51 protein-coding genes (2 of these 51 running past the window's edge) are annotated in these 57,534 nt (G+C 49.4%); 19 read left to right on the top strand and 32 right to left on the bottom strand.

The features are described 5' to 3' along the window. The 10 genes from C5O22_RS05780 to C5O22_RS05735 all read right to left on the bottom strand — a co-directional run. A protein-coding gene (locus C5O22_RS05780) for a protein-glutamate methylesterase/protein-glutamine glutaminase (RefSeq protein WP_132780256.1) crosses the window boundary here: on the bottom strand, window positions 1-1,142 show its 5' portion. Its footprint begins 37 nt before the window's first position; only the first 1,142 of its 1,179 coding nucleotides appear in the window; it begins with the start codon at window positions 1,140-1,142; its stop codon lies beyond the left edge, outside the window. 29 nt (window positions 1,143-1,171) lie between these two features. After that, window positions 1,172-1,717 (bottom strand): chemotaxis protein CheD, encoded by a 546-nt coding sequence (locus C5O22_RS05775; RefSeq protein WP_132780255.1) that lies wholly within the window; start codon window positions 1,715-1,717, stop codon window positions 1,172-1,174. Continuing rightward, the gene (locus tag C5O22_RS05770; protein WP_132780254.1) at window positions 1,714-2,544 is read right to left on the bottom strand and encodes a CheR family methyltransferase; all 831 of its coding nucleotides are present in this window, start codon (window positions 2,542-2,544) and stop codon (window positions 1,714-1,716) included. The genes C5O22_RS05775 and C5O22_RS05770 overlap by 4 nt, the downstream gene beginning before the upstream one ends. Before the next feature lie 28 nt (window positions 2,545-2,572). Next, complete coding sequence (locus C5O22_RS05765; RefSeq protein ID WP_132780253.1) at window positions 2,573-4,297, bottom strand: HAMP domain-containing methyl-accepting chemotaxis protein; 1,725 nt, start codon at window positions 4,295-4,297, stop codon at window positions 2,573-2,575. 11 nt (window positions 4,298-4,308) lie between these two features. Continuing rightward, window positions 4,309-4,794 (bottom strand): chemotaxis protein CheW, encoded by a 486-nt coding sequence (locus C5O22_RS05760; RefSeq protein WP_132780252.1) that lies wholly within the window; start codon window positions 4,792-4,794, stop codon window positions 4,309-4,311. 13 nt (window positions 4,795-4,807) lie between these two features. Beyond that, complete coding sequence (locus C5O22_RS05755; protein ID WP_132780251.1) at window positions 4,808-5,179, bottom strand: response regulator; 372 nt, start codon at window positions 5,177-5,179, stop codon at window positions 4,808-4,810. A 12-nt stretch (window positions 5,180-5,191) separates the two neighbouring features. Next, on the bottom strand, window positions 5,192-7,528 hold the full coding sequence (locus C5O22_RS05750; protein ID WP_132780250.1) for a chemotaxis protein CheA: 2,337 nt from the start codon (window positions 7,526-7,528) through the stop codon (window positions 5,192-5,194). A gap of 9 nt (window positions 7,529-7,537) precedes the next feature. Continuing rightward, complete coding sequence (locus C5O22_RS05745; protein ID WP_132780249.1) at window positions 7,538-8,098, bottom strand: hypothetical protein; 561 nt, start codon at window positions 8,096-8,098, stop codon at window positions 7,538-7,540. Continuing rightward, entirely contained in the window at window positions 8,091-8,921 is an 831-nt protein-coding gene (locus C5O22_RS05740) for a coiled-coil domain-containing protein (protein ID WP_132780248.1), read from the bottom strand. Before C5O22_RS05740 ends, C5O22_RS05745 begins: the two co-directional genes overlap by 8 nt. Window positions 8,922-9,285: 364 nt before the next feature. Then, window positions 9,286-11,646: a heavy metal translocating P-type ATPase gene (locus C5O22_RS05735; protein ID WP_132780247.1), complete on the bottom strand. Its 2,361-nt coding sequence runs from the start codon at window positions 11,644-11,646 to the stop codon at window positions 9,286-9,288. Between the two features lie 325 nt (window positions 11,647-11,971). Between C5O22_RS05735 and C5O22_RS05730 the strand changes: the two genes are divergently transcribed. Beyond that, window positions 11,972-12,640 carry an AMMECR1 domain-containing protein gene (locus tag C5O22_RS05730; protein ID WP_165910424.1) on the top strand — a complete coding sequence of 223 codons (669 nt, stop codon included), beginning with the start codon at window positions 11,972-11,974 and terminating at the stop codon, window positions 12,638-12,640. A 134-nt stretch (window positions 12,641-12,774) separates the two neighbouring features. On the opposite strand, the gene amrB is transcribed toward C5O22_RS05730, so the two are convergent. Next, the gene (gene amrB, locus C5O22_RS05725) at window positions 12,775-13,740 is read right to left on the bottom strand and encodes an AmmeMemoRadiSam system protein B (RefSeq protein ID WP_165910423.1); all 966 of its coding nucleotides are present in this window, start codon (window positions 13,738-13,740) and stop codon (window positions 12,775-12,777) included. A gap of 22 nt (window positions 13,741-13,762) precedes the next feature. Then, window positions 13,763-16,504: a DUF3160 domain-containing protein gene (locus C5O22_RS05720; protein ID WP_132780244.1), complete on the bottom strand. Its 2,742-nt coding sequence runs from the start codon at window positions 16,502-16,504 to the stop codon at window positions 13,763-13,765. A 277-nt stretch (window positions 16,505-16,781) separates the two neighbouring features. Between C5O22_RS05720 and C5O22_RS05715 the strand changes: the two genes are divergently transcribed. The 5 genes from C5O22_RS05715 (at window position 16,782) to rsgA (ending at window position 21,302) form a co-directional block, all read left to right on the top strand. Continuing rightward, window positions 16,782-17,756, top strand: coding sequence for a hypothetical protein (locus tag C5O22_RS05715; RefSeq protein WP_132780243.1), 975 nt, complete (start codon window positions 16,782-16,784; stop codon window positions 17,754-17,756). Between the two features lie 263 nt (window positions 17,757-18,019). Further along, on the top strand, window positions 18,020-18,619 hold the full coding sequence (locus C5O22_RS05710) for a hypothetical protein (RefSeq protein ID WP_132780242.1): 600 nt from the start codon (window positions 18,020-18,022) through the stop codon (window positions 18,617-18,619). Then, the gene (locus tag C5O22_RS05705) at window positions 18,591-18,938 is read left to right on the top strand and encodes a winged helix-turn-helix domain-containing protein (protein ID WP_132780241.1); all 348 of its coding nucleotides are present in this window, start codon (window positions 18,591-18,593) and stop codon (window positions 18,936-18,938) included. Before C5O22_RS05710 ends, C5O22_RS05705 begins: the two co-directional genes overlap by 29 nt. Continuing rightward, a complete protein-coding gene (locus tag C5O22_RS05700; RefSeq protein WP_132780240.1) occupies window positions 18,935-19,522 on the top strand; it encodes a hypothetical protein in 588 nt (195 codons plus the stop codon). Before C5O22_RS05705 ends, C5O22_RS05700 begins: the two co-directional genes overlap by 4 nt. A gap of 484 nt (window positions 19,523-20,006) precedes the next feature. Continuing rightward, complete coding sequence (gene rsgA, locus C5O22_RS05695) at window positions 20,007-21,302, top strand: GTPase RsgA (RefSeq protein WP_165910422.1); 1,296 nt, start codon at window positions 20,007-20,009, stop codon at window positions 21,300-21,302. A gap of 433 nt (window positions 21,303-21,735) precedes the next feature. Here rsgA and C5O22_RS05690 read toward each other — a convergent pair whose 3' ends face one another. From C5O22_RS05690 to C5O22_RS05675, 4 genes are all read right to left on the bottom strand, one after another. Beyond that, window positions 21,736-24,396, bottom strand: coding sequence for a glycosyltransferase family 2 protein (locus C5O22_RS05690; RefSeq protein ID WP_165910421.1), 2,661 nt, complete (start codon window positions 24,394-24,396; stop codon window positions 21,736-21,738). 185 nt (window positions 24,397-24,581) lie between these two features. Continuing rightward, window positions 24,582-25,595: a diguanylate cyclase gene (locus C5O22_RS05685; protein WP_132780237.1), complete on the bottom strand. Its 1,014-nt coding sequence runs from the start codon at window positions 25,593-25,595 to the stop codon at window positions 24,582-24,584. Window positions 25,596-25,606: 11 nt separating this feature from the next. Then, window positions 25,607-26,374: a LamG domain-containing protein gene (locus C5O22_RS05680; protein ID WP_132780236.1), complete on the bottom strand. Its 768-nt coding sequence runs from the start codon at window positions 26,372-26,374 to the stop codon at window positions 25,607-25,609. Window positions 26,375-26,376: 2 nt separating this feature from the next. Next, window positions 26,377-27,183 (bottom strand): hypothetical protein, encoded by an 807-nt coding sequence (locus C5O22_RS05675; RefSeq protein ID WP_132780235.1) that lies wholly within the window; start codon window positions 27,181-27,183, stop codon window positions 26,377-26,379. A gap of 94 nt (window positions 27,184-27,277) precedes the next feature. Here C5O22_RS05675 and C5O22_RS05670 point away from each other — a divergent pair, with 94 nt between their 5' ends. The 3 genes from C5O22_RS05670 to C5O22_RS05660 all read left to right on the top strand — a co-directional run bounded on the left by C5O22_RS05670 (window position 27,278) and on the right by C5O22_RS05660 (window position 29,125). Next, window positions 27,278-27,637: a hypothetical protein gene (locus C5O22_RS05670; protein WP_132780293.1), complete on the top strand. Its 360-nt coding sequence runs from the start codon at window positions 27,278-27,280 to the stop codon at window positions 27,635-27,637. 11 nt (window positions 27,638-27,648) lie between these two features. Continuing rightward, window positions 27,649-28,371: a 5-formyltetrahydrofolate cyclo-ligase gene (locus C5O22_RS05665; protein ID WP_132780234.1), complete on the top strand. Its 723-nt coding sequence runs from the start codon at window positions 27,649-27,651 to the stop codon at window positions 28,369-28,371. 151 nt (window positions 28,372-28,522) lie between these two features. Beyond that, window positions 28,523-29,125 carry a DUF6657 family protein gene (locus tag C5O22_RS05660; protein WP_132780233.1) on the top strand — a complete coding sequence of 201 codons (603 nt, stop codon included), beginning with the start codon at window positions 28,523-28,525 and terminating at the stop codon, window positions 29,123-29,125. A gap of 56 nt (window positions 29,126-29,181) precedes the next feature. Here C5O22_RS05660 and C5O22_RS05655 read toward each other — a convergent pair whose 3' ends face one another. Continuing rightward, window positions 29,182-30,345 carry an OFA family MFS transporter gene (locus tag C5O22_RS05655; protein WP_132780232.1) on the bottom strand — a complete coding sequence of 388 codons (1,164 nt, stop codon included), beginning with the start codon at window positions 30,343-30,345 and terminating at the stop codon, window positions 29,182-29,184. A gap of 158 nt (window positions 30,346-30,503) precedes the next feature. Here C5O22_RS05655 and C5O22_RS05650 point away from each other — a divergent pair, with 158 nt between their 5' ends. The 3 genes from C5O22_RS05650 to C5O22_RS05640 all read left to right on the top strand — a co-directional run bounded on the left by C5O22_RS05650 (window position 30,504) and on the right by C5O22_RS05640 (window position 33,460). Next, window positions 30,504-31,859: a putative DNA modification/repair radical SAM protein gene (locus tag C5O22_RS05650; protein WP_243692877.1), complete on the top strand. Its 1,356-nt coding sequence runs from the start codon at window positions 30,504-30,506 to the stop codon at window positions 31,857-31,859. A gap of 57 nt (window positions 31,860-31,916) precedes the next feature. After that, on the top strand, window positions 31,917-32,858 hold the full coding sequence (locus C5O22_RS05645) for a TIGR03915 family putative DNA repair protein (protein ID WP_165910420.1): 942 nt from the start codon (window positions 31,917-31,919) through the stop codon (window positions 32,856-32,858). Between the two features lie 215 nt (window positions 32,859-33,073). Further along, window positions 33,074-33,460, top strand: a complete 387-nt coding sequence (locus tag C5O22_RS05640; RefSeq protein WP_132780230.1) for a DUF6941 family protein — start codon at window positions 33,074-33,076, stop codon at window positions 33,458-33,460. Between the two features lie 206 nt (window positions 33,461-33,666). Here the strand turns inward: C5O22_RS05640 and C5O22_RS05635 are convergent, their stop codons facing one another. Next, complete coding sequence (locus C5O22_RS05635; protein ID WP_132780229.1) at window positions 33,667-34,650, bottom strand: carbohydrate kinase family protein; 984 nt, start codon at window positions 34,648-34,650, stop codon at window positions 33,667-33,669. Between the two features lie 69 nt (window positions 34,651-34,719). Between C5O22_RS05635 and C5O22_RS05630 the strand changes: the two genes are divergently transcribed. Both C5O22_RS05630 and C5O22_RS05625 read left to right on the top strand, forming a co-directional pair. Next, a complete protein-coding gene (locus tag C5O22_RS05630; RefSeq protein ID WP_132780228.1) occupies window positions 34,720-35,457 on the top strand; it encodes a phosphatase in 738 nt (245 codons plus the stop codon). Window positions 35,458-35,499: 42 nt separating this feature from the next. After that, the gene (locus C5O22_RS05625; protein WP_132780227.1) at window positions 35,500-36,738 is read left to right on the top strand and encodes a class I SAM-dependent methyltransferase; all 1,239 of its coding nucleotides are present in this window, start codon (window positions 35,500-35,502) and stop codon (window positions 36,736-36,738) included. A 94-nt stretch (window positions 36,739-36,832) separates the two neighbouring features. Here the strand turns inward: C5O22_RS05625 and C5O22_RS05620 are convergent, their stop codons facing one another. From C5O22_RS05620 to C5O22_RS05605, 4 genes are all read right to left on the bottom strand, one after another. Further along, a complete protein-coding gene (locus C5O22_RS05620; protein WP_132780226.1) occupies window positions 36,833-37,681 on the bottom strand; it encodes a carbohydrate ABC transporter permease in 849 nt (282 codons plus the stop codon). Further along, window positions 37,678-38,568, bottom strand: a complete 891-nt coding sequence (locus C5O22_RS05615; protein ID WP_132780225.1) for a carbohydrate ABC transporter permease — start codon at window positions 38,566-38,568, stop codon at window positions 37,678-37,680. Before C5O22_RS05615 ends, C5O22_RS05620 begins: the two co-directional genes overlap by 4 nt. Before the next feature lie 106 nt (window positions 38,569-38,674). After that, window positions 38,675-39,940 (bottom strand): extracellular solute-binding protein, encoded by a 1,266-nt coding sequence (locus C5O22_RS05610; RefSeq protein ID WP_132780224.1) that lies wholly within the window; start codon window positions 39,938-39,940, stop codon window positions 38,675-38,677. 137 nt (window positions 39,941-40,077) lie between these two features. Next, window positions 40,078-41,241, bottom strand: coding sequence for a DUF2974 domain-containing protein (locus C5O22_RS05605; RefSeq protein WP_165910419.1), 1,164 nt, complete (start codon window positions 41,239-41,241; stop codon window positions 40,078-40,080). A 275-nt stretch (window positions 41,242-41,516) separates the two neighbouring features. On the opposite strand from C5O22_RS05605, the gene surE reads away from it, so the two are divergent. Further along, on the top strand, window positions 41,517-42,248 hold the full coding sequence (gene surE, locus C5O22_RS05600) for a 5'/3'-nucleotidase SurE (RefSeq protein ID WP_132780222.1): 732 nt from the start codon (window positions 41,517-41,519) through the stop codon (window positions 42,246-42,248). A gap of 317 nt (window positions 42,249-42,565) precedes the next feature. Here surE and C5O22_RS05595 read toward each other — a convergent pair whose 3' ends face one another. The 7 genes from C5O22_RS05595 to rsxC form a co-directional block, all read right to left on the bottom strand. Then, entirely contained in the window at window positions 42,566-43,978 is a 1,413-nt protein-coding gene (locus tag C5O22_RS05595; protein ID WP_243692876.1) for an ATP-binding protein, read from the bottom strand. A 198-nt stretch (window positions 43,979-44,176) separates the two neighbouring features. Then, a complete protein-coding gene (locus C5O22_RS05590; RefSeq protein WP_132780221.1) occupies window positions 44,177-45,043 on the bottom strand; it encodes an RnfABCDGE type electron transport complex subunit B in 867 nt (288 codons plus the stop codon). Window positions 45,044-45,052: 9 nt separating this feature from the next. Continuing rightward, a complete protein-coding gene (locus C5O22_RS05585) occupies window positions 45,053-45,628 on the bottom strand; it encodes an electron transport complex protein RnfA (RefSeq protein ID WP_132780220.1) in 576 nt (191 codons plus the stop codon). Beyond that, complete coding sequence (gene rsxE / locus C5O22_RS05580; protein WP_132780219.1) at window positions 45,625-46,242, bottom strand: electron transport complex subunit RsxE; 618 nt, start codon at window positions 46,240-46,242, stop codon at window positions 45,625-45,627. Before rsxE ends, C5O22_RS05585 begins: the two co-directional genes overlap by 4 nt. After that, on the bottom strand, window positions 46,239-46,838 hold the full coding sequence (locus tag C5O22_RS05575; protein WP_132780218.1) for an RnfABCDGE type electron transport complex subunit G: 600 nt from the start codon (window positions 46,836-46,838) through the stop codon (window positions 46,239-46,241). The genes rsxE and C5O22_RS05575 overlap by 4 nt, the downstream gene beginning before the upstream one ends. Continuing rightward, complete coding sequence (locus C5O22_RS05570) at window positions 46,835-47,905, bottom strand: RnfABCDGE type electron transport complex subunit D (protein WP_132780217.1); 1,071 nt, start codon at window positions 47,903-47,905, stop codon at window positions 46,835-46,837. The genes C5O22_RS05575 and C5O22_RS05570 overlap by 4 nt, the downstream gene beginning before the upstream one ends. A 16-nt stretch (window positions 47,906-47,921) precedes the next feature. Further along, window positions 47,922-49,280 (bottom strand): electron transport complex subunit RsxC, encoded by a 1,359-nt coding sequence (gene rsxC / locus C5O22_RS05565; RefSeq protein ID WP_132780216.1) that lies wholly within the window; start codon window positions 49,278-49,280, stop codon window positions 47,922-47,924. Window positions 49,281-49,851: 571 nt separating this feature from the next. Between rsxC and C5O22_RS05560 the strand changes: the two genes are divergently transcribed. Next, complete coding sequence (locus tag C5O22_RS05560) at window positions 49,852-50,433, top strand: hypothetical protein (protein ID WP_132780215.1); 582 nt, start codon at window positions 49,852-49,854, stop codon at window positions 50,431-50,433. Window positions 50,434-50,445: 12 nt separating this feature from the next. Beyond that, complete coding sequence (locus tag C5O22_RS05555; protein WP_132780214.1) at window positions 50,446-52,197, top strand: glutamine--tRNA ligase/YqeY domain fusion protein; 1,752 nt, start codon at window positions 50,446-50,448, stop codon at window positions 52,195-52,197. Between the two features lie 59 nt (window positions 52,198-52,256). Here the strand turns inward: C5O22_RS05555 and C5O22_RS05550 are convergent, their stop codons facing one another. Continuing rightward, on the bottom strand, window positions 52,257-53,438 hold the full coding sequence (locus C5O22_RS05550; RefSeq protein ID WP_132780213.1) for a type III PLP-dependent enzyme: 1,182 nt from the start codon (window positions 53,436-53,438) through the stop codon (window positions 52,257-52,259). A gap of 65 nt (window positions 53,439-53,503) precedes the next feature. After that, window positions 53,504-55,162 (bottom strand): diphosphate--fructose-6-phosphate 1-phosphotransferase, encoded by a 1,659-nt coding sequence (locus tag C5O22_RS05545; RefSeq protein ID WP_132780212.1) that lies wholly within the window; start codon window positions 55,160-55,162, stop codon window positions 53,504-53,506. Window positions 55,163-55,268: 106 nt separating this feature from the next. Between C5O22_RS05545 and C5O22_RS05540 the strand changes: the two genes are divergently transcribed. Beyond that, window positions 55,269-55,811, top strand: a complete 543-nt coding sequence (locus C5O22_RS05540; RefSeq protein ID WP_132780211.1) for a hypothetical protein — start codon at window positions 55,269-55,271, stop codon at window positions 55,809-55,811. Between the two features lie 279 nt (window positions 55,812-56,090). On the opposite strand, the gene C5O22_RS05535 is transcribed toward C5O22_RS05540, so the two are convergent. Then, entirely contained in the window at window positions 56,091-56,462 is a 372-nt protein-coding gene (locus C5O22_RS05535; RefSeq protein WP_132780210.1) for a CoA-binding protein, read from the bottom strand. Window positions 56,463-56,487: 25 nt separating this feature from the next. On the opposite strand from C5O22_RS05535, the gene C5O22_RS05530 reads away from it, so the two are divergent. After that, window positions 56,488-57,534: the 5' portion of a hypothetical protein gene (locus C5O22_RS05530; protein WP_207895349.1), read on the top strand. The gene runs 735 nt beyond the window's last position; only the first 1,047 of its 1,782 coding nucleotides appear in the window; its start codon is at window positions 56,488-56,490; the stop codon falls past the right edge of the window.

Here is a 57,534-nt window from a genome sequence, read left to right as displayed (position 1 = left end):
GCCGTAAGATCCAGTACCTTGTGGGCCGCCCCTAGCTCTACCGCAGCCCGAGGCATACCCCAGACGATGGAACTGGCCTCGTCCTGGGCAAGGGTCCGGGCCCCCGATTCTTTCATAGCCAGAAGCCCCGCTGCTCCATCCCGTCCCATGCCCGTAAGCAGAATTCCCAGGGCATTTTTCCCCACCTCCTGGGCCACCGAATAAAAAAGGGGATCCACCGCGGGCCGCTGATAGTGGACCCGTTCTTTTTGGTTTAGGTGAATGAAAAGGGATGCCCCCTTGCGGCGGATCTCCATGTGGTAGCCCCCGGGGGCGACGTAGGCCGTTCCTGCTTCTATAAGCTCCTCATCTTCTGCTTCTTTTACCTGGAGGGCGCTGATTTCGTTAAGGCGCTGAGCAAACTGGCGGGTAAAGTTTGCAGGCATGTGTTGCACCACCAACAGGGGCGGCAGGTGGGCCGGAAGTTGCCGGAATATGCTTTCTAGAGCAACCGTTCCCCCGGTGGAGGCCCCAATAGCAATGAGTTTTTCGGTGGTGGTAACCTGGGTAAGATGGGAGCGGCTCGGTGTCCCCGCTGTACCGGTGGAGCTTCCCGAGCTCTTCCCCGCAACCGGGGAAGAGCCGGGTAGTTTGGTTATCTGTGCAATATCCTGCGGAGGAAAGGAGGAATACGGCGGTGCTGGATGCCTGGACCTATCCTGAAGGGGCCCCGCAACAACGGATCGTATTTTATTGATAAACTGTTCCCCTTCTTCGTAGGCGGCCCGGATTTTTTGCAGCACCTCTTCTTTTACTTCTTCAATGGTAATGCTCCCTCCGGGTTTGTTGACCACATCAAAGGCTCCCAGTTGGAGGGCCTTGATTGCCGCATACGGATCATGGGTTGTTACGGAACTTACAATAATAACGGGTAGGGGAAAGTAGTGCATGAGCCGCTCAAGAAAGGTAAGCCCATCCATCCGGGGCATTTCGATATCCAGGGTAATCACATCGGGTTTAAGCTGTACTATCTTATCCCGGGCCACGAAGGGATCTGGAGCGGTGCCCACCAGTTCCATATCGGGAACCCCTTCTATCGCTCGGGATAACACATCCCGAACAATAGCAGAATCATCGACAATCAGAACCCTTATTTTCCCCATCACTGTATCTTTTTGCTCTCCCCAAAATTTTAAAAATCAGGATTATAAAGATCATCCATATCGATTTCATACAAATTATGAACAACAATCTTGTTGTTCAGGGTATTAAAAAAGACCCGTCTACCGCTTTCTCCACCAGTGTAGCGGGCAATGATCCGAATCTTTTCTTTTCTTAAAAGAGTTTCGGCGATTTCCACATTTTTATCACCTATAAAAAAGATTTCCCGTTCGTCAAAAACGATAAAGGCCCCGCCGACAATGGTGGCAACAAGATTTTCTCGACAGGATCCATGCTTTATTAAAAATCGATTCAACAGAACCTTAATAGCGATATCTCCATACTTAGTGCTTCGGTGCATATCCGATGGGGCTACTGGTAAAAGGTAGTGACACATGGCGCCCCATCGATGTACGGTGTCATACAGACAGACCGCGACACATGATCCGAGGACCGTTTTAAGGATTGCCGGTCGTTTGGTGAATATGAGTTCTCCCGGATTCAAAAAATATTCGGTCAATCGTTCTGGTTGAAAATTAAAACAAATCGCTTTTTCCTGGGATGCATAGGTTATCATGGGGTATTCCCTCCTTTGCGGTAAATGGAATAATTAAGGGGCTGAAAATTATGGTGTAATCCAACAAGACTTTCTGATAAACCTAATACCAGGTACCCCTTGTTTTTTAAAACGTCATACATTTTTTCTAAGATCTGTTCTTTCTCCTGAGCGTTAAAATAGATAAGAACATTTCTAAGAAAGATTACATCGAATTGCCGGGAGAAGGGGAAGATATCCATCAAGTTGAGTTCCCGTATTACTACAAGGGAACGAACAAAATCCTGTACGGAAAATTCCTTTGTTTTTTTGTTAAACTGAAAATAGCGACGAATTTGAGAATCCGATAATTCGCCGTGCAAACTCGAATAGTGATAGGTTGCTTCTTTTGCTTTTTTCAGTACCCTTTCTGATATGTCGGTAGCAAGAATACGAATATCCTTTTCTGGATATGCATACCCTGCTTCAAGACAGGTAATTGCCATACTATAGGCTTCTTCTCCTGAAGAACAGCCGGCACTCCACAGCCGGATATAGCTTTGCCCAGAGCCATAGGTTTTAAGGTAATACTCAAGAAAACGGAAATGCACTTTTTCTCGAAAAAAATAGGTGTAATTGGTGGTAAGACTATTAATGACAATCCGTTCAAGCTGGGGGTCCTTTTTTTGCTCCAGGGCCCGGTACAAATCAGAGAAAGACTTGTACGGTTTATCTTCCCCGATGTACCGTTGCAACCGATATTCCACCAGGTACTTCTTGTTATCCCGGATAGTAATTCCCGTATGGTAATACAAATAATTCTGGAATCCTTTAAAAAGTTCATCCGTTAATTCAGAGGATCTACGCATATTTCCTACTGGCCCTGGGTAGTTCACCTTAAAAGTCCTTAAAATCTTCCAGAGGAATCACCTTCTCAGGGCTAATCCGTTCCACCTCATCGGTTTCCTTTCCATTTCCTGAACCATGGCCTTCGTGGTGAACACTTTCTAGTTCTTCGTGAATGGTTCTTGTAAGGTTCTGGGCCGATTTGTTCCTCTGGGTATTCCCGTTAGCCCCTATGCGAGATAGGGATTTTTTCTCCCTTTTCCCCTGGGGCTCTTCTGTTTCACCCCCCTCCTTTTGTTGTTTTTTGCTCCCATTGGTAATCCGGTTCAGGGTATCCACAATACTCCGCAATTGTTCTACCTGAGAAAGGAGTTCTTCCCCTGCCGAGGCGGTTTCTTCGCTGGAAGCGGCGGTTTGCTGGACCACCGTATTTACCTGGCTAATGGCCTTGGTTACCTGGCTGGCTCCCTTACTCTGTTCTTTAAAGGCCCGGTTAATTTCGTCGAGCAGGATGTTTACTTTATTTGCGGCCTCGCTTACTTTCTTTACATCCGTGGTCACTTCCTGGGTCCGCTGGGTTCCTTTTTCAATGTTTGAAACCACGGTTTCGATAAGTTCGCTGGTTTCGCTGGAGGCTTCGGCGCTTTTCTGCGCCAGGGCCTTTACCTGGTCTGCCACCACCGCGAAACCCCGACCCGCCTCACCGGCCCGGGCGGCCTCTACCGCCGCGTTCAAGGCGAGGATAGAGGTCTGGAAAGCAATGTCGTCGATAACCTTGTTAATCTTAACCACCTTGCGACTGTTTTCGCTGATTTCCTGCATCATGGTAAGGAGTTCTTCGGTGCGGGTGCTGCTTGCGGCGGCGGCACTGGCGGTTTCTTTCATGAGGAGTTCCGCTTCGTTTACGCTCTTGGTGTTGCTTTCAATGATGGACTGCAGTTCTTCCATGCTACTGGTGATTTCTTCCACGGAACTTGCCAGTTCGCTTGCCCCACTTGAAAGTTCCTGGCTGGCCGACGCAATCTGGTTCGCCGCTCCTTCCAGATTGTCGCTCGAAAGGGTAAGTTCCCGGCTACTCTTGTTCATGGGACGGCTAATGGAGTTGGTGATAAGAAGGCCAAGGGTAATAGCCAGGAGTACGCCAGTGACTAGAGCTACTTGAATGATGAGAATGAGTCTCTCGGAAAGAGAGATGCTCTGGCTAACCCGTTCTTTCCCATAATAGGTCTTTATATATTCAAGAAGTTTATTTGCCGCGGTTATCATAGCATCAAAGGCTTCTCGGTTAGACCCCGATAGGGCCCGCTGATTTATGTCCTGTATAAGCCGGTCCCGGGCGGCCCCCTGATCCATCTGTAACAACTTTTTGGCATCTTCGATGATCGCGTTGTTTTCTTTTGCAGAGGCTTCTATTTTTTGTAGCATATCTCGGTAAAGATTTTCTTCTTGCGGTGTCTTGGAAGCTTTTTCGTATTCTGCCAGAGCGGCTCGGTATTCGGTGCGGGCTTTTTCAATGTTGTCAAATTGGCGCTGGATATCTTCTTGTGTTGCATAAGGGGAGCAGAGGGTGCGAATGGCTACTTTAATGCGTTCCATCCGGACCACGATGGTTTCTATATTTACGATAGAAGGAATGGAAATTTCTCCCATAGTATGGATTTCTTTTCCCAATCCTTCCAGGCCAAGCCATCCTATGCTTCCTATGATGGCGGCAATAAGTATAACCAGGCCGTAGCCAAATAATATTTTTACCCGTAAACTGAGTTTCCCAAACATCCTTTTCCTCCTTATCCAGCCTTCTCGGTTAGGTTTTGTTGCAATTCTACTACCTCGTCGGTAGAAAGAATTGCATCCAGATTCAGTATCATCACCATCCGGTCATTTAATTGGGCGATTCCCTGCAAATATTTGCTTTTGAACTTAAAGCCGATCTCAGGCGTCCGGTTGATGAGATCCTCTGGAATATCTACCACCTCCTGGACCGCATCAACGGCGATACCAATGTGACTTACCTCCCGGGTGCCCAGAATTTCTACAATGATAAATACGGTGCGATCCGTGTAGGCCTTTTCGGGAAGATTAAATTTTAGACGCATATCAATTACGGGGATAATGCGACCCCGCAGATTGATCACCCCCTTTAAAAACTGGCTTGTTTCATGAAGAGGGGTGATGGGGGTGTACCGAATAACCTCCTGCACTTTCCCAATAGGGATACCATAGCGTTCTTTTTCTATGGTAAACAGGAGATATTTATTGGTTGTTCCTGCCATACCGCATGCTCCTTTAAGATTTTACGTACATTTCTACTACCCGGATGAATTTGTCCCCCTGGAAGGGTTTGATAATCCACCCGGTAGCGCCCCGTTCTCGGGCAGCCATCATCTTGGCCTTGTCAGTTTCAGTGGTCAGCATGATGATAGGGGTGGTGGTATCGAACTTGCGCACCTCTTCTACAAGCTGGATACCATCCATCCGGGGCATGTTTACATCGAAGACAAAAAGGGCTATTTCATTCTGGTGGGCCTTTGCTTTTTCCAGGGCATCCTGCCCATCTATGGCGGTGATGATGTTTTCATAGTGATAAAGCCGGAGGGTCTGTTCTACAATACTCCGGATCACGTCTGAATCATCTGCAATAAGAATAGCCTTTTTCATGGGACCTCCTTGCTATTTTAGGGCTTCCAAAAAACCCTGCATGTCGACCACAAAACCGATACTTCCATCTCCAAAGATGGTTCCGCCTGAGAAAAAACGACAATCCTTAAGAATATTCTGACTGATACTTTTTATGACGATTTCCTGTTTGCCGATAAGTTCATCTACTACCACGCAGTAATGGGAGTGATCAAAATTGAATATAAGGGTGAGAAGCTGTTCTTTACTGTTCTTTTGGGGCTCCCGGAATACCCGATGGGAAAAGATAACCGGCATATGAATCCCCCGGTGGAATATCATGGCTTCCTCTTTGTTTTCGCTCAGATACAGTTCCTCTGGTGGTACCACCTTGATTTCTTCTATTGACGAGAAGGGGAACACATACTTATTGTCTCCCACCCGGGTAACAAAGCCTTCGATGATTGCCAGCGTGAGGGGCAGTTTTATGGTAAAACAGGTTCCCTTCCCCATTTCAGAGTGGACCTCCACCCGGCCATGGATGCTATCCAGATTCTTTTTAACCACATCAAGGCCGACCCCACGGCCTGATACACTGGTCACCTGGTCGGCGGTGGAAAACCCTGGAAGGAATAGCAGGTTGTAAATGTCCCGTTCACTTAGTGTTGCGGTGTCTTCTTTTTTAATGATCCCTTTTTCTACCGCCTTTTGGAGTACCCGCTCAGGATCAATACCCTGTCCATCATCCTGAACGATGATTTCGATACCGCTTCCCTTGTGTTCAGCGGACAGGATAATTTTCCCTAAACGATTTTTCCCTCGCTCTTCCCGGGTTTTACCATCTTCGATGCCGTGGTCGATAGAGTTGCGAATCAGATGCAGGAGGGGGTCGTAGATGGTTTCGATGACATTACGATCGAGTTCGGTGTCTTCTCCCCGCACTTCAAGATAGACATTTTTCCCCAGTTCCTCTGCGGTATTACGGGCAACAACCCGTAATTTATTAAAGATCTCTGCAATAGGCACCATTCCCATGGAAAGAACCAGGTTTTTAATGGTGGTAGTGATGGTTTCAAGCTGGCTGATGCTTCGTTCTGCCGTTTCGGTTAGATGGAGTTGCCGTAATTCCTGTTTAAGCATCGACTGGTTAATGACCAGCTCTCCAACAATATCGATAAGGGTATTAAGTTTTTCGTTGGAAACTTTAACGATGGCGCTTCTTTTAAGACGGTTTGCAATATCACTCTGTTTTTTAAGGGCCGCCACTACATCTTCTGGTCGGGCGGCTTGTTCTTCTATTATGATTTCGCCTAGTTTTTTCTCGCTACTCTCCTGTTTTTTAAGGATTTCCTTAAGGATGGCAGGCGCAATTTTCCCTTCCTCTTCCAGAATTTCTCCAATTTTTTTGTATCGATATTCTTCTTTTATCTTTTTAAGAAGTCTGATGTAGGGATAGATATTGACCATCCTGAAGGATGAGACCATAGAACGATTTTGATATTCATGGGCGGCCATGATGTCTAACAGGTTTTTAAGCAGTTCCATCCCAAAGAAGATGATGTCGATGAGTTCCTTTGTAAGGATAAGTTTCCCATCCCGCACGATGGCTAAAAGGTCTTCGATGCTATGAGCGGTTTCTTCGATGTTTTTTAATCCTAAAAAGGCACTGGATCCCTTAATAGTATGAAAATTACGGAAAATTGTGTGTAACAGTTCTTTGTTGGTCCCATCGTACTCTAATTCCACCAGCGTAGCCTGGGCTTCTTCCAGGTGTTCCTGGGCTTCAGTATGAAACTGTTCAAGTAATTTGCGATCTTCGATGATGGCATCAAAGTAATTGGTAGGGTAGGATGGTTCTCCATGTCTCACGGGTTTTTCTTCTGTCCTGAATGATGGGGCTGTTGACGGTGGTGTGTTTGTCTTTTCGATTTCTGGGGTTGTGCTCGCTTTTTCGGAAAAACCGTTAAGAATCCCTCCTTCCCCTGGCGTAGGAACATGACCGTTGCCTTTTTCTGTTCTGGAAGATTGAGTAGTACGGAATAGTTTCTCATATTTACGAATAAGAGGTTCCTGGGTACGAATGCGCTCCCCATAGGATTTTCCTGAGATTCGGCCGGTAATAAAAAGCTCAAGCCCCTCTACCAGTTCTTGTAATAATCTGAGGGCTTCTTCTTCATAGCTGGGTTGTGCCAGGGCCCATGCCAGGGGACGCATGTGGGCCACAAGACTATGGAGCTTTTCGAGGGATTTCTTTCCCTCTAAAAACGTACATAGCTGCCCAATTCTATCCTGGATATCCGCGGCGCCTAAAAGATCTCCCTGTTCATAGCTAGAAAGAGAAGTAGTAAGTTCCTGGATCTTTTCTATTAGAACGGTGGTAGGGTCTTTCATAGGAGGTCCCTAGTTAAAACTGATAAACTGTTCATGATTCACCGGAAGAGTACCATGAAGCGCTTCCCGATCTTCGCCGAGCATCTCTTTAAAAAGCCGGTTCACCATCGTCCGTTCCCCATCGGTGGTGGCAAGGTTTGCAAGTTCCTCTAAAACCTTACGCCGTTGAGGGCAGTTGGGGCCTGGACAGGACTGGTTAAATCGGAAGTATTTTTCCATGTAGTCATTTACTTCCCTCAAAAAAAGATCGATGAAATGGGCCTGATGATCCAGTTCTTCCTTTACAATTGCCAGATTCTGGAGGGTAGTAAAAAAGTGAAGAAGGATATTTTTCTGCTCTTCCTGGTTTTGTTCGATATGATTCACCGCTTTTTGCATATACTGGTTAAGCTTTTCTGAAGTTTCTTCAAAACGGAAGATGAGTTTTTGAAGTTCCTCTAGAATGGTTCCCAGAGAAAGGAGATCCTTTTTTTGTTCCTTCTGACTACGCTGCATAAACTCATGGGTGTCCCTGATGGATTGACCGATGCTTCCCAGGGTTTCTTCTGTAGACTGGGCAAGTTTACGCAATTCCCGGGCTAGGAGGACAAAGGGATTGGTCCCATGCAGGCGGGAAGCTTCGATGCTTAAAATTAAGGGAAATCATTTTTATTTTTTCGGTGATATCCATTACCTGATAGAATCGATCAAAGGTATCTTCGATTCGTTTGACGGAATATTCTAGCTTGTTGAGGATGTTCTCTTCTATTTTTTGGGCTTGACTGGTGTATTCTTCAAGGCTACTACGATATTCGCGGGAAAAACGGGAGAATGCCTCCTGATGGGCCCCAAACTCGTTTTGCACGTCTTTTATGAAATTCTGGTTTTGGTCGTTTAGACTCTTAAGTCGCTCCAGATTATGAAGGGCCTCGGTAGTAGCGTTCCCCCATTTGGTATAGATCATTTCTCGCCATTCTTCTCCTATGTCGAGGGGAAGATGAACGGGACACAGTTCGCTCAGGGAACGGTATGTCTTTTCAAGTTCCGCATATTTTTTATGTAAGAGCTCTATTTCATCCTGCAGGGCCTGCTTTTCCTGGTTCAGTTTTTCTACGAGACCGGTGGTTTGTTCACAAAGATACACTAATGAAAAAGATCCATCGGCCCCTTTTTCTTTGTTGTGCGGTTCAGCCTCTTGATATTCTTCAGATAAAAAACGGGAAAGAAGAATTTTCCCTGTTTTCTGGACATTTTGTATGCCTGAGAGCTCTTTGTAATGTTTTGCAGAATACAGCAGGGCTCCGCCTGCAAGCGGAATGAGCATAAGCGCCGTTTCTCGAACAAGCACAACAAACCCTGCCACTACCAGTATGGAAAGCCAGAAAAGAAGTGAAAGGGTGTAATATTTTGTCATAATCGAGCTCCCGGGAAAGATCTCCGTACCCTGGGAACCCTTGTGATATCTTCCCAGGATGTAGAAAAAACGGACCTCTATCCCTTTGCCGCTTAATCCCGTGCTTCCTTAAGCTATATGCAAGGGCACATATAAAAGATTAGTAAAATATTCTGATTTGTCAATAAAATTCTGTATAATAATGAAATATCCAAAATCTCCAGAATGTAAAAAATCTCTATTGGTACGTCATGATTGTCGAATGGGGATGATAAAACAACTCCGCACCGTTAGGTGCGGAGTTGTTATTGAGACTGTTTTGGTGTCTGTTTGATAGTATTTTAGTAGTACGGTGGGATGCTCAGGCTACCTCTTTCGCCTGCCTTCATCCCCTATAGTATCGTAATCTGAGCGCATTGAGAACCACCGAGACAGAACTGAAGGACATGGCCGCCGCGGCAAGCATGGGGTTCAGGAGGGGACCCCCAAACACATGGAGGAGTCCCGCCGCAATGGGGATGCCCAGGACGTTGTACGCAAAGGCCCAGAACAGGTTTTGTTTGATGGTCCGCATAACCCGCCGAGAAATCTGAAGCGCCGTAAGAATATCCCGGGGATCGCTATGTACCAGCACAATATCGGCGCTTTCCATGGCTATATCGGTGCCGGCCCCAATGGCGATGCCCACGTCGGCGCTGGCCAGAGCCGGTGCGTCGTTAATTCCATCTCCTACCATGGCAACCCGAAACCCTTCTTCCTTTAGCTGTTGGACAATTGCGGCCTTATCCTGGGGGAGCACCTCCGCAAAGACCCGCTCAATCCCTACCTGCGCTGCAATGGCCTCTGCGGTATGTTGATGGTCTCCGCTTATGAGGACGGTGGTAATGCCCGCCGCCTTAAGGTGTTCGATAGCCCCTTTACTCGTGGGTCGCAGGGTGTCCGCTACGGCGAGAAGTCCCAGATACTGACCGTCCAGGGCCACATGGAGCACCGTTTTCCCTTCCTGATACAGGGTTTCGGCCTTGGACATGCCTGCAGCAAAGGCTTCATTTTGGTGGACCCCCCTTTCTTCCAGAAAAACCCGGTTCCCCACGAAGAGGGTATGGGGCGCGGCATCGTGTTCGACGGTACCCTCGATTCCCTTGCCCGGATAGGCCTGTACGTCCTGAACCGGCAGCAGTTCGAGCTTTTGTTCCTGAGCCGCCTGGACAATGGCAGAGGCGAGGGGATGTTCCGATGCTTTCTCAAGGGAGGCGGCAAGACGTAGCAACCAGCTTTCCGTAAATCCGGGGACCTCTCCAGTAAGAAAACCCTCTGAGGAACTCGTCTGGAGCGGCCCCTGGGCAGGTCTGCCGTTGGATTCTGGGACAGTGGTATCAAAAAGGCCTTTCTCTTGAGGGGCTGTCCACAGGTCGGTAAGCCGGGGTTTCCCCTCGGTTATGGTGCCCGTTTTGTCCAGGGCGACTAGATTGATAGTGTGGGCCCGTTCCAGGGCTTCCCCTGATTTAAAGAGGATTCCCAATTCGGCGGCCCGTCCGCTTCCCACCATGATGGCCGTGGGGGTAGCGAGACCCAGGGCGCAGGGACAGGCGATAGTCAGGACCGCCACAAGGACGGTAAGACTAAAGAAGATATCCTGTCCTGCCAGGTACCAGGCAAGGGCCGAAAGAAAGGCGATGGCCACCACTATGGGTACGAAGACCCCCGATACCTGGTCCGCCAGTCGGGCAATGGGGGCCCGGGACCCCTGGGCGGTTTCCACCAGATGGATAATCTGGGAAAGAAGACTTTCTGAGCCTACTTTGGTGGCTTCGATAACAAGGATCCCCTGATTGTTCAGGGTTCCTCCATACACGGGGCTCCCCGTGCCCTTTTCGACGGGAAGGCTTTCGCCGGTAAGCATCGATTCATCGACGCTGCTGGAACCTTCCACAACCATGCCGTCGACGGGGATAGTGGTTCCCGGTTTTACTAGAACCCGGTCCCCCGGGTTAATGAATTCTACGGGCACCTCGAATTCCCGGCCCTCTCGGATGATGAGGGCTGTCTTGGGACGCAGCCGCATCAGTTTCTTAATCGCCTCGCTTGCCCGGCCTTTGGAGCGGTTTTCCAGGGTTTTCCCTAAAAGGATCAAGGTGATGATGGTGGCCGCCGTTTCATAGTACAGTCCATGGTTCCCATGATGGGCTCCCTGGAAAAGGCGTATGGTTTCGTAGAGACTATACAGGAGGGCCGCGCTGGTCCCTAGGGCAATGAGGCTGTCCATGTTGGGCCCCCCGTGGACTATGGCCCGAAAGCCATCGATATAAAACCGACGACCCGCAAAAAGAACCGGTACCACCAGGAGTAATTGGATTAGGGCGGCCGGAAGAGGATTTTTTTCTATGTTGAAGATAGCCGGCACCGGCAGACCCACCATGGGACCCATGGCAAGATAGAGGAGGGGGAGCGTACAAAGAGCAGCCCCGATAAGGCGGCGCCGGAGACTGGCCTGTTCCCGATCCTTCGCTGCCTGGTGGGTATCCTCGCTGGCGGAGGGGAGGCTGGCGGTATAGCCCGCTTTCTGTACGGCGGTCATGATGGCTTCGGGGCTTACCTTGCTTTCATCGAATTGGACCAGGAGTTTTTCACTGGCAAAATTGACAACCCCTTCCTGGACCCCTGGAAGTTTTTTGACGGCCCGCTCTATCGCCCGGGCGCAGGCGCTACAGGTCATCCCCTGAATTTCGTATTGTTGTATGTGCATAGGAGTTCCTCCGTTGCTTCTGAGTAAAGGGTGACAAGCCCTGGGGAATTAAAGGATCCTTCTGTCCCTGTAAAAATGTGGGTATCAAAAAAGGGATTTCCCCCGTTTCATCACCGCTAATATAGTGCTTTTTTAATATACTTTTTATTCTTTAGAGAATCAATAAGGAATAAGGATGGCTGGCGTTCAAAAGAGGAGACCCTTCCCTTCGGATGAGTAAAAAAACTCAGAGGAGCGAAGGAAGACCTTTTTACCGGATAGATAGAAAGCTCTTTTGTGGTACAATACCCCTATGAGAAGTGTCCTGAGGGCTTGGAAAAGGGCGATGTTCCTATCACTCCCTGTGTTTTTGCTGATGGGGCTACTGGCTGGCTGTTCGGGGGAAGTCGCCGCCGACGTGAGCCCGGCGCCCCTTTCTGGGGAAGACCGGCGGCTTCTCCAACACCTGGTAATGGAGGCCCGTTCGGCGGTATGGCAGGCCTGGCAGGAAGGGCCACCCCCCCGCTGGGAGGATTATCCCTACACCGCCGAGCGTCAGGGGATTATTGTCCGTTTTGTGGCAGGCCGAAAGCCCCGGGGCTGCCAGGCCTTTTACCAGGGGGTGGGGGACCTGGCGCTGGGGGCTCGCCTTGCGGCCCTGGATGCGGCTTTCCACGATGCCCGCTACGAGCCTTTGCGTAAAGAAGAAGCGCCAGACCTGGCCATTGAAGTGTGTATTGTGGGGCCCCTGGTACCTATGAAGGGGCCTGAGGATTTTTCCCTTGGGAAGGAACTGGTGTACCTGGTACATCCCGCGGGTTCTGTGCTGATGCAGCCATCCCTCGCCCGGGAACATGGCTGGACTAAAAGGGCCTACCTGGAGGCTCTCTGCAAAAAGGAGGGGCTTCCGAAGGGTGCCTGGCGTGATAAGGGCGTGGTGTTGTATCGGGCATCGGTTAAGGAGTGGAAAGAGCCCTTTATGCAGGAAGAGGGGGAAGCCCCTCGACGGGAGTAAAAGCAGGCACGCCCTTAGGGGAATGGGAGAGGGGTATTATTTCTGATGGATGCCGCTGCTGGGGAATATCAGGGGGCCCCCTCACTTCTGGTACGTGAGGGCCCTACGACTTTTCAGGCTGAGCCTGTGAGGGACTAAAAATAACAGAAAAAATAACTGGTGATGTCCTCGGTTATACCCACCACCTCATAGCCACTTGTATGGGCGGCGATAACGGACTTTCCCCGCTGTAGCTGTTCTAACACCAGGGAAAGGAGGATCATCCCCGCATTGTTGTCGCAACATACCTTTAGGGCCCGCGCTGGGGTTAAGTACGTAAGGGCCTCCCGGGATTGGGCATCCCGCTGTTGGGTAAGTTCCAGGTTTCCTTGATGGCTAAAATCGCTCGAGATAAGGAGGAATATCCCCGGGTCCCGGGCCATCTCCCGCCCAATAGTCTCGGCCAGGGTGGTAAGGTTCGCCATACGAAACGAGGGGGTTGTAAGAACGATGGGGACCATCCGGGCCCGGGGAAAATGCTTGGTCATAAAAGCCACGGGGATGCCTATCCCGTGTTCTCCTGCAAATGAGTCGGGATCCCAGGGTATGCCAAGGGATGTGCGTATGCCCTCTGCGAGGGAGAGGTTAACCGTTACCCTACCAAGGCCTGTTTCCCAGGGGACCTTTGAGAGGGCGATTGGTTCCTTTCCCTGCATAAAATGTTTTGGCGATACCACGATAAAGGTGTGAATTGGGGGCGCCGGCTTCTTGCGAAGCTCCTTCAGATCCGCAAAAAAACGATCGATGTACCAGGAAACCAATAGGTGATGGCTGGTAATGCCCGCCACGGGGAAAGCCCCATAGGGGGCTGGTTTGTTTTCTGCGGGAGAAAGCCACTGGGCCCCCGGAATAGGGGGCGGCTGAAGGACCCGGCGCAGTTTTCCCTGATCGAGGGCGGTTTCGCTCAGGTGCTTTGGGCCGGAGCAGAAAACCGTCCCGGCGGGGAGCCCCACTGGCTCTCCCCTGGTGCAAGCGCTGAGGCCTATGCAAAGCAGCGCAAACCACCATCGCCCCCCCTTCAGGAGGGGGGCCTCTTTCTGACCATAGGGCGTTTCCCTCATGAACAGGCACGGCCCCCTTATCTCAGGGCATGAGTCCCCGGAGCCACTCGGGCCGTTTTGCCTCCAGTTCCTTTTTAGAAGGATTCCCGTAGATAAAGGCCTTCCATTTTTCGTCGGTAAGGCGGTCATTCATGGGATGGGGGAACTCGTAGTAACTGTAGGTAAAGCCAACGGCGATGCGCTTGCCCCCCTGGCCATCATTCAGGGCCACGTACAGCATAAAGGGCTTGCCGGTGGCCACTTCCAGAACCTGGCCATTATCCCCATCGGTATGCACATCGGCCACCATGGCCATCTGGTATTTGCTTGTGTCTCCGGTATCGACATCTCCATCGGGTCGGATTATCCGGGCGATAAGAAAAGGCACGGTGGCGAGGTACTCGTTTTCATCGACACTAATGGGGTTGTTTACCACCTCCTTTTCTACTATGACGGTGAGTTTATCCAGAATATTCAGGAATGCTTCGAACTTGCCCATCCATTGGGGGGTAAGGAATTCGTATTTTTTGAGGAGGGGGAGAGAGCGTTCCAGTAAACTGGTAAGGTCATAGAAGAAGCGCAGATTGGGTTCCACGTAGTGAATCGGCCGGGGAAAATCGATGGTTCGGTAGGTAGCTTCAATGCCGTCCCCCCCGGCTGCTTCGGCATAGCTCTGTTTCACATAGAGGATTGTGTCGTGCCTGAGTTCTGCCCAGGCCGCAAGGCCGCTCTGCAGACTCTTAATGTTCCACAGGGGTTTCTGGGTAAAGTAGAACCCCGCGCCCCGTTCAAACGTCAGAATGCGCCGTACCGTATCAAGATAGCCCAGGTAAAAGGTTTGCCACCAGGCATCTTCCTTCATGGTAGACACTTCTTTTCGGATATCCTCCAGGGCCTGAGCATAGGGGGGGAACTTCTCCCGGGTTGCGGTAAGGAACTCGTAGGCCGTTTTTGAACCTAGACTGGCGGCCACATCAAGACCGCTGGGCATGGTCCGGTATTCTCCCGTTAGTCGGTCGAACCAGGAAGAATCAAGCACAAAGCGTTGACCAAAGAGGCGCCATCCCCGGGGGGGCTCCCCAAAGCGGTCTCCCGAATTGGGGGTATTGGCCCCGCTGGGGTTCCCAAAGGTAATGTTCCCTTGAATGCGCGGAGAGCGGAGTTTTTTTGCCAGGTTCTTAAGGTATTCCTCTATTTTTCCTGTTTTGAACAGTTGGGGGATATCCAGTCGGGCAATGGCGGGCTCCGCCTTTTCAATATCGTAGAGGTTAAGATCATCGCTTTCCCCAATAAGATAGGAAATGGGATCAAAGAGGCTCTGCCACAGTTCCTTAAGGGATCCCCTTGGCCCTGAGGCCTGGAGCGCCTGGCAAAGGATAAGCGCCGCGGGCCCCAATTGGTTGCTGATCCTGGCCGCTTCGGGGGTTGAAAAATCAAGATAGAAATTGATCCTTCCCAGGAACATCATGGTGCGAAAGTATGCCTTAAGGCGTGTACTTTTTGTGTAATGTCCCCGGGGAATGAACTGGGAGTAGTCTTCCCGGTAGCCAAAATTGGGGGAAAGACTAAATCCTTGGGCTTCCATGATAAGCCTGAATTCTTCCTGGAGAGAAGGGGGGAGCTGGGCTTCTATGGCTTTCTGGGTGTCCTTCTCAGAAAGGGGATTATCTTCAAGTTCGGAGGGGTGGTATTCGTTAGGTACCGGCGGCAGGGCCATGGCAAGGAGGGCCTTCGCGAGGAAAAGGTAGTTTTTTGCGAGGGTAAGGGCCTCTGAATAGGCCGGCACTTCCTTGGTGTCTTTCTCGATGCGCTTGTTCACTTCTGAGAGGGCCCCCTCCAGGAGATGCTTTAGACGGGGGATGAAAATTCTATCTTCCGTGTCTGAGAGCATCCGATCAAAGAGAAGATGCAGGCTGTGAACTAAGAGGTCTGTGGTAATAAAAACAGTCTGGGAACGCTCGTTAAAGGCCTGTTGGTAGAGGCTGACGAGATCGTCGGGGTGTTCAAGATCAAGGGGGTAGGGAGGAGCTTCGGCAAAGGCGATGAAGTTTTCCCGAAGTACCTGTTCGTGGTCAGCGGCGAGTTCTTTCATACCGACCGTACGGATAAAAGCCGGGGAAGCCGTCGGTTTGGTGTAGTAATAGGAGAGCCGCATGAGATCCGCCTCTGGCTTTTTATCCCCCAGGATGAGGTCCGCCCCAAAGACGACCCCCTCCTTTCCCTGGTATTCGGTCCGGTAAAAATAGTTCCATTCTTTTTCAAAATTATATAAATCACTTTGATAGTTTTCGTCGCTGGGAGCGGCCTTGTATTCCCCCAGAATAGGGATGACCGTTCCGATGGGGATGCTGGTAAGCACCTGCAAGGAACTTACCGAGGCATTCTTATTTTTCCCCGATTTGAACACATCGGCATAGAGTTTCGCCCTGTCATATCCTACCACGGCTATCTTTTTACCCGGGAAGGGGGACTTTAGGGGAATATCTTTGAATTCCAAGGGCTCACTCAGATACCGGGAAGGGAAATTGGGTTGTACGTTCCCCCGATAGCTTTTGGTAAAGCGGGAAAGCTGGAAATTACTCTGTGGTTCTGGAAGTTCCTCCAGGAAAAGATCAAGGGGATTATCCGACGCCGGTGGATCCTCTGAAACTGAGGTATCGTCTGAGATATCATCTTGTTGAATTCCAGAAGGGTTCTGCGTCGAAGAAGCGTTCCCTTTTGGTTTGTTGCTACAGGCGGCACCTGCGATGAGAACCGCCAAAAATAGGCACACCAGTTTTTTCATACCAATAGACCTCCTTTTGAAGATATACGCAGGGCCGGGATGATCCTCTGGGGTGTTCCGCCGATGGTCCTTACAAACTTCCCCGCGATAGGATCTATGCAAAGAATTCTATCTTCCTTACTGTTTTGTCAAGCGGTGTATCCTTTTGTAGCCAATTCTAAGAATAAAAAGTTCTTTCTTTGTGTCAAGCTGAAAAAATAGAAAAAGGATAGTAATTTCCCAGAATAAGGTTTACACTTGGGGTAACACTTTTTACCCTCATTTAATAGGAGTTATCATGCGTTTACATCTGACGACCCTACAAAAGTGGAGTATCCCAGGGGTTCTAGCAACTATCGTTTTTCTGGCCCTTTCCTGCGCGAGCACTCCGGAAACCTCAAACGGTTCTCCTCAGACTTCAGGAGACAAACCAATTGTTCGGGGAATCGCTGAGAATCCTGACAAATTGCAGTCCCAGGAATTTCTCAGTGTTACCCTCCCTGTGTCCAATCCCCGGTACCTCTCCTGTTCGGCGTGGAGCAAAGCTAAAATTCTTTCATCGGTTTTGTCTTCCTTAAAGTTACACGAGGAATTATCCCGGGAGAAAAAGTTTGAGTTGTTATCCTATCTTATTGATGAATTGCCCGTGAATGCTCCCGATGGGCTTGTGCGTCAGGTGTATGTGGGGCAATTTTTCGAAAACAAGAGCCCCCTTGAAATCCGGATTGGGGTTTTTACTCCGGGTAAGGATGCGACAATCAAGAGCGATAAAATTCTCGTTTTTATGAGTAATGCCCTCTTAGGAAAGGATGGAGAAATTCTGCGGGGTGGTGGAAAGATCATTGATCTGGATGCGAACGCTTCGGTGCTCATGATTTTGGTGGGAGACCAGGTAGCGGATACAGAATTTCTGACGAATAAGCCGGACCCTTCCTGGGAAGAAATAGAAAAGATGAGTTCCTTTGAGAAGGTGTTTCTGGCCCAGCGGTTCATTCAAGATGCGAATCCCGCTAACGATGCAAATGCGGAAAAAATTTGCCAATCTATTCTGGCAAAGGGAGATTCAGAACCCGCTGTTACCATCATGGCGATGCTGATGATGTATAATGCGAGTTTGGCAAAAGAAAACATTCCGGCGGCGGAACAATGGTGGGCGAAGATCCTTGAGTTTAGTCCCAAGGTTCCGGGAGACATGACGCCCGCAAATCTTGAAACCATGAATGGAACCGATCTCTACATTATGAAACGGCTGCTTGGAAAAGCCTCTAGCTGATTCCTCTGTAGACGGCTCTGTATCCCCGGGCCGTTGAAAAGCGATGGTCCGGGAAAAGGGGGCGTTGCGGGGGTGTCCCTCGCAGAGGGGGTAGCGGAGGCCGCCAGAGGCCGCGCCGTGGGTGCGGCTGCGGCGGCCGGAGCGAGGGGGAGACTTCCCCCTTTAGGGTTGGTGTCTTAAAAATTTTTGATTTTTTGTTTTAATACTTTGAAAAACAAAGTACTTTGCACTATGATTGAATATAAGCTACAGAGGAGGCTACGATGGGAACTCAGAGTTTATCTCCCCAGGAACGGCTTGATATGATCGAAAGGTTGGTTCAGGAAGCCCGGCGTTCATTCATCTACACGGGGTATCCTTCGGTAGTGTGGGGCACACTGGTCCCCGTAGGGGTGGTGCTGACGTACCTTTTGGTGGGGAGAGCTTCCTATGGTTTGATTGGGCCTCTCTGGTTGGGTGTTTTTGTGGTGGGCTTTATGCTTGTTGCTCGATACTATGCCCTGATACGGCGCAGGCAGAAAAAGTCTGTTCTGGTGGAACGAATGTTTGGTCATTTGTGGCTATTTATTTTGGGCCTCTGTTTCTGTATAGGGATGTTTTCATGGTTATTCCCTGCCCGCTTGTCCCTGCCGCAGCTATTGTGTTGCATTAGTCTCCTTGTGGCGACAGGCTATTGGGTAAGCAGCGTTCTCACAGCCTATGTGCTCCTTAAAGTTGTTGCGGGGGCCTGGGTGGTTCAGGCGTTTATGGTGTTCTGGATTCCCTCTTGCTGGGCTTCTTTGAGTATGGGAATATGGGCTTTCTTATTCGAAGCGGTGCCGGGTTTATACCTCTATGTCAAAGAACGAAAGCAATTCCGATAAGCCCTGGAACCTCTACCATTATGAAGCTCTGGACGAACTTTTTGCGTCGCGGATTCGGCTTGCGGCTATGGCTTTATTGGCAGGTTGTGAGGAAGCGGAGTTCACCTACCTGCGGGATAGGATTGGCGCTTCTGATGGGAATCTGGCGAGTCATCTTAGGAAGCTCGAGGAAGCGGGCTATGTGGAGTACCGCAAACAGTTTCGGGGCCGCAAGCCGAGTACCCTGTATCGGATTACCGACCAGGGCAAGGAAGCTCTGCTGGTATATAGCCGCCGTCTGGCGGAATTACTTTCATCAATTCCGGGAGGAAGTACATGATGAAGAATAAGAGGAAAAACTTGATGAAACAACCTGCGCAGCCTTTCTGTGTCGGGTCACTTGTGCCAGTCTTGCTTGCAGCCCTTTTATGGGTGGGCGCTCCCGCTGCTGCGGAAACCACAGGTGGCGGGCTGAACAAAACCAGCGCCCTATCGGTAGGGTTTTCTATTCACGAATGGGAGGATGATTTTGGTTTAGGCGGCACCCTGACGAGCCCCTGGTTCCTCTGGAATCATGGTGCCCTCAGGCTGAGCGGGGCAGTGCTTTTTAAGGAAAATTTCGATTGGCAGCCCTATTACAGCTTGCGGGCTGGGCTTGTGGGGGGCTCCTTTATGAAGACTGCAGCGATCCGTTTGTACGGCGAAGGCGGGTTTCTCTTTGTGTTTTCCCATGCGGATTTTGATGCAGAGCTATTTCGCCTCGGCGGATACGGGCATTTTGGGTTTGAGTTTTTCTTGGATACCGCATCATGGCCGAGCTCGTACTATATCGAACTAGGGAGTAATGGCATCCTGACCAAGGATATCAATGGGACTCCCTATCTCAACGGTTTTGCACTGAGCTGCGGAATGAGGTTATATTGATGAAATGAGCCCTGGCGGGTGGGGCTCGCCTGCCAGGGCGGGGCGACGGGCGGAGCTTCCTCTTAGTCTTCTAGGCTCCGCCCTTCCTTGACAGTTCCCGCGAGCCCTGGTAAGGTATCTAATAATACCACACTACAACGAGGAGGTGTGTAATGGTGATTGTCCGCACATATGCAGAGGTTCAGAGCCGCGGATAGGATAGGAACTATCGCTCATTTCCTGCTTGTATATTGTCTGCGCCTGTTTTGCGCTCGCTCTAAAAAAATTAGTTTCTAAATCCTATCTTTTCCGCTCATCCTCTCGCTTTTTTTAACCCACAATAATTACATTCGGTTCTGTTTGATCCGTGAATTGCATGCGCGGTGTATGGAGCGCCTGTCGCTCCCGCAGTACTTGCAGCGAACCTAATGCCAGCGGTCATGCAGAAATTACGTTCATCAATTTTTTGAAATTGACTAAAGGACCAACACAATTGTATACCACAATGAATCCTGAAACCTGGGGGTGGAAGGGTATATTTCACGGCTTCTGGCAATCCGCATGCCAGGAAGATGGTAGAAAATACATTCCCGGCCGCATTATCCGGCGGGAATATCATCAATATGATGTGGTTGTACCCCATTATATTGATGAAAATCTGATGCTCGCGTCTGCTTGTACGGCGGGTCTGTACCGCAACATACGGGTAAGCGGTGCTTTTGCGTTCCGGACCACAGGCGGGGCTGATTACCCTGTTACCGGAGACTGGGTGCTGCTCGACCCTGAGGAAGACGGCCTACGGATCCACCGGGTGCTCCCTCGGCAAACAGCTTTAAGCAGAGGTGCGGCGGGGGATAAAACGGAAGAACAGGTGCTGGCGGCCAACATCGATACGCTGCTCCTTGTGTTTGCCCTGGACGGGGGCCGAAATTTTCTCCGTACCTTTCTTGAGCGGGCCCTCGTGGTTGCCCGAAGCGCTGGCTGCGGGGTCTGTATAGTCCTTAATAAGGCGGACCTGGCGGATGCTGAAACGCGCCGGAACGCTTTAGCTACCGCTGCTCTGGCCGCTCCGGGGAGTCCTGTAGTTGCGGTCAGTGCGAAAACCGGAGAGGGCTTAGAAGAATTGAGCCGTTACTTCTCTGCCGGAGAAACCCTGGGCGTGCTTGGTAAAAGCGGGGTAGGGAAGTCTGCCCTGATCGGGGCCTTAGGCTCTGTTACGGGCGCTCCTCTGGCTGCGGCCCCTTTGGCAGGCACATCTTTGGCTGGCACCCCTCTGGCGGCGGCACCTTTGGGGGGTGACAGCGCGATCATCTCGTCAATGGAAGAACTGCCCTGGGGCACCCCGGAGGCCGGCCTGGGCTGCACAGGCCCCTTGGACGAAGAAGCCGCACCCCGGGAAGGGGCTGTTCGGGAATCGGACCGGAAGGGCCGGCATACCACTACCTCAAGCCGGCTCTACCGGCTTTCGTCAGGGCTTCTCATCATTGATAGTCCCGGAATCCGGGAATTAAAGCTATGGGCCGATGGGGATGACCTGGCCGCGAGCTTTTCCGATATTGCCTGCCTAGCGGACCAATGCCGTTTCTCCGATTGCAGCCATGAAGGCGAGCCGGGCTGCGCGGTCCAGGCTGCCCTGGCTTCTGGTGAGTTAGATGAGGGCCGTTACCGCTCCTACCTGCAGCTTAAGCGGGAACAGGCCTGGCTGGACCGCCGGCTCGATGACCAGGCCCTGCGGGCGGAAAAGGCCCGCTGGAAGCAGATCTCCAAATTTGCTAAAAGCCTGCAGAAAAGCCGGCGCTAGCGTTGGGGTGCCGCGGGTCGGGACGGCCTCGGGCTTGGCTATGGCGGGGCTCTCCCTTGGGCCGGGCCTAGGCCTGCCTTTGGCTGTGGCAGATGTGGGCTTGGCTGGGGTTTGCACCAAAGCCCCGGCCCTTGCGGCATGCCGCTTGCAGGTTTGGCCGCCAGCCCTTGCGGCCGGCTAAGGATCATAGGCGATACACTGAGGAGGAGCGGCGGAAAGAGAACCATTCTTTTATCTACTTTTGCCGCTTAGTGATGATACGCTATTTTTGGATTGCGGGGTGGTGCTGCGAAGTTCTCTTTAAGTGAGAACCCGGACAGGAGATCTGTGGTGTCTTCCTATAGGGCCCCTTGTGGTGAGGGAAATTTTTGCTTTTAATAACCATAATTATTTGTATGGCCGCCTTCCATTATTCTGAAGGGCTAGTCAATGTTTAGTTCTTAGTGCTTGGAGTGAATCCCCTTCGTTTAATAGCTCCCCATCCTGATTTGCCAATTAGAAGCTTAAAGTACGCAGGAACTCTTTTAATTGCCACCAGTTGGCGGTAGCCAAAATTTTCAAATAAGGTAAATAACAACAATAGTAGAGTTTCCCGAAGAGGAATAGTTGCAATTCGCGCTTCAGTAAAAACAAGAGAAATCACTGAAATTGTGGTTCCCAAAAGAACCGAAGCTGAGAAAAAGATACTAAAGGCTTTAAAGGATAAGAAACCAGTGACCAGCCCTATAAGCACGGTGACCAGACTAAAAAGCTCAAAAAAAGGACCGATGCACTCGAAAATCCAAAAGTAGGGAAGGGCCAGAAGCCCCATCGCCCCATAACGGGGACGGCCAAGACATTTCCAGTGAAAGGTAAGAATTTCCAGCAATCCCCGGTGCCAGCGATCCCGTTGTCGAGAAAAACTTCCCCAGTCCTCGGGAACCTCAGTCCAGCAGTTAGCGTTGTAACAATAACTTACGGTAGCGGGTATCTTGTTTTCACGGGCATGGCGCCTCAGCCGAACCACCAGTTCCATGTCTTCCCCCACCGTATCCATCTTACCGGAAGCGGAGCCTGTAAGATATCCGTTTATTTCCAATACCCGTTTTCGGCTAAATACCCCAAAGGCTCCCGAAATGATTACCAGGGCATCGAGCATGGCCCAGCCCAAACGACCGGTGAGAAAAGCCCGGAGGTACTCTATAGTTTGGAAACGGGACAGAAGCTTGTTTGGTATATGAATTTCTTTAATAGCCCCACTCTGGACCTTGCAGCCATTAACGGGAAGAATGTTTCCCCCACAGGCGAGAACTTCCTTTTCTGCGCTGATGATATGATGCATCATGCGGAGTAACGCATCTTTTTCGAGGAGCGAGTCCGCATCAATACAGCAGAGGTAATCATTTTTAGCGTAATTGATGCCCGCATTTAAACTATCCGCTTTGCCTCCGTTTAATTTATCGATTACCAGGAGATAGGGATATTGCTTGCTTCCGTAAAAGCCTCGGATGGGACGGGTCGGTATAGCGGTAATGGCTTCCCGTTCAATCCGTTCTAAATTAAAAGCGGTAATCAGTTTTTGTAAGGTTCTATCAGGGGAGCCATCGCAAATAACAATGACTTCGAATTTGGGATAATTAAGGGAAAGTAAAGAACGAACACTATCAACAATGGTTAGTTCTTCTTTAAATGCTGGGGCAAGAATAGACACGGAAGGTAACATGTTTTCCAGGCTGAGAAAACTAGAACGGATACTCTGCCAGTTTTTATATTGCCGTTGTATGTTCATACCGGAAAGAAGCACCAGAAAAAGGTAAATGCTGTTGAGAATAAGGAAGTACCCGGTCATTGCACGGGTAAAGTTCTCAATAAAAAGTTGGCTTGCCTTCTGTATCTCGAATGAATGGGTAAAGAAAAGAGAAGCCCAACTTATAAAAGGAACGGTTAATAGGGCAATGCCCAGAATAAAAAGCACCAAGCGAGCTCTTTTACTCAGCTTGAGCGGAGGTTCTCGAGATTGTTCCGGTAGTTTTTCAAGCCCTAACTTTTTAAGTAACTCAGTATTGGTACAATGTTTTTGTATAATCTGTAAGAAGTCTGGATTTTTTTTCAGGATTTCTTTAATAGTATGTAGTATTTGTTCTTCATATTTAGGATTCTTGTTTGTATCTAAAAACGAAGAAAGTACGCTGAGCTGTTCTGACTCGCATGCATAGTAAAGCAATCCTTCTAGGTCGTAACCTCCGTACAAAAAATACTCCAATTCAGGGAGTAATACTTTTCCGAGTGTTGTAAAAGTGCGATGCAATGAATTCTTGTTTTTTAGAGATTCGGATTTTCTATAAAAACGGTTAAAGGTAGTATACAGAAGTTCTAAATGTTTTTTATTTTTTGATATAAGTTTTTGTAATCCCCTGGTTACTCCATCGGTAATATAGGGATCTCCCGATACTTTAATAAGATGAAACAGTGTTTTAAGATTATCTCTTGTTCCAAGTGCTTCATAAGCAAGAGAACGGATTACGTGATTAGGGTGTTGTAAATACATATTATCGCAAAGAATATAGGGATAATGCTGTAAAAGTACTTCGCCTACTATAAGGCTCGCTGAAAAGGAGCTATTTAAAAGTAACACCAGGTGTTCCAATAACTCAGGTTGCGGAAAACGCCTGAGAAAAACACAAAGAAGGATGATCTCTTCTTTTGAAAGGAGTGGTTTTGTTCGGCATTGTTCAAGAAGATACCCTTCAAGACTCTGGCCAAAACCTAAAAGAATTTCTGCAATCCGGTAGGAAAGCCATTCTTCTTTGTTTTTCATAAGCGCAATAATTGTTGGTATATAGGAAGTTGCCTTAAGCTGAACTAAAGAATAGGCAAGCTGTAATTGTACATAAGGAATCTTCTCATGTTGAAGCTGATTCCCAATGGCAACGATGTTTTCTTCTCTGGTAAAAAGACTGAGGAAAATAGCCGCTTCAATTCGTTTGTATGGTTTTGTATTTTTTAATGTTTTTTGTAAACGGGTCATCCACTTTTTACCCAGCCGGTTATACAGATAGTCAAAATAAGCAGCATCAAGTTGAATTTCTTCATTAATACGCACTACTTCTCGCAAAAATATCTCAATGGGGAACTGAAATGGGTCTGGAGTTATTCCCTCTTTTATATATTTCTTGAATGCCTCTCTTATTTTTTGTATTGTTCTTAGTTCTTTACGGGTTCTCAATTTACTAAGCAGAAGAATTATGAAAGCAAAAACCAGGGAAATCCCGAAAAAAAATCCTAGTGTTTCTGCCATTGTTACACCACCTTGGTTTTACTGAAATTCGAAACAATAGCAAGAAGTTCTTCGAGAAAGAGGGGCCGTTCCAGGACGATGAGTATTCCCTGGGCATAGGCCTGTTTTAAAATTTCAACCCGTTTTTTATCGGTGATGAGTACAAAGGGAATCCCTACCAATCGGGAGTAGTGGTTTATTTGTTGTTTTATTTCTATAGCATTCATTCCTGGTAAGGAAAGATCTGCCAGGATAAGATCTAACTCGTTGTTGATGATTAATGATAGCGCTTCATCTCCACTATGGGCTTTTAGGATGGAGAATTGCTCGCTTTCTAAGAGATCCGCAAGCATCTCGAGTCGGAATGTGTTGGCATCGGCAAGCAAGATAACCGCCTTTGACTTTTCTGTTATTTTAAGATCACTTTCAGCACAGACCTGATTAGACCCCCGTTTTTTTGCTATGTTCAGTCGCTGTTTCCCCGCGTCAATAACAAAATCGACAAGGGCTTCTGGGTTTAAATCTTCATATATAAAAAGTTCATCCAGAAGAATTACCCCAATGGAAACGGTAATATAGCATACAAAAATATCTGCCGAGGCGGTGGCCGTTCTAATTTTTTCTGCTATTTCCAGGGCACCCTCCCGGACCATGTCAGGGATATAGCAGGCAAAGAGGGCCCCATTTAAACGAAAAAGGATGCTTCCCTGTGGGACCTGATTGGTAAGATAGGCCGCATATTTTTTTAATGTTTCGTCCGCCGCATCGGATCCATAGTGAAGATTAATTTCCCCAAAATGGTCTATGGAAATAAAGAGCAAAGTTCCATTTCTTTTAGTGGAAAGACAGGCATTTAAAATATCTTGAATATATCGTTGAAAGAATTCCTCGTTATACAGGCCCGTAAGGGGGCAATGAATCACCTTCTCTTCCAGGAGTTTGATAGACTCCATGAGGGCTTCATTCACCCGTTCAAGAGTCTCGATTTGTTTTTTTAGTTCCTCTGTCTCGTTATACGTATCCTTGTGCACCGACATTGTTTTCTTTATTAAGGTAAAGGTATATAGGTAAAGGAACTGACTCGTACTTCTATAGCATCGGCTGGAACATCGCTACTGTCAAGCAAATAGAGGTTTATTCGAATCTGTTCGTTTCCTGGCTGGGGTATGTATGTCCCCTGGTAGGTCCAATCCTGCATGATGAGGGGGCTATTATCTGGAGGACGCTCCCCATGTCCATGCCAGCTTGTAAAACGAATTGCGTGGGGGTCCCAGCGGATGCTATGGGTAGAATAGGTCCCATCGGATAAAGAAAAGACAAAGCTATGCCGATTGCCGGGAACTTCAAAGGGCTGCACCACGTATTGGGCATTGGTGGATGCGTTTTTATCTCCCCAGCGGGAGAACTCAATGTCTATTTCCCGGTGGTAAGGATCGGAGAAGGTGGGATCCCAGGTAAAAAGTCCCAGTACTGCCCGGTGGTCAAGCTGGTCAATATTACTTGCGATTCGAAATTGGTATTCCCCATAGCCTAAGGAACGGGTAAGGACTACCTCTGACGCATACCACAGGGAATCAATTTTCTGGATTTTGAGCACCAGGTCCCCACTTGAAGTATCGATGAACACCGTGGTTCCCAGTCGTCCAAAGCGATTATCCCGCGGAGCCGTCGGGGTATCGCTGTACTTAACCCTCCAGGAATACCCGGACCAGCGAAAGGGAGCAGAGTAAGAGGGATCTATCGCTACCGTCGAATTTACGGAAGTACAGGCCATCATCCCCAGGGACAAAAAAAGAACTAAAACCCGTGGAACCATGGCTAGAAAAGGCTTGTTATCAACAATTGAAGGGTCAGGACATCTTTATTCCTATCACCGTAATGGGTACCAAGGGTAATCTTGAATTGGGGCCAGCGGGGGAATTGAATAAACAGACTTCCCTGCAGGATAAGCTCTTGTCCATCCACTATGGGTGCTTCCTCATCGTAGAAGCGTTCAAAGATGATTCCAGGACCTATTCGAAGTATCAAAGGTTCTTTCAACAAGGGCACGATAACCTCTCCCCGCACCCCCGGCGTAAGGGGCACATCGTTTTCTATTCCCAGGCTTCCTCCCAACGACACGGTCCAGTATTCTAACGGATACCATTGAATAAGGAGATGGGAGATAGAAGTTATTGAATGAGGAGATGTTAAAAGCCGTTCACGGATTCCCACGTAAAGGTAGGAGGTTTCCCAGTTAAAGCCGAGTTCGTAGAAAATACTATCGGTGGAGAAGGTGTTCTGCGAAAGCAGGTCTTGCTTATTGTACCGGATCCATCCTATAAGGCCATCGATGTAGATTCCCGTATCGGGGAAAACATACACCGCTCCGCCCCGGAGTCCAAAACGGGAGGGGGCTGTAAAGAAGGCCTCACTTAAAGGACTTTTCCATTCCCCTGCGGCAACCAGCGAAAGATTGGATAGGAGGGGAAATGAAAAAGACTGGTCCGTTGTAAAATACGACGTAGCATCGGCCGGTGCGATATCAAAAGAGAAAAATGAATACAGCCGATAGGGATTCTGGGCCATCGCGGTGATCGCAATAAGGCTTCCTAGGGTTACTATAAAAAAGAAACGACGCAACATAAAATATACTATAAAAGAAAACCTTCTTTTTGTCTAACCGTATTTCCTTTGTGCTTTCCCTGTGGTAAGCTATGAAGCAGGAGTAATTAGTACCATGACGTTTAAAGAAGCGGTGTCCATTGTCGAGGGGACCTTTTTTTGGGGCGATGAACTCGCCGATTCGATAGAATTACGGGCCGCCTGTGGGGCGGACCTCATGAGTGATGTGATGGCCTTTGTTAAGGAGCAGGTTCTATTGCTCACAGGCCTCGTGAATCCCCAGGTGATTCGTACGGCGGAACTTATGGATATTCGGGCGATTTTGTTTGTCCGGGGCAAAAAACCGACCCCTGACATGATAGATATGGCCCGCGATGCAGGCATAGCCCTTGCGGGTACCCGGGAGCCCATGTTTATTGCCTGTGGAAAGCTCTATGAAGCGGGGCTCCGTTCTGGTGGAACCCGTTGTATTTAAAAGAAAGGGTAATGCACTGTTCTATGGAAAGGCCCCTGCGGATAATCAAAAAAGAATTACGCCAGAAGATGCGGGAGGGCCTTGCAAAAATAGAGCCGGCTCTCTTTGTTCAGCGAGGAAAGGCCCTGGCTCAACGGATGCGGGAAGTCCCCCAATGGCAGACCAGTTCTACCGTCTTGGTGTTTCTTTCTATGCCCAGAGAAATTGATACGACACCCCTGGTAGAGGCGGCCCTTCAAGAACAAAAGCAGGTGTACGTGCCGCGGGTGGAAGAAGACCATCTGCGGTTTTATAGGATCCTTACTCTTGAGGGTCCCTGGGAGCTAGGCCTCTTTGGAATCCGGGAACCTTTTCCCCAGGGTGAACCCTGGCAGCCCCAGGGACTCGTCCAGGGAACTTTGGCGCCCCCTGTTTCTGAAGAAACAAGTAGAGAAAAAAGCGATGCGCCCTTCCCCAAAAAAAATCGGGAACAGCCGCAGGTTTTTGGAGAAGACTGCGCTGTGCCCTTTCAAAACAAGTCTCGGGGACGACCCCAGGCCCTTATTATCGTCCCCGGCATTGCCTTTGATAAAGAAGGCCGCCGTCTTGGGAGGGGAAAGGGCTATTATGATAGGTTCTTACACCAGTATGGTGCCTTTCTTTTCTCTGTAGGGGTTGGGCTTATGGAACAACTGGTACCCTCTGTGCCGGTGGATGAACAGGATGTTTTGTTAGATCTGGTTCTAACGGTTTGAAAAATCCACCGTACCTTCGGTTCGCATGTTCATTTTGTTTTGTATTCTCCATTGGCAGAAGAAGGGGATGAGGTCCATCTTGCCCCGCTACGAACTGTTGTAGTATTTTTATACATGAATTGTACATCCCATTTTTGTAAAGAGGATACCTATGGCGCGGATTAAAAGTGCATTGGAGTTGGCGCTGGAAAAAACTGAGTCGATTAAAACCGATAAAAACGCAGTGGCTGGTTTTGAGCGAAAACGAGAAGGGAAGCGACTTGCAAGTCTCTATTTGGAAAATCCAGAGGAACATTCCCTGGAAGAGGCCATAAAAAAATGCCCTAAAGAAGAGCTTCCGGCGTTAAAGCGTGGCATCTTTGAAATGCTCCTTTCCCAGATTCAATTACCGGAGAATCAGGATCACCTTTCCAAAATAGAACGTATTTTCCGGGGAATGCAGCTTATTCTGACGGACCGACGCCTACCCCAGCTGTTTAACCAGGTGATGCAGGCCTTTAGTCGATTTTTGCAGGAACAGCAGCAGTATGAAGAGACAATTAAACGGCAGTACGCCCCAAAACTTCGTCAAAAGGAAGAAGAGCTTGCCCGACGCCTGGGGCAGCGGATTCGACTGGATCCCTTCCAGGATCCGGAATTTGTGGCCTTTTACAACCAGAACATGAATATGCTGAAGGGCCAGTACCAGGCCCTGGTGGATGAAGTCCGCCAGCATCTAGAACAGTGGTTTACGGAGCAGTACGGGGCGGAGTAGCCTTCACCTTTATGCCTTTATGCTGCGGGGCGCCGGTGCCCCCTGAAAAGGATTCTTCACTTTACAGAGGGGCCTCTTTTCCATAAAAGAAGGAGTCCCAGAAAGGCCCCCCCCATGGTGACGAAGAAAACGGTCCGATACGTGCCGGTGAGATCCCGCAGCATACCCGCGCTTGATATACCAAGGATGGATGCGGTTCCATAGGCGGTGAAGAGGTAGCCGTAGACCTTCTGATACAGATTTTTCTCAAAATGTTGAGCGGTTACTGCAGGGGCGATGGCCAGCCATCCTCCGAGGGAAAACCAGAAAAGGCTGAAACTTACCACAAAGAACGGCACTCCAAATACGGGTATGGCGAGCGATGAAAGGGATGCCAGAATAATAAGCCCATAATTAAGGGTTGCCGTCTTCTGAAAACCCCACCGATCGGTTAAAAAGCCAAAAAGTGGGCGACCTGCACCGTTACACAGGGCAAAGAGGGCCATCCAGGAGGCTACCCCTTCAGGGCTTTGTCCTGCCATTTCTATTCCCACGGGACTGGCGATACTAATGGCCGTAAGACCCGCCAGGGCCCCTAAAAGGTACAGTCCCCAGAGGCGTTGAAAAAATGGATCGGTACTGCATGACCGAAGAGAAATCCTTTGGGCAGGGTTTTCGGTATTTGCTTTGGTAGTAGTAGGAATGAAAAAGCTCAACAGGGTGATAAGAATGAAAAACAATACCCCCATTATCTGAAAGGTAGCGCTAATCCCCTGGGTTGCGATAAAAGCTTGAAGCAGGGGGGCCGTTACGATCGCAGAAAGGCCAAAGCCCCCTAACACAATACCCATGGCAAGGCCCCGATGCTGAGGAAAATATTCGGTACATGCCGCAAGGGGAATGCCATACACTAAACCTACTCCCCATCCGGTAATAACCCCATAATAGAGGGTTTTAAGGATGGCCGATTGGGTGGTGCCTGCGAGAAACCAGCCAAGGCCCACTAAAAAGCCCCCAATAATAAGTAAGGGCCGTGAAGGATATCGGCGAATGATAGGGCCATTTACGGCCATGGACAGTGCGTAGGTTACCAAGAGGACAGTAAAAGGAAGGCCGCTTTCCAGGGCAGAAAAACCGTACTTTTGTTGCAGGGGAATACGAAACACGCTCCAGGAATAGACGGTCCCCAGACACAACATGATAAAAAAACCGGCCGGCAAGATTGCCCATCGTATCTTCATTCTTTGATCCTCCTCTGGAGAGGTATCCCCCTTACAGGTATCTTTCTGGTAGACAGAAGAATTGTTCCCCTTTAGAAAAGGGTCTTAAAATATCTCGTTTCTTATCCCTACCTTATCCTGAATGACAAAAATAATCAATATGTCATTTATAAATTTTCATGTCGGTACTTGCAAAAATATCTAAACACATGTATAGTTTTTTTGTGAGCCTGGAAGAAAAACTCCTGATTCTTGCGGCCTCTGCCAAATATGACGCTTCCTGTGCAACGTCGGGGAGCGATCATGGGCCAGAAGGATCTGGATCCTCAAAAAAAGGGGGGCTCTGGCAAAGAGTCCCGGCGGATTCTCCAAAAACAGGGGTAGGCCATACGGTACCCGCAGGAATTTGCCACAGTTGGACAGAAGATGGTCGCTGTGTATCCCTGTTAAAGGTGCTTTTTTCTAATGTATGTCGCTACGATTGTGCCTATTGCGTCAATCGGGCATCAGCGGATACACCCCGGACAAGTTTTACCGTGGATGAACTGGTGCGTCTGACGATAGAGTTTTATCGGCGCAATTATATTGAAGGCTTGTTTCTGTCATCAGGTATTTTTGCGGATCCCGACGTGGTGATGGAACAGCTCATTCGGGTGGCCCGTCGTTTACGGGAAGAAGAAGGCTTTGGGGGCTACATTCACCTTAAAATTATTCCGGGGACCACAGAGAAATTCATTGCCGAGGCAGGTCGCTGGGCGGATCGGCTCAGCGCCAACATAGAACTGCCCACCGAAAAGAGTCTTTCCTATCTGGCACCTCAGAAAAATGGCAAGATCATTCTCCAGTCGATGGACCAGTTTCATGGCCTTTTTTCTCAATTTCAGCAAGACCGTCAGCGGATCCGGCAAACCCCTCGCTTTGCTCCTGCGGGACAAAGCACGCAGTTGATTGTGGGGGCGAGTCCTGAAAACGATCGCCAGATTATTTCCCTTTCCGAGGCCTTATACCGGAAGTTTGGTCTGCGACGGGTTTACTATTCTGCCTATATTCCCGTCGGTAAAAATGGGAGGGGTGGCATCATTGATCCCCGTTTGCCGGATATCCCGGGGCCACCGCTCGTGCGGGAGCATCGTCTGTATCAGGCCGACTGGCTTTTGCGCTTTTATAAATTCAGGGCGGAAGAGATTTTCCCTGAAGATAGGGACTTCCTTGATCCCCACCTGGACCCCAAAACGGTGTGGGCCCTGAATCATTACGAGGTTTTCCCGGTGGATGTTCAGTATGCGGACTACGAAAGCCTCTTGCGGGTACCGGGTATTGGGGCCCGATCGGCCCGGCGAATTCTAGAACAACGGCGTTTGCATTCCCTTTCTTTTGATACCCTGCGCCGACTTGGGGTGGTTCTTAAACGGGCCCGATATTTTATTTCCGTGGCAGGGAAACGGTTTGAGCAAGAAGAAGATCCAAAACGCATTCGTTACGTTCTTTCCGACAGTGATGGGGCGGGCTACCAGCTTCCTCTTTTTGAATTTTAGCAAAGCACCAATCGCTGACCTTAAGAGGGTGGCTAGGAAAAAAAAATGGAGGTTCCGATGAGATCCTTTTATTATGATGGTTCCTTCCTGGCGCTCCTTGCGGGGGCCCAGAATTTCTTTACCCGTTATGGAAATGATAACCTGGAATTCAGGGTGATAAGAAAAGGAGAAAAACCAGGGGTTCTCCCATCGACATCGGGCCAACAGGAACTATTATTTCAGGAAATTCCAGAGGAAGAGCCCTGGGCGACTCAGCTTTCTTATGCGGCTGAAATCCAGGCTCGCCTCTCTTCATATGATGCGGAATTTGTGGATACCCTTTTTTTTGCCTGGATGGCCCGGCGGGAAGATGTGACATCCCTGGCCCACCTTGTGGTTCGGGCCCTCGGAGCTCTAGCCCAGGGCAAGCCCCTGAGTACGGTCTATGGCAACAGAACAGATCCTCTCTGTAACGATTTCTGGGAAGCCGCGCGACAGGCCCAGCGGGAATTTCATGTCCTGGCGGGTATGCTCCGTTTTGCCCCTGCCCAGGATGGCACGTTGGTGGGCCGCTGTGCCCCCGAAACCTACGTTTTACCCGCACTGGCTGCCCATTTTTGTGCCCGTTTTGGGAAACACCCCTGGGCTATCCTCGATGTGGGGCGAAAAGAATGGGTGTTCTGTGCCGATGGCATCCACCTTCGTTTTGATACCTATATTTCCAGCCAGGGAGAACCCTATGTGGTGGAACCGGGTATCCAACCGGAAGAATACGAAGCCCTCTGGCGGGGGTATTTTAAAGCCATTTCTATAACCTCTCGAAAGAATGTAGAACTACAGAAAAAACTGGTCCCTTTAAAATATCGCCCCTACATGATCGAATTCCTGGAACCCAAAGAACGTCTCGATACCCCCTCTGTTTCCCTTACCGATGCTGCCCGGCGGTACCTGAACAGTTTTCAGGAAATAGAAGCTGAACAGATTGACGGGATGCCAAAAAAAGAAGAGGGGCTTCGTTAGGGCCCCCTCTGTATGATACTATGTGTAGAGGCCCCGGGGCCCCTCTCGGCGTAAGGGGTAAGAGCGCCGTATGCTCATGGTGGGGTAGTATGGGTAACGCCACAGCGCTAGAAAAAAGGGCCTTTAAGGAAAATTGATTGTTTGTGAGTCAGGAAGGCGGCTATTTTAGCACCTCCGATGTTCTGTGTTAGTTACCATATCCAGAGGGAAAAATATTGAAATTAGAACTTTTTACGCTCTGTGATTTTGCACAGGAAAATAATGGGAAACTTACCATTGTGGGGACCTTTGATACCATTGCGGCCCGGGCTTTCCCCTGTTTTCATCCATCGCTGATGGTGGTGATTCGTCTCCGTTTTGACCTTTGGGAATTTGGGACCCATCGCTTTACCATAGAAGTGCGTGATATAGAGGGAAAACACATGATTGAACCCTTGCAAGGAAGCATCGACGTTCGTAGTGTGGGCAATGCTACGGCGGTTTCCCATGTGCTCTTTTCTCTGCAAAATTTTGCACTTCCTGCACCCGGCCTTGCGAGCTTTACCCTCTACGTGGATGAAAAAGAAATAGGCACACTCCCCCTCTATATCAAGAAGGCATAAAGGGACTTCCACGAACCTTTTCTCGTAAAACAATGTTGTGAAAAAAGAAGGCCTCTCCGGGGCCAAATCTTTACCCAAAGGAAAACCGTCTTCTCTTTTCCCGTGGTTCGTCCCGATAGAAACTTATTTAGGAGGCCCCTTACTTAACAGATTTCACCTTTATTGTAGGTATCGTAGAAACTTGGCAGTTGGCAGCATCGTTTCTCTCAATTATTCAGCCCATGCCTGGCCTTAAAAGCCCGAAGTTCTTCCATGGTTGGGGGTTCTGCCCCATGCCGGGTGCACACGAGCGATGCGGCCAGGTTCGCAAAAGAAAGGGCCTCCGACAGTTCCCCCTGAGAAAGGCTCGAAAGGGCAGAGGATGACATTTTCCCTTTTTGCTCAAGCCAGGCAAGGAATGCCCCATGGAAGGTATCTCCTGCGCCAATAGTGTCTGCCACGGGGACCTCCACCACCGGGGCCTGACAGGAAATAAAGGTCCCATCGGCTCGACGAAGCTTTGCCCGGGCGCCTTCTTTGCCAAGTGTTACAACAACCAGGGTGGGCCCAAGGGCTAAGATCCGATCGATGGCCCCTTCCCGATCTATGGTGGGGTAAAGGTAGGAGAGATCCGCATCGGAAATCTTTACGATCCTGCTCATGCGACACCAGGATTCTACGCTGGAAACATAGGCCTCTCGGTTCTGAATCAACATGGGCCGTACATTGGGATCAAAAGAGATTACCAGAGTGGGGTTCTGGGTTATACTGCGTTTGATAAACCCTTCTATCGTAGAGCTAATCGGAGTAAGCAGCATCGAAATGGATCCAAATTGAATACAGCGAACATCCGAGGGGAGGCTTTGGGGGAGATCCTCTGGCAACAGGGACGTATCGGCACTTCCCTCAGTATAAAAGGCGTACTGGGGTTCTTTGCCTGGCTCTAGCTGTACAAAGGCAAGGGTGCTGTGCTGTTCCCCTCGACGAATAAAAGAAGTGGCTACATTATTCTGAGTCAATCGATTTATTAAAAGTTCCCCAAAAAAATCTCGGGATAAGCGTCCTAAAAAGGCCACGGGGGCTCCGAGACGGCCGATGGCGATGGCGGTGTTGTAGGGACTTCCGCCTGGTATGGGGCGATACACCGGATTCCCCTCCTTATCGTTACCCGGTACCATGTCGATGAGGGCTTCCCCGCAACAGATGATCATGTCTACCTCCTTCCTCTGGACATTCTATAAAAAAATATGCTTTATGGTAAGTATACAGGTTATATTACCATGACATTTGTAATTGATGCCCATACCCATTCAGTGGCTTCAGGCCATGCTTATTCAACGATCGATGAACTTGCCCGAGGGGCCCGACAAAAAGGCCTTTCCGGATTTGTGGTGGCCGACCATGGTCCTGCCATGCCGGGAACTACCCATCCTTACCATTTTGGGAACCTTCGGATCCTTCCTGAATATATCGAAGGGGTCCGGTGCTACAAAGGAATCGAAGCTAATATCATCAACGAAAGGGGGGACATCGACCTCGACGCCCACCTTATTGCCCGCCTCGATTTTGTTCTGGCGGGGTTCCACGAGATCTGTTTTGCCAGTCAGGGAATTGTAAAAAATACCGAAACCCTGGTGGCCACCCTGGCAAACCCCCTGGTGGATGCTATCTCCCATCCGGGGAATCCTTCGTATCCTATCGATATTGAGGTGGTGGTGGAAGCGGCCCGTTCTTATGGCAAGGCCCTGGAAATTAACGATAGTTCCTTCCGTATTCGCAAGGGGAGTGACGAAAACTGTCTGCGTATTGCCCGGACCTGTGTGGAAAAGGCCTGCCTTATGGTTACCGGTAGCGATGCCCACTACTACCTTGATGTGGGGCGCTTTGATGAGGTACATAAAATTCTTACTGCCGCGGGGGCTCCCGAAGAACTCGTAATTACCACATCCTTTAAGCGCTTTGATGATTTTGTTCAGACCCGCCGTTCGGAGCGGAAAAAATATGCCGCGGTTTCTTAGAAGAAAAACCGGAAGAATACGGAACTCACAAAGGCTTTCTGTATGAAGCGACTTTCTTTCGAGGCCCTTAAGGAAATGTTCCACACAGAACGGCTTCTGGAGCGGCTTATTCTGGCGGTTGCTTCTGTTCGGGATTCCCAGGTGGGCCCCCTCTGGTGCGATAAACCCATCGTTCCCTGTAACGCTGTGCGGATCCGACCGGTGTTGATTAAAGAGACCCTTCGGTATCAGGGGGAATATCGATGTGGAACCCAGAGTCTCCATCGAAATTATGAGAAAAAAGAACTGGAAGCGGAGCTACCGCTCCTGTTAAAGGCGTACCAGGAGTGGCATATATATACCGACCTCTTTGACCTTGAAATTAAAAGGCTTGCTTCCCAGGAGTATAGTCTTCGTCAAACACCGGCCTCTAAAAAGAAACCCTCCCTTATGCATAATCGGGAAAAAAACTATCGCCTTTCAGGCCCCATCCCCTTTTTGATACACCTGGGGCTCATGGATGAAACAGGGAATGTATTTCCCCGGGCAATGGATAAGTATAAGCAGATCAATAAATACCTTGAATTTATTGATGCGGTGCTACCCTCTTTCCCCGAGGGAGAGCCGCTGCGGATCGTAGACTTTGGATGTGGCAAGGCCTATCTTACCTTTGGGCTGTATCACTACCTGCACAATCAGATGGGGCGCTCTGTTAGTATTACGGGGCTCGATCTAAAAGAGGAGGTTATTCGTTTTTGCAACCAGGTAGCCCGGGATCTCAGAATGGAGGGGCTTTCCTTTAAGCAAGGAGATATCGCCCGGTATATGGCCGAAGAGCCACCCCACCTGGTGGTAAGTCTTCATGCCTGTGATACCGCTACCGATGCGGCCCTGGCTCAGGCCCTCCAGTGGCAGAGCCCCGTGATTCTTGCAGTCCCTTGTTGTCAGCACGAATTGTTGGATCAACTCAGGGCCCCCGCTATGGATCCCATTCTTCGGTATGGCGTTACCCGGGAAAAGCAGGCGACCCTTGTCACCGATGCTTCCCGGGCCCTCATGCTCAGGGCCTTTGGCTACACCGTGGATATGGTGGAATTTATTCCCCTGGAACATACCCCCAAAAATGTGTTAATCCGGGCATACCGGGACCCCCACAAGAAGCCCCGAAGTACCATTACGATAGATGATCCGGGATACCGGGCATACCGGGATTTTCTTGATACCTGGGGGGTAGGCAAGACCTTTCTGGAAGGGGAGTTATCCCGTCGGGGACTTGTGGGGGGACCCATCAGCATTAGGTAGTGGATCCCTTTTAGCCTTGTTTTTCAAACCTTACTCAACTTCTGCTATCACTCTGTGTACCGGTTCCCTTTTAAAATACGAGAATAAGCCTCCATTACCCCTTAATAGCACCGCCGGTGAGTCCTGCTACGATGTACTTTTGTGAAGTGACAAAAAGAATGAGTGCTGGAAGCATGGCAAGACTTAAATAAGCAAGAATTAAATTCCAATCTGAAGCGTGTTGCCCTTGAAAATTCATAACCCCCATCGGTAACGTGTAATAGGCTTCAGTATTAAACACAAGTAGGGGCAAAAAGAAATTGTTCCAACTTGCCACAAGAACAATAACAGCACTTGTTGCAATGATTGGTGTAGAAAGAGGAATTACCATGTTAATTAAAAAACCGAGGGGGCCGTATCCATCTATCGAGCAGGCGTCTTCTAAGTCTTTAGGTATATGTAAAAAGAACCCTCTCAAGAGAAGTACCGTCATTGGTATTTGAAAAGCTACCTGGGGGAGTATTACCCCAAAATAATTATCAAGCAGTTTAAGATTCTTTACCTGTAAGTAAAGGGGAAGAATTGCAACTGCCAGGGGAAACAGAAGTCCGAGCATAAAGTAATTTTTAATGATCTCTCTTCCACGAAATTGGACGCGAGCAAGAGCGAACGCTGCCATTACACAAACAATAAGAGTGAGTATTACAGTTCCTGCGGCTACAAGAATAGAATTAAAAAGGGACCGCCAAAAAGTTCCAACCGAACCAGTTAGTAAATCAATATAGTTGTTATAATATGGAGGATTGGGGAGCCCTACAGGATCTGTCAGGAGCTGTCCATTTGATTTGAGTCCACCTACAAATCCCATATACAGCGGAATAAGCACAATAAATGAAAGTATAATGCAAAATGTATATTGAACGACTCGACGAGAGAAAGAAATTGACAGGTTCTTTTTTTTCATATTTGTTTCTCCTCATTCTTCATCAATTGATTGTTGTAAATAATGCTAAAGATTAAAGTGAAAAGGAATATAACAACAGCAACAGCACTTCCATATCCAATATTGAATCTTTGAAGTCCGAATTTATAAAGATAGGTGACCATCGTCTCAGCCGAATTCACTGGATCTCCTTTACCCATTGCCCAGACAACATCGAATACTTGAAAGGAGCCCACAATCGAAAAGAAAATAGATATTAATAGGGTCGAACGGATGAGAGGCAAAACAATTTTACGGGTTATCTGACTTTCTGATGCCCCGTCGATTTTTGCTGCCTCTTTTATTTCTTCAGGAATATCCTGAAGCCCTGCTATCAGGATAGACATGTGAAATCCAAAATATTTCCAGATAATGGTAACAAGAATACCCGCAAGCACTGTTGAAGGGTTCCCAAGAATTGCTGGTACCGGTGCACCGGGAGCAAAAAATGTGTATAAGGCTTTTACTAAACCGTACTGGGGGTTATAGATAAATTGCCAGAGAATCCCTGTTATAACTTCGGAAAGAATATATGGCAGGAAGAAAAAAGTACGAAAAACCAGGGCAAACTTAAAATCTTTATTACAAATAATAAGAGCTGCGTATAAAGCGAGGGGTATCTCGATAACAAGAGATACAATCATGATAATAATGTTATGAATTATCGCTTTATGGAAAATAGCATCTTTAAAAAGCACTGTAAAATTCTTCAATCCCCGAAAATCAACAAGCGGCCCGAGACCATTCCATTTAAACAAACTAAAATAAGCAGCTTGAAAAACCGGGAAGATAACAAACAAAGAAAAAAGAATTAACGCTGGCCCTAATAAGAATACTAGTAATGGTATTTGACTGTAGCTCTTTTTCATAGAAGTACTTCCTGGTATTTAAACTATTATGTCCGATAAGCGTACCCGCTTATCGGACACCGTTTGAATTTTAATTATACTTTAAACTTTTTTGAAAACTGACAAACTATTGCTCATATGCGGCTTGGATAGCAGCACAGGCCTGGGCGGGTGTCATAGTGCCCGCAAGAATAGCTTGTATTGCATCATTAACGGCAGCCCCAGCCGCAGGAGGAAGGAACTGATCAAGATAGAGTTGATAGTAAGTACATTTGTCTACAATGCTTTTTACTAGTTTTGCATTCTCATCCTTAATCCCCACATCAGCCCCTTTTACGGTTGGAATGATACCGGCAATGGTAGCATACCGGGCGTTATTTTCCTTACTGTCAAGGAATCGAAGGAATTCTATAGCTTCTTTGGGGGCATTTTTCCCAATTGCCATACCATTCCCACCACCAATTACGTCGGTGATTTTTCCCTTTCCACCCTTAATTGCGGGGAACGGAGCACATCCTAACTTGTCTCCTAAGCCTTTCTTGCTGGTAGAGCTATCGTTTTGAACGTTCGGAGCCCACTGTCCCATAATCTCCATTGCTGCCACTCCATTACCCACCAATGCTGCCTCATCATTGTAGGTGGCTCCTAAGAAACCATCCTGGAAAGGTTTAAGAGCTGCCAGATCTGCAAGTATCTGTCCGGCCTTTACAAAGGTGGGATCCTTAAAGCCTGCTTTGTTCTTTCCCGAGAAGGTGTCTTGGAAAAGCTGAGCTCCTCCGAGCCGAAGAGCAATGTAAGACCAGATGTGCATGGCGGGCCATTTATCCCCTCCTCCGAGGGCTATAGGGGTAATACCTGCCGCTTTAAGTTTTTTGACAAGGGTTATAAAATCGTCCCAATCGGTGGGGAAGCTCTTGTATCCAACTTTCGCCAATAACTCTTTGTTATACCACACGGTAATGGCTCCCATGTCATGGGGGGCACCATAGATTTTCCCATTATAAGAATAAACTTCCCATACTCCAGGGGCCATGGTATTCCAGAAACCACTGTCCTTTACTTCCTTGGTGATATCTTTCAGTAAACCTGCTTTAGCATATTCAGCAAGTACGCCACCACCCCAACTGTGGAAAATGTCTGGTGGATTCCCCGACTGCATTACGGTAGTCAGTTTGCTTTTGAATGCTTCGTTCTCTAGAATAGTAACTTCTATCGTAACGTTGGGATGGGTTTTCATGAATTCATCTACTACGCTCTGATAAAAACCTTTGTCAGTTGGTGCTGTACCGATGTGCCAGAACGAAATCTTCACAGGTTTAGTCTGTGCACTGACACTCAATGATGCAATTACCAGCATTGCTATCATTGATGTAACAATCCTTTTCAAATTCATTCTGTCCTCCTTACATAAAAGTGATTTTTCAACCTTGCGGTCAAACTTAGTTAATGATGAGGTGTTTTTCTTTAGATTGGGATAGGACTAATACCGATTTTTTGTATAGGACTTTTTACCTATAGTCTTTATTGCTATTATTTCTTTACTATATCTTTTTTATCTTCTTCCCTTTCCCTTAGGGGTAAAATAAGGCGAATATTGTTCTTCCCGGTTTCAAAAAGAAGCTTCAACGTTTGTATGAGCATGGCCCGGCTTTCCGCATCGAGATTGGAAATCGCTTCTCCCATGGCGCGGGCCCGCTGCAGCCAATTGGAGGAAAGCTCTGTAAAGCTGGTGATGTCGGTGGCCTCGATAATATCGAAGAGGGCATCAATAAACCGTTGCCGTTCGGTGGTACTCAGAGCTCCCAGCCACTCTTTGATGGTTGAATCGATAAAGCGGCTTGTGTCGGATACGGTATCGACGCATACAAAATTGGGGCCCTGAACCACCCACGAATAGGGGTCATGTTGCGCAATACCCCGTTGGGTGCTCTGCACAATGGTGTAGCGCTCCGAATGTTCAAGGAGCATCCCGATGATCGAAGACTGGGGCACGTACGCAAAGAGCCTTCCTTCGAGTTCCCGGAAACCCTTTTGGGCGATGGTTTTCTCATTGAAACCGGGCCCATCGTTGTTATACACCGCCCGTATTCTTCGGCGACTCCAAAAACCACAAAAAGCTGCGGCATACACCGCCAGGTTGCCCCCTTTGGAGTGCCCGCCGATGCGAAGTTTCCCATGGAGCCGCCGGGCGATATGCTCAAGGTATGCTACCGCCAGGTGTTGGGCCGGCACAGGGGTCATGAAGCTCATGTTAAAGTCTTCTTTCCAGCCTACTACCGTGGCGTCGGTGCCCCGAAACGCCACATAGTGACTCCCATCGGGAAGGGAAAAGGTGACCGCTGCAAACTGGGTTTCCACTTCCCGATCAAAGCGGTTTTGAAACGCCGAAAGCCGTACCCTGGCGAATCGTTCGGTGTTTGCGGCCCTGCTAAAAAAATCAATGTGTTGTTTCATCCGTTCTGAGAAGGGGTGCCCATGGATATCCCGGTAGTTGGACCGGGCAAATCTCTGGGCTACTTCGGCAATGGTGGGTCCCCTTTTTTCGGCTTCAGAAGGTACGAGTCCGTCAAAGGGGAGATAGGCAAACACACTGAACATCAGGTTGTCCACCGGCGTAAAAGGACTCATGGCAAAACTCAGGTCCCCCCGCCACAGGAGGTAATCTTCTATATTGGTACTCGTCGTGGATACCATACCAGTAGTATACATCACGGAGGTACAAAAGTGCAGTATGGGTACCTGCCGCGTACGCGGGTTTATCGTCGTGGCAACTGTGGTTGTGGTGGCTGGTCAGGGCTGGATACTATTTGGGCGGGAATATCCCCGTGGGGTTTTCTTCTTTGCCATATCCTGAGGGGACTGGTAGAAGGTACAGCCCGACTGACGATATCAGGACTGCAAAGCAAGGGCGATAAGAAACTGCGACGCCATAGCTATATTTTTTATTTTGATTTTGCTATCATGCTTCCATGAATATCCTTCTTACCAACGATGATGGTATTTCCTGTCAGGGGATTTGGGCATTAAAAAGCGCCCTCGAGGCTGGTACGTCCCACAAAATCTATGTGATTGTTCCAGAGGACAATCGCTCCGGTATTTCCCATGGGATTACTATGCGGGGGCCCATACGGGTTCGTTACCGGGAAGAGCGGGTGTGGACCTGTTCGGGGACGCCCGCCGACTGTGTCATTGTGGGGCTTCTGGGTGAACATCTTCCGGTACGGCCTGATCTTATCCTTTCTGGCATTAATGAAGGCCCTAACCTGGGGACTGATATCATTTATTCGGGAACCGCCGCCGCGGCTCGACAGGGGGCCCTGCACGGTATTCCCAGTTTTGCGCTAAGCATGGGCACCTATGATTCCTTTTTTTATTATGATGTGGCGGCCCGCTATATAGCAGAAAATCTGGAAAAATTCCTCCCGTTATGGGGAAAGGACACCTTCATCAATATCAATTTTCCCAATACCGCGTCATTGCAGGCTGACTTCCGTATAACCTATCCTTCCCGGCGTTCCTACAAGGATACGCTGGTCCGTTTCGTGGGTCCCGATGGACATCACTACTGTTTTATTGATGGCGGCGAAGTGAGCACCCACCCCGAAGAAGGCTCCGATGCGGATGCGGTGGAACGGGGCTATGTTTCGATAAGCAGGGTGTATATTCATCCCTTAAGTGTAGAACAGGTAAAAACAACCTGATACCTTCCCTGTCCCGATGGCGAACAGGGGTCCTTCGGTAAACGTTCTAATGAGGTGCTTTGATATTGATGCCCCTGTCCCGATGGCGAACAGGGGGTCCTTCGGTAAAAGGGTAAAATAAAGAATCGATAAGATAAGGAAATCGCGAAGAGATAGGGCAAGAAATTCGCCAGGAAGGGAATTCCCGTAAGCTGGTGAACAATGAAGGGGCCGCACGGAAAGCCCCTTACGAAGGTTCTGAAGTGATAGCCGAAAGGTGGTGCCCCTTGATCCCCTGGGGATACAGCAGGGGATGATTTTTTAGTACCGACAAAGACCTAACTATCCCAGGGAAAATCCAGCCCCCCTTCGATCCAATCGACAAACTGGCGGGCGCTGCGGGGAGAGCGGCCATTGAACCACTTTTCCCAGCGAAGGGCCTGCTCTCTCAAGGTTGTCCCTGGTATGGTAAGACCCCGCTCCTGAGCTATCTTCTGGACAATCGTAAGATATTCTTCCTGGCCGGGGGTGCTGAACACCACGGTAAGGCCAAAGCGGTCTGCCAGAGAAAGTTGTTCCTGCATGGTGTCAAAGGCCCGCATGTCGCCGCTTTCCAGGGCCGCCGCCGCAGCGGCCGTATCGGGTCGATCGGCCCTGCTTTCCCGGACAAGGTGTCGCCGGTTACTGGTAGCATAGATTACCACGTTATCCGGCCGCTGATTGACGCCCCCTTCAAGAAGGGCCTTAAGTCCTGTGTAGGAATCATCCAGGGTTTCAAAGGAAAGGTCGTCAATGTACAGGATGAATCGATAGGGGCGGTCACTTAAGGTGTTAATTATCCGGGGGTAATCCTGGAGATGCTGTTTGTCTACTGCGACGAGTCGAAGTTTTTCCCCGGCGAATTCGTTGCATACCGCTTTAACGGTGGCAGACTTTCCCGTCCCTCGATCTCCGTACAAAAGAAGGTTGTTTGCCCGGTGTCCGCTTATAAAGCGCCGGGTATTGGCAAGAACTATTGCCCGTTGAGCCTCGTATCCAAAAAGCTGAGAAAGTCGTATAGGGTCAGGCAGGAGGGCAGGTTGAAGGGGCATCTCTTCCTCTGGTTTCCAGACAAGGAAGGAATGCTTGCCGAGATGGCCAACCCCCTCGCTCTTCCAATAGGCCAGCAACCCCTCTAAAGCGGTGTCCCAGCTTTTATGGGAGGGAAAAAGGGGGTGCTCCCCCGAATGGCGAAAAAAGTGGGAGAGGATGGCCTCTTCCTTTTTGATACGCTGGCTTATATCGAGGGTAAGCCGATCACTGAAAAGACTGAGAATGGGCTCGATCAACTCTACCGTGGTGCAAGAGGCGATTGTCTGAAGGTAAAGCAGGTCAAGGCGGGCCTGTTCCAGCAACGCTGGCGCAAGGGACTTCCCCCTCTGGGTCTTATCCCCGGCGATATGCCCTGATTCCGGTGCGAGCGCCTCGGCTGCAAGGGTTAAGGGGTTTTCATCGTGGAGAATAAAATCGATAATGAGTTCGTGAAGTGAACGCTCTTCAGAAAGAACAAAATGCATAACGTCGGTCCACAAACGGATAAGACCAATCTTGTCCGGCAGGTGGAGCGGTACCGACGTGATACTTTCTTCCAGTTGGGCTATGCGGGAAAGCAATCGATACAGGGGAGCAAAAAAGGGAGCCTCCTTGAGATTTTTAAAAAGAACGAGAGATTCAATGTAAAACAGTAATCGTCTTGCCCCCTTCTGTGGCATAGAGGCCCCCTTTATTCCTGGGGCATTTCAAAGAAGAGGGCCCCTGTCAGGCCCTCTTTTAGCCCCTTTCTCTTTCTGCTCCTCCGCATTCCCTTCCACACTATGATGGTGCAGTTTTAACAAGGGTCCGTTTTTTTATTTTACCGCTACAACGGGAAACAGGGAAACCATTGCGGGCCCGTTCAAAATAGCTGTTTTTTATTTTACCGCTACAACCTCTTCCTCTTGTGGGCGCTTTTCTCCAATCGTTGTTCCTACCAGGATATCATACTGGAGCATTTTAAACACCTTGGTGGGGCACTTGGCCACACAAACCCCACAGGAGGTACACTTCGTGTAGTCGACTTCAGGAATACCGTTAACCATAGTAATGCATTGCTCGGGGCAATTTTTTACGCAGATTTCGCATTTAATACAGCCTACCTTACAGGTCTTTATCACCATCGCCTTAATCGGATTTCGGTTAGAACAGATGACCATGGAACCTTTTCGATTCTTGGGAACCTTCTTTAGAATCTGCTGAGGGCATTCGGCGATACACATGCCACAACCGGTACATTTATCGTAGTCCACGTGGGGCAGGCCATCTTCTCCCATATGAAGGGCATCAAACTGGCAAACCGCCACACAGTCGCCGTATCCAAGGCATCCCCAGGAACACAGCTTGGTCCCGCCCGCGGAAAGTTTAGCGGCCCGGCAGGTTTTTACTCCTACGTAGGTACCCTTAAGGGGGGCATGCTCTTTAGAACCCTGGCAGGCCAGGACGGCCACCACATCCTCCGCAGAGGCCTGTACTCCCATAAGACGGGCAAGCGCCTCGGCCACCGCCTTTCCTCCAGGGGCGCAGCGGGTAACCTCGGTACTCCGGCCTGCCACGGCTGCGGCGTATCCATCGCAGCCAGGGAAGCCACAGGCACCGCAGTTAGCCCCCGGCAGTATATCCCGCACCTGTTGTACCAGGGGATCTACCTCTACCTTGAAAAATTCTTTAAAAAATCCCAGCGCCAGCCCTAAGGTAAAGGCCAGGAGCAGGGCAAAAAAAGTGGTGATAAGTATGATAGTCATGGATTCCCCCTATTTAACCAGTCCCGAAAAGCCCATAAAGGCCATGGCGAGGAGGCTCGCAGAAACAAACAGAATGGGCGTGCCCTTTAAAAAGGCAGGAATAGGACTTGTTTTGATACGATTGCGGATTCCTGCCATGAGTAAGAGGGAGAGGAGGAATCCTAAAGCCGCCCCTACGGCGTACACCAGGGCTTCCAGAAAGGAGTAGCCCTTGCTGATGTTATCAAAGGTTACCGCCAGGATTGCACAGTTAGTGGTGATGAGGGCCAGGTATATCCCCATCGAGGTATACAGGGCAGGAACCATTTTCTTAAGATAGAATTCTACCAGCTGTACCAGGGACGCAATGATAAGAATAAATACAAGAATCTGAAGGAATTCGAGCCCCAGGGGTTTCAGGATAAAGTGATAGATAGGCCAGGTTACCGACGTGGCCAGGACCGTTACAAAGGTGACAGCAAGACCCATCCCTACTGATTTGTTTTCATCGCTACTCATCCCGATAAAAGGGCAGAGGGCTAAGAAGCGCATCAATATGACATTATCAATGAGCAGGGCAGAGATAAAGATTTTGAATAGATTCATTTGCACTCCTCCTCACCGTTTTTTAATCGGGATTTTAAAAAGAGATTGAATGAAATAAAGAGGGCAAAAACCAAAAAGCCCCCCGGCGAAAGGATAAAGAAAATGATGGGCTGATAGCTTTCGGGCATGATCCGGATGTTAAAAATGGTACCGTTTCCAAGAAGCTCTCGAATCATGGAAATGCCCAATAACACCCAGGTGTACCCCAAACCCATACCGAGGGCGTCGGCGATAACCTCCGGGATGGGCCGTTTGCTCGCAAAGCCTTCCACCCGTCCCATGATAATACAGTTTACCACGATAAGGGGGATAAAGACCCCCATGGCCCGGGAAAGGTCAGGGAAATAGGCCTTAAGCAGGTAATCGATGACGGTGGTAAAGGCGGCGATGACAATGATGAACACGGGGATACGGATCGAATCGGGGATAAGCTTGCGGAAGCTGCTAATCACTATCTCGGACATGAGGAGCACAAAGGTCATGGAAAGCCCCATCCCTACACCGTTTGCTGCGGCGGTGGTTACCGCCAGGGACGAACACAAACCGATCATCAACATGAGGAGCGGGTTTTCCCGGACAAGGCCGTTTTTAAAAATGGTAAGGTACCGTTTCATTTGGTGTTTCCTCCCTCGCTGGTGAGCCATGCGTAGGCGGCCTGACTGGCTACTTTTACTACGGTGGTTACCGCCTTGCTCGTTATGGTAGAGGCCGTAATGGCTACCACATCTTCTTTCACCTGGAATTTATCCTGGACCGATTTCCCCTTGAATTGACCGTAAAAGGTTATTCCTGAGCGCCGATCGACGAAATAGCTCGGATTAGCCGCATTGGCCCCCAGACCGGGGGTATCCTTGTTTTCCAGGATTTTGACGCCGCTAATCGTGCCTTCTCTGGTCACTCCCACCAATACTGTGATAGGTCCCCCGTAGCTTGAACCTACCGCCCGGACTGCAACCCCCAGGGGCTCGTCCCCTTGAAGAATAAGGTACTGGTTCTTGAACTGTACCTGAGGGTCAGAACTGGAAAAGGCCCCGGTGATTTCTTTAAATTGATCTCCCTGGGGAAACAGATCTTTTAAGGATTGCTCCAGATCTGCCCGTTGCCGTTCCGTAATAACCTGTTGGGTCCCCGTATACACAAAGGCCAGCCCCACGCAGGCCACGGTTGCGTAGGCCGCAAGGATGAGGCCCAGCCGAACCATCTGCTTCATTTTGAACCTCCCTGGGAAGAACTACCACCACTTTGGCCTTTGCCGGATATTCCGGCGGGCGCCTTCTGCGGGGGCACAAAGCCGTATTTTTTCTGGATAAGCCGATTAAGGAAGGGAGTAAAGGCATTCATGATCAGGATTCCGTAACTGGTCCCTTCGGGATAGCCCCCCCATTTCCGGATGAGCACCGTAATAAGCCCCGCCCCGATACCGAAAATGATTTTTCCCCTGGCGGTAAGGGGGGCAGAAACGTAATCGGTGGCCATGAACACCGCCCCAAACATAAGGCCCCCCGCAAGGATGCCAAAAAGGCCATCCATCCCCAGAAGCCAGCTTACGATAAAGGTGGTCACGATCATTGCCGCCGGGGCCCGCCAATCGATGGTGCGGGTAATGAGCAGGTAAAAGGCCCCCACCAAAATTAACAGTATCGAAGATTCCCCGATACACCCCGCCCGATTCCCTAGAAAGAGGGTAAGGAGTACCGACCCATAGTTTGAGGAAAGGCTGAGCCCCGATTGGACGAGATTGTTCCCCACGTCGGCCATGGCGCCTCCCATTTTAATGATATTGAGGGGAGTGGCGGTACTGACCGCATCGGTAAGGGCTGCGGAAAAGCCCACCGGCCGATGCCAGGTGGTGAGGGCGGCGGGAAAACTCATGATAAGGAAGGCCCGCCCGATAAGGGCCGGGTTAAAGGGGTTGGCGCCAAGGCCCCCGAAAAACTCCTTGGCTACCACAATGGCAAAGAATGACCCCATGGCGGTCATCCACCAGGGGGTAGAGGGGGGAAGGACCAGCGCCAGAAGGAGCCCCGTTACTACCGCGGAAAGGTCCTTGTACCGCAATTCCTGACGGGTAACAAGGCGAAAGAGGGTTTCCGAAAGGACCGCCGTTGCTACCGAGACCACAATCGTAATCAGTGCCGGAAAACCATAAAGGTAGATACCAAAAATGGTCAGTGGTAAAAGGGCCAGAATAACATTCCCCATAAGGGCGGAGGTAGTGACAGGAGAACTAAAGTGAGGACTCGATGCAAGGATCAAGAGTTTCTGATTGTTTGCCATCTTTTCTGTTTCTCCTTTATTTTGCACTCAAAGCAGCTTCTTTGGCCCGCTTGTTGCGCAGTAATTGTTTTCCTACCCGGAAGCGCTGGACCAGTTGAATATGGGCAGGACACACATAGGTACAGGCCCCACATTCGATACAGTCCAGAAGGCCGATACGGGCCGCTGCTTCCAGGTCTCCCGTTTTTAAGGCAATATTCATGATCACCGGAGAAAGCCGGCAGGCACAGGCCCGAATACACCGACCACAGCGGATGCAGGGTCCCTCTTCGTCATTGTCCCGCTGGAATTCTTCGCGGGTCATGAACACGACGCCGGAGGTGTTTTTCTGGATAGGGATACCTAAATGGGGTACCGCCGTTCCCATCATGGGGCCACCAAAAATCACCTTTGCAAGATGCTCTTCATCAAGTTCTATTTCTGAGGAGGGGATATCGGAAACAAGGGTTCCAATGGGGGCGATGATATCCTTCGGAGTCTTACATGCCCCGCCAGTAACGGTGAGTCCCCGTTCAATGAGGGGTTTACCTTCATAAAAGGCCTCCGCGATAGCCTTCAGGGTCCCCACATTTTGCACCACACACCCCACATCCATCGGGAGTCCCCCTGAGGGAACCTCTTTTCCCGTGATGGCGGTGATAAGCATCTTTTCGCCCCCCTGGGGATACTTGGTTTTAAGAAGCTGCACCTGAATGTTTTTCCCTTTTCCATGGCGGGCAATGGCCTCTTGGAGTGAGGTAAGGGCCCGTTCCTTGTTATCTTCCAGGGCAATCACACCCCGATCGACCCCTACTATGTTCATCACGATGAGAAGCCCCTGAACCACCTTGTCCGCCTCTTCAATCATGGTGGCTTCATCGATGGTAAGGTAGGGCTCGCATTCGGCCCCATTGGCGATAACCAGGGAGATAGGTTTATTCGGTGGGGGATTCAGCTTAACATGAACGGGGAACCCGGCGCCTCCCATACCGACAAGGCCTGCCTCCCGGATTCGCTGCAGGGCCTCCTCTTTGGAACAGGCAAGGCCATCAAGGGGGGGCATAAAAGCTTCTTCCTGCGATCCATTTGCTTCAATTACTATACACAGTCCTTCGGTGTTATTCGATTGGGTGCGGGGTTCTATTTTTTTTACTATCCCACTAATAGAAGCGTGGACTGGCACGGTCATGGGTCCGGGACTTGCTCCATCGGCAATCTTTTGTCCCCGTTTTACCGTGTCTCCTACCTGTACCAGGGGCTTGTTCGGGGCCCCAAAGTGCTGATTAATAGGAATCACCACCTGGGCAGGGCTCGGAATACGTTGAATGACCTTCCCGCTGGTGGCGACTTTTCGCTCAGGCGGATGAATGCCGCCCTTAAAGGTTTTTATGGCCATGAAACGGCCCTCCTTCTTATGGATCCAGAGCTTGGTTACTGGACCAAGATTATAGTAGATTCTAAAAATTTAGAATCCCGTGTTTCCAATAGCGAAGGAATGATAGCTTCGCTCTATAGCTCCATAATAAATAAAAAAATATCTAAACTATTTTCATTGCCGATGAAATATTTTATATGGAATAATAACTTGTGGTCAAGGGAGTGGTAGGATTATCTATAAAAAAATATCGAGTTTTCGTCGCTTCTTTCGGAGGAAAAATAGTTCCCTTTGCTCGGGGAACGCCTCCGAGCAAAGGTTTTATTCTTTTTTCGAGTAAACATCTTAAGGGTCTTTTCTTTCTTGTTTCTCTACTAGTGATGACTACCCCTTATTCCTGGGCTTTTTGTTGTTTTTTCGCCCTCTTTTCTTCCCGTTTTTCCTTCAGCGTTTTCTGGGGCTTTTTCTTTTCTTCCCGTTTGGGGTGATCTGCGGATTTCATATACCCACCTCCACAGTGCTAGTATACCCTCTTCATGGAAGGAGATGCAATAAAATTTTCTCCCTATTGACACTTTTTTAAAATCAAAGCATGGTACAAGCTATGAGTGCTGGCATGGTACATACCCAGGAGTCGGTAATTCCCGTGGAATATCGGGAAGTAACAGACCATTTATTTGTGCACCTTCTGCAAGGTAATGGGGAAGCGGCACGTCAGGAACTCCGGAAGCTGGCGGAGTATTTAGGAATAGAAGAAGAATATTCGCTTTTTACGAGCTATCCCTTAGGGGATGAGAAAATACAAAAAATGTTGCTCCATTTCAGAAATAATCTGGAATTGCTTATCCATAAAACATGGGTAGAAAAGGCGGATGAAAGTCACAAAGACCGGCTTCTGGAACGAATCCCCGCCTTTATACAGGTCCTGGAAGTGGGGAATTATCAGAAGGCCCTTTCGCAATTTGTGGTTATTCTTAGTGAGCTTGCCTATCTGTTCTTTGGGGCCCAGGCCCATAAGAGCGATTTTGTGGAATATGCCTTTCGTATCGACCCGAGCATAGGGCTTTTCTGGTGGTATGGCGGGGCATTGGAAGGATTGTCGTTAGAAGGCCTTGATACCGCTCTTCTTAAATCGTTGCTTGCTATTGGTATTTGTTTTATTACTACCTTTTAAGGGAGTGGGCCCATGGATAGTTACACCGATCTCGAAGATGGAAAAGGTCGCCCCAACGAGGGGTATTCAGATTTTATTAGCGAAGCCATAGCGGAAGACCTAAAAAATGGTCGGTATACGTATGTGCGCACCCGCTTCCCTCCCGAGCCAAATGGATGGCTTCATATCGGTCATGCTAAGGCAATCAGCGTTGATTTTTCCATGGCCGCTAAGTTTGGGGGGGAATGTAATCTTCGTTTTGATGATACCAACCCAGAAAAAGAGGATATGTCCTATGTAGAAGCTATTAAACGGGACATCAAGTGGTTGGGGTATGACTGGGGCGATCGGGAATATTATGCCTCCGATTATTATGAATACCTGTACGAAATTGCGGTAAAGTTGATTAAAAAAGGGGTCGCCTATGTGGATGACCTTTCGGAAGAGGAAATCCGGGTATACCGGGGAACCGCGGTGGAAGATAAAAATAACATTACCTATACCCCGCCGGGGAAGGATAGTCCCTACCGGAATCGATCGGTAGAAGAAAACTTAGATCTCTTTGCCCGAATGCGGGCCGGCGAATTCCCCGATGGGTCTAAGACGCTGCGGGCCAAAATCGATATGGCCCATCCTAACCTGGTGATGCGGGACCCGGTGATGTACCGGATCCGGCGGATTCCCCATTATCGGGTTGGAACCCAGTGGTGCATCTATCCCATGTATGACTTTCAGCATCCCCTTTCGGATGCGAAGGAGGGAATCACCCATTCCCTGTGTTCCCTGGAATACGAGATTCATCGACCCCTCTATGAATGGTTTATTCAGCAGGCGGAGGTATTCCCCAGCCGGCAGATCGAGTTTGCCCGGCTTAATATAAGCAAGACCGTTCTTTCCAAACGATATCTTTTACAATTGGTAAAGGAAGGTCACGTTTCTGGCTGGGACGACCCCCGCATGCCTACCATTGCGGGTTTGCGCCGCCGGGGCTACACGCCGGAGGCAATCCGGGACTTTATGGGCCGTATCGGTATTGCAAAGACCGATAGCCTCGTGGACATCGCCCTGTTGGAACACTGTCTTCGGGAGGATCTCAATAAGCGGGCCCAACGGGTGATGGTAGTCCTTCGTCCTTTAAAACTGATTATCGATAACTGGCCCGAGAATCATGTAGAGTATGTGGAAGCTATAAACAATCCGGAAGACCCCGCTGCCGGAACAAGGCCGGTGCCGTTCGGGAAAGAGCTCTGGATTGAACAGGACGATTTTCAGAAGGTCCCGCCGCCGAAGTACTATCGACTGTATCCGGGCAATGCGGTCCGTCTGCGGTATGGGTATATTGTCACCTGTACCGGCTATGACACCGATCCGGTAACCGGCGAAGTCACGGCGGTTCATTGTACCTACGATCCTGCGACCCGGGGGGGGAATGCGGAGGATAATCGCAAGGTAAAGGGTACCATCCATTGGGTCTCGGTGGCCCACGCCAAGCCCATCTCCGTGCGGCTCTATGATTATCTCTTTTTGGTGGACCGTCCTATGGATGTGCCGCCGGGGGGCTCTTTCCTGGATAATTTGAACCCCAAATCGCTGGAGGTAATTCCCACCGCCTACGCCGAACCGTTCCTGGAAAATGCCCAGGTGGAAGATAAATTTCAGTTTGAACGGCTGGGATATTTTGTTCGGGACCCCGATGTGGTGGATGGGAAGCCCGTCTTTAATCGGAGTGTGGGCCTCAAGGATAGCTGGTCAAAGATAGAAAAGAAGCTCCAGAGTGGTAGCTAGGGTGCTGTAGTTTTAAGTTTGCAATTGCCGCCGGGCTCGTGGTGAGCCCGGTTTTTTATTTATTTCTTCTTACTGTCAAAGAAGTAGGTTTTAATGGGAGGAAAGCCGTTAAATTCCACCGAGGCGTAACTTGAAGTATATGCGCCCGTGGAAAGCCAGTACAACTTATCCCCCGCAATAAGATTGAGGGGTAACTGGTAGCGGGATTTTTCGTACATGATGTCCATACTATCACAGGTGGGACCCGCCAGGATCACTTCCCCTTCTTTTCCTGTGACGGTGCTACTGGTTACTACCGGATACTTTATGGCCTCGTCCATGGTTTCGATAAGACCATTGAATTTTCCTACATCCGTAAAAACCCAGCGCTGAAGGGCCGTATTATTCTTCCGGGCCACAAGTACTACTTCTGAAACGATGATCCCCGCATCTCCCACCATTGAACGGCCCGGTTCCAGGATAATCTCCGGCAATGTTTCCCCAAAATCTTCGTGCAGGTAGCGGGTAATTTCTTTGGCGTACACTGATAATTCATGGGTAGGAATTGTATAGTGAGCAGGGAAGCCACCGCCCATGTTGATCATCTGGAGCACTATCCCTTCTTCTTCTTCCAGGCTTCGGAACAGATAATTCGTTTTGGCGATAGCCTCATCCCACTGGCCGATGTCCCGTTGTTGGCTTCCCACATGGAACGATATGCCATAGGGGATAAGTCCCAGTTGCCGGGCTTCTACGATAAGATCGTAGGCCATGTCGGGGTGACAGCCAAACTTTCGGGAAAGGGGCCAGTCCGCCGATTGGGTGCCTTCCACCAGGATACGGACGTATACCTTTGAGCCCGGAGCCTGGGTGGCAATATTATGCAGGTCCATTTTGCTATCGGTAGCAAAAAGGCGCACCCCCCTTTCATAAAAATAGGCGATATCCCGGGCTTTTTTAATGGTATTCCCGTACGAAAGCCGTTCTGGGGATACCCCAAGGGAAAGCAGCCGGTCTAGCTCCCAGCGGGACGCAATGTCAAAGGAACTCCCCAGGTCCCGGAGAAGGGATAGAATTTCCACCGCCGGATTGGCTTTAACGGCATAATAAATGTGGGCGTAGGGGAAAAGTTCCCGTAAGCGAATATAATTTTCGCGAACCATATCAAGATCGATGAGGATGAAGGGGGTTTCCTTGCCTTCTGCCTCTTGCATGAAGGCATCCCATCGCTCATCGGAGTAAAATTGGGCACGATCAAACATAGGGCTCTACCACCGTATAAAAAATAAGGGGATTGTTCTTTATCCTGAACAATCCCCATCGAACATTATCGACCTTTTTCTAGAAGGAGGGTCTTGGTAGGTTGATCACAGACTTCGCTGGGGCCATAGTATTGGATGGCTCCGGGGAAAAGATAGGAGGTTTTTACTGCCCACTCGTCCCGCTTGGCCGCAAAGGTTTTAAAGGGCCGTCCATTAAGGTCTACGAGGGCCTTGCGGATAACCGGTTTTTTACTTCCATGGCGCTGTTCCATGTTCATCATCATGGTGAGGGGAATACCGCCTGCGACCCATTCAGAAGCGGGAGCGGTAAGGTTTTTTACGCTGGAAAGGTAACCCGTAAGGCCACTGGCGATCAGCACAAAGGCGGTAAAGCCCAGGGCATAGCAATAGTCCGCATCAAAGTTGCTGGGGAAGGCACAGCGGCCTTCATACCCAAAGAAGTGGGCCAGGGCGCTGAATTTCCCCGTGTAGGCACCGGCTTTTTTGAGTTCCCCGAGACGCTGTTCCACCATGCTGATAAGCAGCTTTTCTGTTTCGATGCGGGAAACCTGTACATTCCCGTGGGGATCCCGATCCATAAGGAGTTGCTTGGCGATATCCACGGGAAGGCTCGCAAAGACCTTGGCAGAGGCGGGACTGAGTTTTTTATTAAGCCATTCTGCCTGGGCCTCGAAGCCGGAAAGCTTGCCAAATTCTTCTGCATAGTGGGCCATAAGGTCATTGAGTTCTGAAATGAGTTGCTTCATTTCGGGGACAAATTCCACAAGCCCTTCGGGGATCAGGACCACCCCGAAATTCTCTTTGTTAGCCGCCCGCTTTACGATAGAATCGCAAATTTGGTCCACAATCTGGGCAAGGGAAAGTTTTTTCGCTTCTACCTCTTCTGAAATGAGGCATACGTTTGGTTGAGTTTGAAGGGCGCACTCCAGGGCGATGTGGCTTGCGGACCGGCCCATCAATTTAATGAAGTGCCAGTATTTTTTAGCGCTGTTAGCATCCCGTTCGATGTTGCCAATGAGTTCGCTGTAGGTCTTGGTGGCCGTATCGAACCCGAAGGATGTTTCGATGTGTTCGTTCTTCAGGTCCCCATCGATGGTTTTGGGGCATCCAATAACCTGAATGGGGGCCTTCTGATCCACAAAATATTCGGCCAGGAGGGCCGCATTGGTGTTTGAATCATCCCCCCCGATGATGACAACCGCATCGAGGCCCAGTTTTTTTGCAGTTTCCAGGGATGCGGCAAATTGTTCCGGGGTTTCGATCTTTGTTCGACCTGAGCCGATCATATCAAAGCCACCGGTGTTCCGGTATTGATCGATGAGCGCATCGGTGATTTCTACGGTTTTGTTTTCGATAAGCCCGCTGGGTCCCCCCAGGAAGCCTAAAAGCCGGGAATCCTTGTTCCCTTTTTTAAGACCGTCATACAGACCGGCTATTACATTATGTCCCCCTGGAGCCTGCCCGCCAGAAAGGATTACCCCTACGGTGAGTTTTCGGTTGATCTTATCATTTTTTCCGGGGACAAAACGGGCGATCGGTTTTCCATAGGTGTGCTTAAAAATTCCCTTCAGGTCCGCCTGATCGGCCACCGCTTCGGTGGGTTCCCCCAGTTCCACCGCGATTTCTGATACAGGCCTGGTAAGAATGGCCGGCAGTTTTGGTTGATACCCATACCGGGCCTTCTGTAATGCGGATACTTCCATGGGACGTCACTCCTCAAAAATAAATGTTGAATTATAGTAATAAAAACACTGAAACTATGCAAGAATGCAGTATAATAAAAGATAGAATTCTATAGGAGGTGTGTGTATGAAACGGCTGGTATTGGTTCTTCTTGTGGGACTAGGACTGGTGCTCCCCACTTTTAGTGAATGGCGCTTTGATATTGAGTTAGATGTTCCCCGGGGTATAGGCATTGTTTCAGGTAATAAGGTAAGTTTCCCTGAGGGTGACCAGGAGGTGGTAGATTTCTTTAATACTTATCCGATGGTGATCCCTGGCCTGAGTGTTTCTTATGCCTTTCCCATAACGGAGTCGTTCCGCGTGGGAATAGGAGCCCGAGCCTTTTCGTTTATTATTATAAGTTTTGGCTGGCTTAACAGTTACGCCGAACTTGATTTCTGGAATCTTACTCTTCTTGGTCAGCTTGGGGGGGGGGCCTATTTCTTAATTCTCGGTCCCCAGAGTAATTTCGGTACGGGCAGGACCTTATTCCCTGATATTTCCCTCTGGTACCGTTTTGGAAAGACGTTCCGCCTCGGTGTGGGTGCGATTGGGGTTTTGTTCCCCGATGCGGATCAACTGGGTTTTGCCTATTACCTGGGTGCCCGGTGGGTAATCCCGTTGAAGTGACGGTGTTAGTGGGAGATGGGGCCCTTCTGGATAGGTGATAGTAGAGGTAGGGCGCAATCTACCACGGTGGGATTTTGAAAAGAGAAAAACTTTCCTTAAAAAAACAATAAACAGGCCCCCTTAAAAAAAGAAGGGGGCGTTTGTCTGGGGCATGGAAGATCGGGGATGCCCGATCGCCTGCTATTCAATATTGATTGAGAATTGTTCGGGCCCATCGGTAAATTCTCAAGGAGTAAATGTGGCTCCTCATGGAGAGGGGCAGACCGCTTACCCTGGCACCTAAAATCGTCCGGTGGAAAGAAGTACCAGCGTACAGGCATGGAGCCAGGGGATGCCGGCTTCAGAGAGGACCTTCTCCAGAGTAGGGTTTTCTGCCCCGGGATTCAGAATGACCCGACCAGGTCGAAGAGCCAGAATTTCTGGGATAAGTGGGGTCGACCGTTTTTCAGACAGGTAGATTGTGAGGGTATCTACTTTTTCGCTAATATCAGCGAGGCGGGGAACCACAGGAAGACCTTCTATTGAAGAAAGCGTAGGATTCACGGGAATAACAGGAAAGCCGTGTTTTTGTAGTTCCCGTACTGCCCTATACGAATAGCGTTCGGGGTTGTCGCTTGCCCCCAGGACGACCACGGTTCGTGTGTTCATCATATAATAAATATAGAATGGAGACCCTATGATCGCAAAGAAAAAAAATGTTTCAAAAACTCATCACTGCTATCCGAAGTTTTTTCTTTTCGCAAAAGTCGGGGCGGGCTTTCTGTTTCTGTTTTTAGGTTTGAGTGTTTTTCCAGAGAGACTGGAAGCCCAATCGGAAACAAGGTATGAGGCCCTCGGCACAGGAAAGGGAAAAACCCGCGATCTTGCCCTGGAAGAAGCAAAGATTAATGCCCTTGAGGAAATTGTGTATCACCAGGCAAGGAAAGATCCCCTCTTTCGGGATCTGTTTATTCCCGAGGCCCTCCAGCAGGGGGAATTCCAGGTTATAGAGGCAAGCCAACAAAACAAGGAATCCTGGATTGGAAAGGTGCGGGCCTCGGTAGAACGCTCTCTGGTGGACGCTCTGTATGTGGGGCGTTATGCTACCACGGTGGTGAACCTCCTTGATGCGGCCGAAACGGCCATACCTGACATAGAAAAGCTTTTGAGCGAGGCGGCGCGGTTTGAATCGAATGGAGTTATTGCCTCCGCAGAGACCACCTATTCCCAGGCCCGCAGTAAAATCCAGGAGGTGCTCCGGTACCTGGGCCAGATACAGGATGCCTATTATTTTTCGTCGATACAAAAAAGGAAGGCCCCCGAATTGCAGAAACTGCTTCAATCCTACGATGGCACTGCTCAAGAGGGAATTGCCCGTTTGCGGAAAGCCCAGCAACAGTTGGATAAGACTGCCACTACTCAAAGGATCTTAGAGATTTTTGCTGAGATAGAAAATGCCCTTATCCCCATAGAAGAAACCCTTACCCAGTGGAGGCCTGTCTCAGCCTCTCCTCAGAGTTATAGTCAGGAAATCCTTAAGGAAATCCAGGCAGGTCTTAAACAAAAAAAAGGCTCCCTGGCTGTCCAGAAGAAAACCTTTGTCCAGGCAAGTCAGGGCATTTCTCAGGAAGATCTCTATGTATATGCCCGTAAAACCATGTTGCAGAACCGCCTTTCGCTTGTAGAAGGGGACCTTTCCCGCATAGAACAGAGGATTCAACAGGAACTGTGCTGGAGGTCCCCG

This window comes from Treponema sp. J25 (assembly GCF_004343725.1).
Classification (GTDB): Bacteria; Spirochaetota; Spirochaetia; order Treponematales; family Breznakiellaceae; genus J25.
The sequence above is the reverse complement of the archived record's forward strand: the minus strand, read 5'-3'. Positions and strand labels throughout refer to the sequence as shown.

What these genes read in the sequence shown, in the direction of transcription:
- C5O22_RS05775 (WP_132780255.1), bottom strand. Translation starts at nt 1,717, where the DNA reads ATGATAACCTATGCATCCCAGGAAAAAGCGATTTGTTTTAATTTTCAA.
- C5O22_RS05770 (WP_132780254.1), bottom strand. Translation starts at nt 2,544, where the DNA reads ATGCGTAGATCCTCTGAATTAACGGATGAACTTTTTAAAGGATTCCAG.
- C5O22_RS05765 (WP_132780253.1), bottom strand. Translation starts at nt 4,297, where the DNA reads ATGTTTGGGAAACTCAGTTTACGGGTAAAAATATTATTTGGCTACGGC.
- C5O22_RS05760 (WP_132780252.1), bottom strand. Translation starts at nt 4,794, where the DNA reads ATGGCAGGAACAACCAATAAATATCTCCTGTTTACCATAGAAAAAGAA.
- C5O22_RS05755 (WP_132780251.1), bottom strand. Translation starts at nt 5,179, where the DNA reads ATGAAAAAGGCTATTCTTATTGCAGATGATTCAGACGTGATCCGGAGT.
- C5O22_RS05750 (WP_132780250.1), bottom strand. Translation starts at nt 7,528, where the DNA reads ATGAAAGACCCTACCACCGTTCTAATAGAAAAGATCCAGGAACTTACT.
- C5O22_RS05740 (WP_132780248.1), bottom strand. Translation starts at nt 8,921, where the DNA reads ATGACAAAATATTACACCCTTTCACTTCTTTTCTGGCTTTCCATACTG.
- C5O22_RS05735 (WP_132780247.1), bottom strand. Translation starts at nt 11,646, where the DNA reads ATGCACATACAACAATACGAAATTCAGGGGATGACCTGTAGCGCCTGC.
- C5O22_RS05730 (WP_165910424.1), top strand. Translation starts at nt 11,972, where the DNA reads ATGTTCCTATCACTCCCTGTGTTTTTGCTGATGGGGCTACTGGCTGGC.
- amrB (WP_165910423.1), bottom strand. Translation starts at nt 13,740, where the DNA reads ATGAGGGAAACGCCCTATGGTCAGAAAGAGGCCCCCCTCCTGAAGGGG.
- C5O22_RS05720 (WP_132780244.1), bottom strand. Translation starts at nt 16,504, where the DNA reads ATGAAAAAACTGGTGTGCCTATTTTTGGCGGTTCTCATCGCAGGTGCC.
- C5O22_RS05715 (WP_132780243.1), top strand. Translation starts at nt 16,782, where the DNA reads ATGCGTTTACATCTGACGACCCTACAAAAGTGGAGTATCCCAGGGGTT.
- C5O22_RS05710 (WP_132780242.1), top strand. Translation starts at nt 18,020, where the DNA reads ATGGGAACTCAGAGTTTATCTCCCCAGGAACGGCTTGATATGATCGAA.
- C5O22_RS05705 (WP_132780241.1), top strand. Translation starts at nt 18,591, where the DNA reads ATGTCAAAGAACGAAAGCAATTCCGATAAGCCCTGGAACCTCTACCAT.
- C5O22_RS05700 (WP_132780240.1), top strand. Translation starts at nt 18,935, where the DNA reads ATGATGAAGAATAAGAGGAAAAACTTGATGAAACAACCTGCGCAGCCT.
- rsgA (WP_165910422.1), top strand. Translation starts at nt 20,007, where the DNA reads ATGAATCCTGAAACCTGGGGGTGGAAGGGTATATTTCACGGCTTCTGG.
- C5O22_RS05685 (WP_132780237.1), bottom strand. Translation starts at nt 25,595, where the DNA reads ATGTCGGTGCACAAGGATACGTATAACGAGACAGAGGAACTAAAAAAA.
- C5O22_RS05680 (WP_132780236.1), bottom strand. Translation starts at nt 26,374, where the DNA reads ATGGTTCCACGGGTTTTAGTTCTTTTTTTGTCCCTGGGGATGATGGCC.
- C5O22_RS05675 (WP_132780235.1), bottom strand. Translation starts at nt 27,183, where the DNA reads ATGTTGCGTCGTTTCTTTTTTATAGTAACCCTAGGAAGCCTTATTGCG.
- C5O22_RS05670 (WP_132780293.1), top strand. Translation starts at nt 27,278, where the DNA reads ATGACGTTTAAAGAAGCGGTGTCCATTGTCGAGGGGACCTTTTTTTGG.
- C5O22_RS05665 (WP_132780234.1), top strand. Translation starts at nt 27,649, where the DNA reads ATGCACTGTTCTATGGAAAGGCCCCTGCGGATAATCAAAAAAGAATTA.
- C5O22_RS05660 (WP_132780233.1), top strand. Translation starts at nt 28,523, where the DNA reads ATGGCGCGGATTAAAAGTGCATTGGAGTTGGCGCTGGAAAAAACTGAG.
- C5O22_RS05655 (WP_132780232.1), bottom strand. Translation starts at nt 30,345, where the DNA reads ATGAAGATACGATGGGCAATCTTGCCGGCCGGTTTTTTTATCATGTTG.
- C5O22_RS05650 (WP_243692877.1), top strand. Translation starts at nt 30,504, where the DNA reads ATGTCGGTACTTGCAAAAATATCTAAACACATGTATAGTTTTTTTGTG.
- C5O22_RS05645 (WP_165910420.1), top strand. Translation starts at nt 31,917, where the DNA reads ATGAGATCCTTTTATTATGATGGTTCCTTCCTGGCGCTCCTTGCGGGG.
- C5O22_RS05635 (WP_132780229.1), bottom strand. Translation starts at nt 34,650, where the DNA reads ATGATCATCTGTTGCGGGGAAGCCCTCATCGACATGGTACCGGGTAAC.
- C5O22_RS05630 (WP_132780228.1), top strand. Translation starts at nt 34,720, where the DNA reads ATGACATTTGTAATTGATGCCCATACCCATTCAGTGGCTTCAGGCCAT.
- C5O22_RS05625 (WP_132780227.1), top strand. Translation starts at nt 35,500, where the DNA reads ATGAAGCGACTTTCTTTCGAGGCCCTTAAGGAAATGTTCCACACAGAA.
- C5O22_RS05620 (WP_132780226.1), bottom strand. Translation starts at nt 37,681, where the DNA reads ATGAAAAAAAAGAACCTGTCAATTTCTTTCTCTCGTCGAGTCGTTCAA.
- C5O22_RS05615 (WP_132780225.1), bottom strand. Translation starts at nt 38,568, where the DNA reads ATGAAAAAGAGCTACAGTCAAATACCATTACTAGTATTCTTATTAGGG.
- C5O22_RS05610 (WP_132780224.1), bottom strand. Translation starts at nt 39,940, where the DNA reads ATGAATTTGAAAAGGATTGTTACATCAATGATAGCAATGCTGGTAATT.
- C5O22_RS05605 (WP_165910419.1), bottom strand. Translation starts at nt 41,241, where the DNA reads ATGGTATCCACGACGAGTACCAATATAGAAGATTACCTCCTGTGGCGG.
- surE (WP_132780222.1), top strand. Translation starts at nt 41,517, where the DNA reads ATGAATATCCTTCTTACCAACGATGATGGTATTTCCTGTCAGGGGATT.
- C5O22_RS05595 (WP_243692876.1), bottom strand. Translation starts at nt 43,978, where the DNA reads ATGCCACAGAAGGGGGCAAGACGATTACTGTTTTACATTGAATCTCTC.
- C5O22_RS05590 (WP_132780221.1), bottom strand. Translation starts at nt 45,043, where the DNA reads ATGACTATCATACTTATCACCACTTTTTTTGCCCTGCTCCTGGCCTTT.
- C5O22_RS05585 (WP_132780220.1), bottom strand. Translation starts at nt 45,628, where the DNA reads ATGAATCTATTCAAAATCTTTATCTCTGCCCTGCTCATTGATAATGTC.
- rsxE (WP_132780219.1), bottom strand. Translation starts at nt 46,242, where the DNA reads ATGAAACGGTACCTTACCATTTTTAAAAACGGCCTTGTCCGGGAAAAC.
- C5O22_RS05575 (WP_132780218.1), bottom strand. Translation starts at nt 46,838, where the DNA reads ATGAAGCAGATGGTTCGGCTGGGCCTCATCCTTGCGGCCTACGCAACC.
- C5O22_RS05570 (WP_132780217.1), bottom strand. Translation starts at nt 47,905, where the DNA reads ATGGCAAACAATCAGAAACTCTTGATCCTTGCATCGAGTCCTCACTTT.
- rsxC (WP_132780216.1), bottom strand. Translation starts at nt 49,280, where the DNA reads ATGGCCATAAAAACCTTTAAGGGCGGCATTCATCCGCCTGAGCGAAAA.
- C5O22_RS05560 (WP_132780215.1), top strand. Translation starts at nt 49,852, where the DNA reads ATGGTACAAGCTATGAGTGCTGGCATGGTACATACCCAGGAGTCGGTA.
- C5O22_RS05555 (WP_132780214.1), top strand. Translation starts at nt 50,446, where the DNA reads ATGGATAGTTACACCGATCTCGAAGATGGAAAAGGTCGCCCCAACGAG.
- C5O22_RS05550 (WP_132780213.1), bottom strand. Translation starts at nt 53,438, where the DNA reads ATGTTTGATCGTGCCCAATTTTACTCCGATGAGCGATGGGATGCCTTC.
- C5O22_RS05545 (WP_132780212.1), bottom strand. Translation starts at nt 55,162, where the DNA reads ATGGAAGTATCCGCATTACAGAAGGCCCGGTATGGGTATCAACCAAAA.
- C5O22_RS05540 (WP_132780211.1), top strand. Translation starts at nt 55,269, where the DNA reads ATGAAACGGCTGGTATTGGTTCTTCTTGTGGGACTAGGACTGGTGCTC.
- C5O22_RS05535 (WP_132780210.1), bottom strand. Translation starts at nt 56,462, where the DNA reads ATGATGAACACACGAACCGTGGTCGTCCTGGGGGCAAGCGACAACCCC.